This is a genomic window from Mycobacterium sp. NPDC051804, from assembly GCF_044452905.1.
In the GTDB taxonomy this organism is placed as follows: Bacteria; Actinomycetota; Actinomycetes; order Mycobacteriales; family Mycobacteriaceae; genus Mycobacterium.
Genome location: NZ_JBITCD010000004.1, coordinates 758650 through 813861 on the forward strand (window position 1 = coordinate 758650; position 55212 = coordinate 813861).

A 55212-nucleotide genomic window follows, 5' to 3' on the forward strand; every position below is an offset into this window, starting at 1 on the left:
ACCCGGCCCCCGCCCGCCCCCACCCGCCCCCCCCCCCCCCCCGCCCCCCCCCCCCCCGCCCCCCCCCCCCCCCCCCCGCCACCGCCCCCCCCCCCCCCCCCCCCCCCCCCCCCCCCCCCCCGACTCGCAACATGGAGAACCTCGGGGGCCTTCCATCCGTCTGATCAATCGTGCTCAACGATTATTTGCGCCGCCACGACGGCGTCATCACCCTGGAACAGGCGCGCGCAGCGGGATTGAGCTGGCGCGCAGTTGAGCGCAGGCTGCAATCGGGCGCGTGGATTCGCTGCAGCCGTGGCGTGTACTTCGTCGACGACCGGCCATTCTCCGACGCAGCGCGCATCCGGGCCGCGGTTTGGGGCTACGGATCGGGCGCCGCAGCCAGCGGTCTGACTGCGGCGTGGTGGCACGCTCTGACTCGATTTGCGCCCGACATCGCCGAAGTGACCGTGCCGCGTGACAGTCACGGCCGCCGACACACAGACACCCGGGTGCGGCGCCGCAGCCTCGACGAACGCGACGTTGTCGAACGTCGTGGCCTCCGGGTGACGTCACTGCCGCTGACCGTCGTCGAAGCGGCCGCCCAACGCGGAGGTGGCCCGAAGCTGATGGATAACGCCTTGCAGCAACATGTCGATCTCGACAGCTTGTGGCATGCGCACCTTCGCAACAAGGGCCGCACCGGTGCGCCACGCTCGCGACGCCTTCTGCAGGCGGCGTCAGACGGATCACGGTCCGCCGCCGAACGACTGCTGATCAAAATCCTGAAAGACGAACGCATCACCGGATGGACGGCGAACTACCGCGTAGCGGGCTACCGCGTCGACGTGGGGTTCCCTGGCTCGCGGGTGGCCCTCGAAGTCGACGGGATGGCCTTCCACAGCGGCGCCCACGAGTTCCAGATCGATCGCGAGCGCCAGAACACGATCGTGCTGATCGGATGGCAGGTGCTGCGCTTCACCTGGCTGGACCTCACGGAGTACCCGGACCGCGTAGCGGCGGTCATTCGTGCTGCGATTTCGGCGCGCTGACACACCCAGACGGTTGATCTGCGCACCCGATTCGCAAAGCGCTCTTTACAAAAGATGCCTCTATGTCTAGACAGACGACAAATCCGGCTCTATAGTCAACTTCAGTCGTGATGGCACTCACATGAGGAGGCACCCAGTGACCACGCAAATGTCAGAGCTCGAGATCGAACAGTGGCGCGATAAGAAGCGTTATCTGTGGCTGATGGGGCTGATCGCACCGACGGCGCTTTTTGTGATGATGCCGCTGGTGTGGGCCTTCAATCAGTGGGGCTGGCATGCGGTGGCGCAGGTGCCGTTCTGGATCGGCCCGATCCTGCTGTACATCCTGTTGCCCGCACTGGACCTGCGGTTCGGACCCGACGGGCAAAACGCTCCCGACGAGGTGATGGAACGGCTCGAGAACGACAAGTACTACCGGTACTGCACATACATCTACATTCCGTTCCAGTACGCGAGCGTGATCTTCGGCGCCTACCTGTTCACCGCGTCGAACCTGAGCTGGCTCGGCTTCGACGGCGGCCTGGCGTGGCCGGCCAAGATCGGCCTCGCGCTGTCGGTGGGAATGCTCGGAGGGGTGGGCATCAACACCGCACACGAAATGGGCCACAAGAAGGACGAACTCGAACGGTGGTTGGCCAAAGTCACGCTCGCCCAGACGCTCTACGGCCACTTCTACATCGAGCACAACCGGGGCCACCACGTTCGCGTTGCGACGCCCGAGGATCCCGCGTCGGCCCGCTTCGGTGAGACGTTCTGGGAGTTCCTGCCGCGCAGCGTATGGGGGAGCGCGAAGTCCTCGTGGGAGCTCGAAGCCAAGCGGCTGGAGCGTGCGGGCAAGAGCAAGTGGCACTGGTCGAACGATGTGCTGAACGCGTGGGCGATGTCGGTCGTGCTCTACGGCGTGCTTATCGCGGTGTTCGGCATCGCGCTGATTCCCTACATCCTCATCTCGGCGGTATTCGGGTTCACGCTTCTCGAGACGGTGAACTACCTCGAGCACTACGGGCTCCTGCGGCAGAAGACCGAAAGCGGTCGGTATGAGCGGTGCGCCCCGGTGCACAGCTGGAACTCCGACCACATCGTGACGAACCTGTTCCTGTATCACCTGCAGCGGCACAGCGATCACCACGCCAACCCGACGCGGCGCTACCAGACGCTGCGCAGCATGGAAGGTGCGCCGAACCTGCCGAGCGGGTACGCGTCGATGATCGGCCTGACGTACTTCCCGCCGCTGTGGCGCAAGGTGATGGATCACCGCGTGCTCGACCACTACGACGGCGACATCACGAAGGTCAACGTCCACCCGCGCGTCCGCGACAAGGTGCTGGCCAAATACGGGGTGACGGTCTGATGGCCACCTACCGCTGTCCCGGTTGCGACTACGTCTACGACGAGACGAAAGGTGCACCGCGGGAAGGGTTTCCCGCGGGCACCGCATGGAACGACATCCCCGACGACTGGTGCTGCCCGGACTGCGCAGTACGCGAGAAGGTCGACTTCGAAACGATAGGAGTGAACCAGTGAACGACTACAAACTGTTCGTCTGCGTGCAGTGTGGCTTCGAGTACGACGAGGAGAAGGGCTGGCCGGAGGACGGCATCGCCCCGGGTACGCGCTGGGACGACATCCCCGACGACTGGAGCTGCCCGGACTGCGGAGCGGCCAAGGCCGACTTCGAAATGGTGGAGGTAGCTCGTTCGTGACGGCGAGTGTGACCAGGGCGAGCGGAGCGACGGGAAAAGATAGGGTCGCTCGAATGAGCCGCCCTCGGACCGCGCAGCGCATCCCGTACGCCGAGGCGTCGAGGGTGTTGCTGCGCGATTCGATTCTGGATGGCATGCGCGAAGAACTGCTCACCCGTGACTGGTCGGCGATCACGCTGTCGCACGTCGCCAAGGCCGCCGGCATCAGCCGCCAGACCATCTACAACGAGTTCGGCTCGCGACATGGTCTGGCCCAGGCTTACGCACTGCGCCTGGCGGACCGGCTCGTCGACCAGATCGACGACGCGATCGTCAGCAACGAAGGCGATGTCCACGCAGCCTTCGTGCAGGGCTTCCGGGATTTTTTCACCGAGTCGGCCGCGGATCCGCTGGTGATCTCGCTGTTGACCGGTGATTTCAAACCCGATCTGCTCCAGCTGATCACCACCGACAGCGGGCCGATCATCACGCACTGCTCGCAGCGCCTGACGGCGACCTTCGTGGACAGCTGGGTCAACTGCGGCCACGAGGACGCCGGGGTGCTGGCGCGCGCGATCGTTCGCCTAGCGATGAGCTATGTGTCGATGCCACCGGAGGCCGACTCCGGCACATCGCCCGCTCGCGGGCACGACGTCGCATCTGACCTGGCCCGTTTGATGACGCCATTCGCCGAACGCTACGGTGTCAGGGAGACCTCTTAGCTGTCAGAGCGCCTGAGCGCCTGTCCCGCGAGCCCGCAGGCTGAGTGGTTGTCTGGGCACAGTTGTGCCCCCAGAGGCAAAGACGAACGAATGAAGGGCTCTAGAAATCCATGACTGAGTTGAAGGTCGACGTCCGCAACGGCATCGATTACAAGGTGGCTGATCTGTCGCAGGCCGAGTTCGGCCGCAAGGAGATCCGGTTGGCCGAGCATGAGATGCCCGGCTTGATGGCGTTGCGTCGGGAGTATCACGATGTGCAGCCGCTCAAGGGTGCGCGCATTTCGGGCTCGCTGCACATGACGGTGCAGACCGCTGTGCTGATCGAGACTTTGGTGGCGTTGGGTGCTGAGGTGCGGTGGGCGTCATGCAACATCTTCTCCACCCAGGACCATGCTGCGGCGGCCGTCGTCGTCGGCCCGAACGGAACTCCGGAGGAGCCCAAGGGCACTCCCGTGTTCGCGTGGAAGGGCGAGACGCTCGAGGAGTACTGGTGGGCCGCCGAGCAGATGCTCACGTGGGAGGGCGCGCCGGCGAACATGATTCTCGACGACGGTGGTGATGCCACCATGCTGGTGCTGCGTGGCGCGCAGTACGAGAAGGCCGGTGTGGTCCCGCCCGCCGAGGACGACGACTCCGCGGAGTGGAAGGTCTTCCTCAACCTGGTGCGGACTCGCTTCGAGACCGAGAAGGACAAGTGGACCACGATCGCTGAGGCGGTCAAGGGTGTCACCGAGGAGACCACCACCGGTGTGCTGCGGCTGTATCAGTTCGAGGCGGCCGGTGATCTTCCGTTCCCGGCGATCAACGTCAACGACTCGGTCACCAAGTCGAAGTTCGACAACAAGTACGGCACCCGGCACTCGCTGATCGATGGCATCAACCGCGGCACCGACGTGTTGATCGGCGGCAAGAAGGTGCTGATTTGCGGTTACGGCGACGTCGGCAAGGGTTGTGCGGAGTCGATGGCCGGCCAGGGTGCGCGCGTGGCGGTCACTGAGATCGACCCGATCAACGCGTTGCAGGCGCTGATGGACGGGTTCGACGTGGTGACCGCCGAGCAGGGCATCCCGGTGGCCGACATCGTCATCACCTCGACGGGCAACAAGGACATCATCACTCTCGATCACATGAAGGCGATGAAGCATCAGGCGATCCTGGGCAACATCGGACACTTCGACGACGAGATCCAGATGGCCGCCCTCGAGAAGTCCGGTGCCCGCCGCATCAACATCAAGCCGCAGGTCGATGAGTGGACCTTCGATGACGGCAAGTCGATCATCGTGCTGTCGGAGGGGCGTCTGTTGAACCTGGGTAACGCCACCGGTCATCCGTCGTTCGTGATGAGTAACAGCTTCTCCAACCAGGTGATCGCCCAGATCGAGTTGTGGACCAAAAACGACGAGTACGACAACGCGGTGTATCGCTTGGCCAAACACCTCGATGAGAAGGTGGCGCGTATCCACGTCGAGGCGCTGGGCGGCACGCTGACCAAACTCACCAAAGAGCAGGCGGAATACATCGGCGTCGACGTCGAAGGCCCATACAAGCCCGAGCACTACCGCTACTGAGTTTCTAGTTCGCCGAAACTGCGGACAGATCGCGATTCAAGCCGAATTCGCGTTCTGTCCGCAGTTTCGTTTCGGCGCTAGGGATTGACGATTGAGCCGCAGTGATTCTTGATGTCCACCAACGGCTGACGGATGCCCTTCATCTCCGCGTTCTCCTGCGGGTGAGTCTCCATGTAGGTCGTGACGTGCTCGGCGACCTGTTCACGTGACAGGCCCGAGAGCGTGCTCATGAAGCCGTTCAGGTCAGGGTGGGTGAACAGGTACGCAGATGTCGACGCATCGACGCCGGCCCGGACACCTTCGAGGTCGGCGGTGGTGCAGGTCGGTGGATTCATCCCATTGTCTGCTTGCGCGAGGGGGGATACGCCGAGCAGTGCGGCGCACGACGCCGCGCCGGCGAATAACGGAATCGCCAGCCGGCGGGCGGTGGGAAGGCTGAGCATCGGATACTCCTCAGGTTTTACAGAAAAGCGGCAGTCTGTAGCCAGTCTGGGGTTCGCCGAAGGGTGGTGCTTCGTCACCCAAGGCCTTGCACAGGAAACCGACAGTGGGCGCACATGTGCGACATAACCAAACTGATTGGCTGGCAGAGGCCTGGCCGTCGGTGATACCGATTCTGTTACGGTCCCTGTGTGCACCGGGGGGTCGTGGTAGTCGCCGTTCTCGTCACTCTCGCAGCGTGCTTCGCGCCGGCCGCCCATGCCGACGACCCGACAATCGACGACCATCACCCATACTTCAACGAGGACGAATACCAGGCGTTCTACACGCCACCGGATCCGTTGCCGCCGGGGCAGCCGGGCGACCTGATCCGCACTGAACCGTCGCGGTTGGTGTTGGAGCCGTCGGGCGAATTGGGCATGATCATGGCCAACGGGACACGAATCATGTACCGCAGCACGGATGCTCGCGGAAACCCGATGGCGGTGACGGGGACGTACTTCGAGCCGCACAACGCCTGGCCGGGTAAAGGGCCACGCCCGCTCATTGTCTATGGGCCCGGCACCCAAGGCCAAGGGGATCAGTGCGCCCCGTCGCGGCAGTTCAATCAGGGTATCCACTGGTCGCCGTGGCTTGACCTGGCGTTCAACTACGAGGAACTGTTCGTCGCGACGATGGTCGCGCGCGGGTTCGCGATCGTGATGACCGATTACGAGGGCCTCGGCACGCCGGGTTTGCACACCTACGCGAATCGGGTGTCGCAGGGCCACGCGATGCTCGACGCGGCGCGTGCGGCTAAGAATCTGCCTGGCACCTCGCTCACCCGCGACGGCCCGCTGGCCTTCTGGGGCTACTCGCAGGGCGGGGGAGCCGCGGCGTCCGCCGCGGAGATGGCCGATTCGTACGCGCCAGAACTCAACATCGTTGGTAGCTACGCCGGCGCGCCGCCCGCCGACCTCAAGGCGTTGTTCCCGTTCATCGACGGCAGCATGCTGATAGGAGCAGTGGGTTATGCGCTGAATGGGGTGATCGCCGCTTACCCGGAGCACGAGGCCGCGATCCGGGCGACGCTCACCCCGCGCGGCGCGGACATGCTCTTCAAAGTGCAGGACCAATGCGTCGCGGAGACACTGACGAAGTTCATGTTCCGGCACCTGCAGCCCTACTTCAATCGGGACATCTTCGCGCTAGTCGAGCAGGAGCCGTTCAAGTCGCTGTTCGACGAGCAGAAGCTTGGCCGCATGAAACCCAATGCGCCCGTTCTTATCAACTCGAACCGATTCGACCCGCTTGTCCCGTGGGCGCCGGCGATGCAGATGGGCCGCGACTGGTGCGGCCAGGGCGCCGATATCGAGGCGCGCACCAACGAACAACCGCCGTTCCTGAACAAGGCGATGGTCAACCACGCTCTGCCGATGCTCGTCGACGGTGAACCGGCGATGCAGTGGATTGCCGACCGATTCAACGGATTACCGACAACGCCGAACTGCGGCCAGTTCTAGCGCGTTCGTGATCGGGGACAGCCTCGGGCGAATGCAGCGCAGCTACGTGTCGTACTCGTCGCGCTTGCGCGGCCAGTCGGAGAAGTCCTCACCGCGCCCCTTCGGCGCACGGTCCAGCAGCTGCCAGGTCGCGTTCAATGCCTCGGTGCCGCGATCGTAGGTCGAGTACGTATGGAAGACAGTGCCGTTCTCTAGCGCGAAGCAACTCAGCGCCATCAGCTCCATCACGTCGAGCATGCTGCCGCCACCCGGACCCGGATCACGGCGCGGCGTCGGAACATACATGTGCTCGAAGAAGTCGGCGTCGAAGTCGCTGCCGCCCGACGATACCCACTCCACGTCCCAGCCCATCCGCTCCTTGTACGCAGTGAGGACCGGCAGCGGCGAACGCGACGCCAGCAGGAACGTCACATCCCGGTGCGCCAGATGCGGCACCGCGCCGACCAAGTTGTCCGTTTCGAACGTGCAGCCCGGGCAGCCCGCCGGCGTCTTCGGGCCGAGCATGAAGTGCCGCACGATCAACTGTGACCGGCCGTCGAACAACTCGGCGAGCGTGCGCTGGCCGGCCGTCGAGTCGAACACGTACTCCTTGTCGACCGGCACCCACGGCAACTGCAGCCGGGCCCGCGCAAGCTCGGTGGCGCGACGGGTCAGCTCCTTCTCATTGGCCAACTGTTGCTCGTAGGCGGCCCGCCACTGTTCGCGCGTCCCGACCGTATGCGTTGTCATCGCGTCATTCTCCTGGAGTGCCGATGGGTCCTTCGAAGTAGACCGTCGGCGGCGACGAAAGTCATCGACCGCCGTTACGCTCGCTGCGTGCTCATCGTGATCGAAGGTGTCGACGGCGCGGGCAAGCGCACACTGACCAACGGTCTGCGCACCGCATTCGAGGGCGCACAGAAGACCGTCACCACCCTGGCCTTCCCGCGCTACCACCAATCGATAACCGCCGACCTCGCCGCCGAGGCCCTGCACGGCAATCACGGCGACCTCGCCGAGTCGGTCCACGCGATGGCCGTTCTCTTCGCCCTCGACCGTGCCGGGGCAAAAACCGAGATCGCTGATCTCACCGAGACCTACGACGTCGTGATCCTCGACCGCTACGTCGCCTCCAACGCGGCGTACAGCGCGGCCCGGCTCCACCAGGGCGTGGACGGCGAGGTCGTCGAATGGGTGCGCGACCTCGAGTACGGTCGCCTCGAACTCCCCAGACCCGACACTCAGATCCTGCTCGCGGTGCCGGTCGAGCTCGCCGCCGCGCGTGCCGACCACCGCGCCCGAGAGGAAGCTGACCGCGCCAAGGATGCCTACGAACGTGACGACGGCCTGCAGCGCCGCACCGGCGAGGTCTACGCCGCGCTGGCCGCCGCGAACTGGTGCGGGCAGTGGAAGATCGTTCCGCCGGAAGTCGACGCCGCGAAGCTAGCCGCAGAGCTGGCTCAATAGCCGACTCGCCCCTTGTGCTACCGGCGTTTTATCGCGGTTTGGTGACACCATGGACAACATGAGGCAAAGGATCCTGGTTGTCGATGACGACCCTTCGCTCGCCGAGATGCTCACCATCGTGCTGCGCGGGGAGGGCTTCGACACCGCGGTCATCGGTGACGGCACCCAAGCACTGACCGCGGTCCGCGAATTGCGGCCCGACCTGGTGCTGCTCGACCTGATGCTGCCCGGCATGAACGGCATCGACGTGTGCCGCGTGCTGCGTGCGGACTCCGGTGTCCCGATCGTCATGCTTACGGCCAAGACCGACACCGTCGACGTGGTCCTCGGCCTGGAGTCCGGCGCCGACGACTACGTGATGAAGCCGTTCAAGCCGAAGGAGCTCGTCGCCCGCGTGCGCGCGCGTCTGCGGCGTAACGAGGACGAGCCCGCTGAGATGCTGTCGATTGCCGACGTGGACATCGACGTGCCTGCTCACAAGGTCACCCGACTGGGCGAACAGATCTCCCTGACCCCGCTGGAATTCGACCTATTGGTGGCGTTGGCGCGTAAACCGCGGCAGGTGTTTACTCGTGATGTGCTGCTCGAACAGGTGTGGGGATACCGACACCCGGCGGACACGCGTCTGGTGAACGTGCATGTCCAGCGTTTGCGGGCCAAGGTCGAGAAGGACCCGGAGAACCCGCAGGTGGTGCTGACGGTTCGAGGAGTGGGGTATAAGGCCGGACCTCCGTGATATTTGACCGCTCAGCGGTCGCCGTGACCTTGACCGCTCGGCGGTCGCCGTGATCTGGAGCTCGCGAAGGCGCATCCATCGGCGTTCGGCACCACTTGTACGCGGATTGGGCGCGCTGGGTCGAGCGATGGGTCTCGCCTGGCGACGCTCGCTGCAGCTGCGCGTCGTCACGTTGACGCTCGGACTGTCGCTGGCCGTCATCCTGGCGCTTGGGTTCGTGCTGACCAGCCAGATCACCGACCGCATCCTCGAAGTGAAGGTGCGTGCCGCCACCGAGGAGATCGACCGCGCCCGTAGCACCGTGAGTGGCATCGTCGGCGGCGAGGAAACCCGCTCGCTCGACAGCAGCCTGCAGCTAGCCCGCAACACGCTGATCGACCGCACCGCCGACGCCGGTCCAGGCCTGGCAGGCGCATTCGACGCGGTGTTGGTCGTACCCGGCGACGGACCGCGCGCCGCCACCGCCGCGGGTCCGGTGCAGCAAGTCCCCAACGCCTTGCGCGACTTCGTCAAGGCTGGCCAGGTCAGCTACCAGTACGCGACCGTCAACACCGAAGGTTTCTCCGGCCCGGCGTTGATCATCGGCAGTCCGACGTCGTCGCCGGTCGCGAATCTCGAGCTTTACCTGATCTTTCCGCTGAGCAATGAAGAGTCCACCATCGCGCTGGTGCGTGGCACGATGGCCACCGGCGGCGTCGTCCTGCTGGGCTTACTCGCGGTGATTGCGCTCGTCGTCGCCCGCCAGATCGTGCTGCCCGTGCGGTCGGCCTCGCGGATCGCCGAGCGGTTCGCCGAAGGGCATCTCACCGAGCGCATGCCGGTGCGTGGCGAGGACGATATGGCCCGACTGGCGGTGTCGTTCAATGACATGGCCGAAAGCCTGCACCGGCAGATCACCTCGCTCGAGGAATTTGGCAATCTGCAGCGGCGGTTCACCTCCGATGTAAGCCACGAGCTGCGCACCCCGCTGACCACGGTCCGCATGGCAGCCGACCTGATCCACGACCACAGCGATGACCTCGACCCGGCACTGCGTCGTTCCACCGAGTTGATGGTCAGCGAACTCGACCGTTTCGAGACGCTGCTCAACGATCTCCTGGAAATCTCGCGCCACGATGCCGGCGTCGCCGAACTGTCCGTTGAGGCGGTCGATCTGCGCGCGACGGTGCAGAGTGCGCTCAACAACGTCGGGCACCTGGCCGCCGACGCGGACATCGAGCTGATCGTCGACATGCCCTCTGAGGACGTCATCGCCGAAGTCGACCCGCGCCGCGTCGAGCGCATCCTGCGCAACTTGATCGCCAACGCCATCGATCACGCCGAGCACAAGCCGGTGCGCATCCGAATGGGCGTTGACGAAGACACTGTGGCCGTCACGGTGCGCGACCACGGCGTCGGGCTGCGGCCCGGCGAGGAGAAGCTGGTGTTCAGTAGGTTCTGGCGCTCAGACCCGTCGCGGGTGCGCCGCTCCGGCGGCACCGGCCTCGGCCTGGCCATCAGCATCGAGGACGCCCGGCTGCATCAGGGGAGGTTGGAAGCCTGGGGCGAACCCGGTAAGGGCGCCTGCTTCCGGCTGACCTTGCCGCTGGTGCGTGGTCACAAGGTCACGACGAGCCCGCTCCCACTGAAACCCGTTGAGCCTGAACACCCCCCGCGACGCTCGGCTCGGGAATCGGAAACCGTGTGAAGCGCCTATTGGTCGCCCTGGCGGTGCTCGGGTTCGTCGTCACCGGCTGCGCAGGAGTACCCAGTTCATCGTCACCGCAGGCGATCGGCACCGTCGAGCGGCCCGCGCCACCGAGCCTGCCCAAGCCGACGCCCGGCATGGATCCCGACGTGCTGTTGCGGGAATTCCTCAAGGCGACCGCCGATCCGGCGAATCGTCATTTGGCGGCGCGGCAATTCCTCACCGAATCCGGTTCCAGCGCATGGGATGACGCGGGCAGCGCGCTGCTGATCGACAACGTCGTCTTCACCGAAACCCGCGGGTCTGATCGCGTCACGGTACACATGCGTGCCGACATCCTTGGCTCGTTGTCGGACCTGGGTGTGTTCGAGACCGGTGAGGGCGCGTTGCCCGATCCTGGACCGATTGAACTGGTCAAGACGTCCGGCGGCTGGCGCATCGACAAGCTGCCAAACGGCGTTTTCCTTGACTGGCAACAGTTTCAAGCCACGTACAAGCGCAACACGTTGTACTTCGCCGACCCGACCGGCGCCACCGTCGTCCCCGACCCTCGCTACGTAGCGGTGTCCGACCCCGACCAGTTGGCGACCGAACTGGTCAGCAAGCTGATCGCCGGACCACGTCCGGAACTGGCCAAGAGTGTGCGCAATCTGCTGGAGCCTCCGCTGAAGCTACGCGGACCGGTGACTCGCGCCGACGGTGGCAAGACTGGCGTCGGTCGTGGCTACGGCGGTGCGCGGATCGATCTGGACAACCTGTCGACCACCGATCCGCACAGTCGCCAACTGCTTGCGGCCCAGATCATTTGGACCCTGTCGCGCGCCGGGATCAACGGCCCGTACGTGATCACCGCCGATGGTGCCGCGCTCGACGATCGCTTCGCCGACGGTTGGGAGACCTCCGACGTGGCGGCCACCGACCCCGGCGCGTTCCCGGGAGCCGCGGCGGGCCTGCATGGCTTGGTGGGCGGTTCGCTGGTGTTTCTGGACGGCCCCCGCGCGCCACGCGTCCCCGGGGCGTTCGGCGCGACGCCCAACCAGACCGCGGCGGCGATATCGCGAACCGGACAGAACATGGCGTCGATCGTGACGTTGCGCTCGGGCGCGCCCGACATGGCGTCGTCGTTGTGGGTCGGTCCGTTGGGCGGCAACGCGTCGCAAGCGCTGGATGGACGCAACTTGTCGCGGCCCAGTTGGGCCCTCGACGACGCTGTCTGGGTGGTGGTCGACGGCAACAACGTGGTCCGCGTCATCCAAGACGCGTCCGGGCAACCCGCGCGCATACCCGTCGACTCCACGCCGGTGTCATCACGGTTTCCCGGTGCGATCCGGGAACTGCAACTGTCGCGCGACGGAACCCGCGCCGCGATGGTCATCGACGGTCAGGTCATCTTGGCCGGGGTGGAGCAGACCCCCGGTGGGGGATATGCGCTGACGTATCCGCGGCGGCTGGGCTTCGGGCTGCGCAACACCGTCGTCTCACTGTCGTGGCGCACGGGCGACGACATCGTCGTCAGCCGCACGGATCCGCAGCATCCGGTTTCCTACGTCAACCTCGACGGCGTCAACTCCGACGGGCCCAGCCGCAACCTGCTTATGCCGGTCACCACCGTGGCGGCCAACCCGTCGACGGTCTACGTCGCCGACGAGCGCGGCGTGCTGCAACTGACGGGTTCGGCCGCCGACAACGACCCGGTGTGGTCCGAGGTAAGGCCGTTGATGGTTCCCGGCGCGCAACCCGTACTGCCTGGCTGAGCATCGCTTCAAATTTTTTTGGCATCGCACTGAACCAAGTCCCGCGGACTCCCGTTGTGCTGACAAAACGACGCTAGATGCGTTGGCAGACAGCCAAGGAGAGACGATGAAGGTTCGCGGTCCACTGGTCACCCTCAGCGCGGTCGCGGTGCTGGGTGCGGGCATATTGTTCGTCAACATTTCCCAGGAGCAGGCGTCGGTGGTGCCCGGTACGCCGGTCGCGGCGCCGGTGACCACGACCGTCACCGCCGCGCCCGCACCGCGGGCACCGTCGTTCCCCGCCAAGGTGGACTACGTCGGCAAGATCCCGACCGCCAAGGGTGTCATCACACTGGACATCGCGGTCGAGGGTGACAAGGCCGTCGCCTATGCCTGCGACGGAAACTCCATCGAGTCGTGGATGCGCGGTCCCGCGGTCGACGGCGCCGTCAGTCTTTCGAGCAAGGACAAGACGGGCCGAGTCGAGGGGCGGCTGGATGGCACCGCCGTCGTCGGCACCCTGTGGATAGGTGCGAAGAAGTGGGACTTCACCGCGGAACCCGCGCAGTCACCGGCCGGGCTGTATGTGTACGAGCAGGACGGGGTCCGCAGTAGCTGGATCGTCGACAGCTCAGGCAAGGCGACCGGCGTGCTGCGGTTGTCCGACGGATCGACCTCGCCCGCACCGGGTTTGGCGATTGGCATCGGCTATGCGAACACAGTCATCGACGGGCGTACGGTCACCGCGGCACGGGTCGGGGGCACCGACGATGTCTGAGTCACCTGCCACGCAGCGCATCACGACGTCACGCGGCGACGCCGCGGTGCTGACCGCCGTCCTGATCGGGTCGCTCGTCGCCGTCGGGCTCGGTGTGTTCGGCAAAGTCCATGAGCCACAGTTCTTTTCGGTGAACATCGCCGGATTCTCAAGCGGTACGGCGGTAAAGGCGTGGCTGGGGACCCTCGCGGCGGCCCTCGCGCTGTTCCAGCTCGTGTCAGCGTTTGCGATGTACCGGTTGATTCCCGGCGGCAGGGCGCCCGCGTGGATGGGGCTCGCGCACGTGTGGTCGGGGCGGCTCGCGGTGCTGGCCAGTGTTCCCGTCGCGGTGCACTGCCTGTACGCGCTGGGGTTCCAGGAGACCGACAGCCGGGTGCTGTTCCATTCGCTGTTCGGATGCTTGTTCTACGGCATCTTTGTCACGAAGATGATGTTGCTGACCCGCAAAGGCCTCCGCGGCTGGGTGATCCCGGTCGCGGGCGGGTTGCTGTTCTTCGTGCTCGTCTACGTCTGGTTGACCTCAGCCCTGTGGTTCTTCCAGACCGGCGGGATCACGTTCTAGTGGAGAGGTTTTCTATGTCGTTCACAGATTTGCGAATTCCACGGCAGAAGGTTCTGATCGGGGCAGGCGTCGGGATGCTCGCGTCCGTACTCGCCGCCTGCACGAGCTACGGCAAGAAGCCAGAGGCGTCCGGTGACACCGCGACGACGACGCAGGCGGCGCCGACAACCGGCGGCACGGCCCCGGAACAGACCAAGGCCATCGCCAAGACATCGGATGTGCCCGTCGGCTCGGGTCTCATCGTGGGCGAGGTTGTCGTGACCCAGGCGACTGCAGGCGATTTCAAGGGCTTCTCGTCGACCTGCACCCACGCCGGATGCGCGGTGAACGAGGTCGTGGACGGCACCATCAACTGTCCCTGCCACGGCAGCAAGTTCAACCTCGACGGCTCGGTGGCTAACGGTCCCGCGACCAAGCCGCTGGCATCAGAAGCGGTTTCGGTGCAGGGAGACTCGATCGTTCTGGGCTGACCGCCCGTCGCCCGGGCAGCATCGTCGGCCACCAGAACCAGCGGCCGATTAGCGCCACCACCGACGGCAGCACGAATGTGCGCACGACCAGGGTGTCGAGCATCAGGCCGACGCCGATCGTCACGCCGATCTGAGCGATGCTGAGCACGGTGCTGCCCGCGAGCGCGAACATGGTGATGCCGAAGACGATTCCCGCGGTGGTGACGACTCCGCCGGTCGCCGCGAACGCGCGGATGATGCCAGTCCCCAGGCCAGCGGACGCCTCTTCGCGAATTCGCATGGCAAGCAAGAGGTTGTAGTCGGCGCCGACGGCGACCAAAGCGATGAATGAAATCGGCGCCACCGCCCAATGCAGGTCGTGGTGCAACAGGTGCTGCCAGATCAGCACACTCGCGCCCAGCGCCGACGCATAGGACATCGCCACCGTGCCGACGACGACGATCCCCGCGACGGGGCTGCGGAGCATCAGCGCGACGATGATGAAGATCAGCGCCAACGTCGCCACCACCAGCAGCACCAGGTCGCCGTCGACCAGCCGTTGCAGGTCCGCGGTGGCCGGTCCGACGCCGGAGAGGTGCACCGCGGTGGGGGTGAGCGTGCCCTCTTTGGTCGCCTCGCGCACAGCGGTTTGGATTTGACCGGCACGCGCAGCGCCGTCTCCGCTCCACTCATGCCCGTCACCGAAGACGAGCAGATAGGTCGCGCGACCGTCGTCCGACATGAGTTGGTCCAAAGCCGCCCGCAGGGCGGGATCGGACAGCGCCCGCTGCGGCATGTAGAAGCCGCCTGCCGCGCTGCGGCGAAACTGTGTGTCGATCTCGTGCAGGTAGTCCGTCAGCTGGCGCAGTTGTGGGCCCAGTGACGACGTCAATGAGGCGAGGTCGGTAGTCGCGACACGCGCCTGCTGCAATTGCGCCGCCATCTCGTCGACCGCTGGCGGCAGGCCAGCGAGCGCTCGCGTGGCTTCTGCGGATCCGACCCTGAGTTTGTCTGCGCCGCTGGTTAATTGGACGGAACTGCGCATGACGTCATCGACGGGCTGGACCACTCTGGCGACGACTGAGCAGATTGGGTTGGTGGGGCAATTCGGAGTCGACGACACGAAGCCGCGCATCGGGTCGAGGTACCCCGAAACGGTGGTCATGTTGGTCTGCAGACCGCTCATCCCGGCCCGCATGTCGTCGGCAGCGAGTCCGACGTCGCCGAGGCCCGCAGCGCTTCCCGCCAGGCCGTCGGAGAGCCTCGCGACCGCGGTCGTCATCGATGCAAGCGCGCTGTCGAGAGTCGCGACGCCGCCGAGTCGCTCGGTGAGCCCGTCGATCATGCCGACGAACTGGTCGCCGATGATGCCGGCTTGTCCGCTCAGCGTCGCTTCGTCGGGCACCGTGCCTGCCGGTCGGCTGGCCGACTGCACCATCCTGACGCCGGGTATGGCCATGATCTGCTTGGTGATCCGTTCGACGGCGATCAGCCCTGCCGGGTTGCGGAGGTCGTTCTCCGCGGCGACGGTGACCACCGTGGCGAGCAGATGGTTGGCGTCGAAGTGGCGGTCGGCGGCCGCGTAGCCCAGGTTGGACTCTGTGCTCTGTGGCGTCGCAGCGGGTTCGTCCCAGCCGATCCGCAGACCGAGCACCGGAATCGCCGCAATGGCGATGACCCCAACGCTCGCGACCAGGATGGGTGCGGGCCAGCGCGTCACGGTGACACCCACCCGGCGCCATCGACGCGCGCTTACCGTGCGCCGCGGCTCGAGTAGGCCGCGCCGGCCCGCAAGTGCTATCAGTGCGGGCGTGAGGGTCAGCGCGGAGAACATCGCCACCAAAACGCCTACCGCGCAGGGAATTCCAGTACTACGGAACATCCCGACATCGGCGAAGCTCAAGCTGGTCAGCGCCGCGGCGATCGTGAGCGCCGATCCCGCGATGACCGGGGCGACACCCCGGTAGGCCGCCTCCAGTGAGTCGGACGAGGGCAACCCCTGTCGCCTGCCCTCGTGATAGCGGCCGATCAAAAAGATCGCATAGTCGGTTCCCGCGCCGAGCATCATCGCTGCCAGCAGGGCAACCGAGAACAACGACACCTCGGACAGGCCGGCGTCGCCCAGCGCGGCCACCACGGGCCGTGCCACAGCAAGTGCCAGTCCGACGGAGATCAGCGGGATCGCGGCGCCGACCGGCGAGCGGTACACGATGAGCAACAAGAGCAGGATCAGGCCGACCGTCGCGGCGGTGATGCCGAGCATCTGCCGGTCGATTGCACTGAACTCGTCGGCGATGGTGGCGCCGGGCCCGGTCACGTACACGCTCAGACCCGGCGGTGGGTCGAGCCGCGTGACCGTATCGCGCATTGCGGTGACGGCCTCGGCGGCCTGCGATGTGCCAAGCATGCCCGACAACCGCATCATGACGGTGACCGCGCGCCCGTCGTCGCTCAGCGCGGCTGAGGCGGTTGCCGGGTCGGACCACAGATCCGTCACCGAGTACACCTGCCCGGAGTCGGCCCGCAGGCTTCCGATGAGTCGGTCGTAGAACTCGCGGTCCTGGTCACCGAGAGGGCGATCACCCTCCAGGACAATGTAATTGAGGTTGTTGCTGGGTGTCTCGTTGAGAAGCGCGGCGGCCTGCCGCGCGGCGATGGAACTGGGTGCATCGGTGGGCATGAACGAGCGGGAGTGAGATTCCACCACCCGCTCGAGTTGCGGCACCGCGAGGTTGGCGGCCCCGGCGGCGATCACCCAGAAGACGAGGACCCAGATGGCGTAGCGGCTCGTGAGGCGCCCCAACCTGATCGTCGCGTCATGCAACGGTCTGCCGGTCGTTGCCCGGAGAGGTATACAGCGCGACGATGTGCTTCTCGCCGTGGGCAAGTGCGCGCATCCGCACCGACCGACGGTTCGCCGCATCGAGGAGTGCCAGTAATCCGGGGTTGGCGGCGGCCAGTTCGGCTCGGGCCTGATCGGCCGAAACATCCTCGTGGACAGCCTGATCGAGCTTGGCGGTCAGCATCGTCACCCATCGGTGACGCAGCGACAGCAGCAGGCCTTCCTCGCTTCCGAACAGCCGCTCGACATCGGCGGTCCTGCCGTTCAAATCAATTGCCGCCTCGGGATCGGTGGCCGCGCGGTCGATCAGGTCGGCCATGAAGGCCATGCGTTCGTGCAGTTGTGACCATGTCATGGTGGAAACGCTACGAAGTCGGACGGCCCTCCCGCGTCGTGCCGAGGACTGCTTTTCGTCTCCTACCACGGTCGGAGACGACCTGCGACCACAGGACGATGTGGCGACATACCGGGTCTTCTACGATCGAACGATGCTGCGCGCGGCAATGTGTTGGCTGCGGGATCGGATCCGGCGGAGAGGCGAAGTGCTCCCGCTCGGATTCACATGGGCTTTTGTGCTGACCGTCGATGTCACCGTCGTCGGAGTTTGCGTCATCGCCGCAATGCAGCGTCCCGCCGCAGATCTGCCCGCTGGGCTCATCGCCATCGCCATTGCGGCAGTGCCGTGCGGGGTGTTCCTGGTCTACGGCGTGACGATGAAAGTGTATGAAGCGCCGGGACTGTGGAGTGCATGGACCGCCGCGACGGCTATCTTTTTGTTCGCGACCTCGACACCCGTTTCCGGAGATTTCGCGCCCCTGCTGCTAGTGCTGGTCGTGGGCACCGTAGGGGCCATGTCGGGGTTGTTCGCCGGTTTCCTGGCCACCGCATCGTCGATGGCGCTGTTACTGGTCGCGTTCGCGATGCATCGCCTCGACGCCTTCGCTCTCTATTTGAGCTTCGTCGGAATGGGTTGGCTGGTCGGCTATCTCATGCACACCCAGCAGCAGTTGCTGCTCAAGCAGCAGCAGGCCCAGGCGCAGCTCGCCGAGCATGCGGCCGCCGATGAACGTCGCCGCATCGCACGCGAAGTGCACGACGTGATCGCCCACTCACTGTCCGTTACCTTGCTACACACCACCGCCGCGCGCCGTGGATTGCAGGAGGACCGCGACGTCGACGACGCAATCGAATCCCTGGAACAGGCCGAACAGCTCGGTCGTCAGGCGATGGCCGACATTCGTCGCACGGTCGGACTGCTCGACGACGGTCGGACGAAGCTGACTCCCGAGCCGGGGGTGCAGGAAATCCCAACCCTGGTCAACGATTTCCTTCGCGCGGGATTGAACGTCACGCTCTATACCGCCGGGCCGGTCGACCGGGTGACGCCCACAGTCGGGCTCGCGATGTACCGCATCATCCAGGAATCGCTTGCCAACATCGCCAAGCATGCCCCTGAATCGGATTCGACGGTTTCGCTGGAGGTTTCGCAAGAATCGGCGAAGCTGAAGGTCACCAATCAGCTGCCCGTGACAGTTTCCGCCAGCGTGGGGACCGTCGGCCGCGGGCTGAACGGCATGCGTCAACGCGTCGAACTTCTCGGCGGACACGTCGATGTCGGCCCGTCTGGCGACCAGTGGTCGGTGCTGGCCGAGATTCCGTTGGGCGACGCCGCCAACGGCTGGCGCCCTCCTTGGTGCCCGCTATGACAGAAGCGACCCCCGAGATCGCTGTTCTGCTGGTTGACGACCAGGACCTGGTGCGTTCAGGGTTACGCCGCATCCTTCGCCGCAAAGACGGCTTCGTGATCGTCGCGGAGTGTTCAGACGGCGACGAAGTCCCTGACGCGCTCGCTCAACAACGGCCCGATGTCGTGGTGATGGATCTGCGCATGCGACGTGTGGACGGCATCGAGGCGACGCGTCTCCTGTGCGCCGCCGGTGGTCCACCGGTCCTCGCGCTGACCACCTTCAATGACGACGAGCTGCTGTCGGGTGTGCTGCGTGCCGGGGCGGCCGGCTTCGTGCTCAAAGATTCGTCTGCCGAGGAGCTGATCCGCGCCGTCCGAGCGGTGGCCAGAGGCGACAGTTATCTCGACCCGGCGGTCACCGCGCGTGTTCTGACGGCCTACCGCAAGGTCGCCGAACCGAATCACAGCGCTGCGTTGGCCGACCTCACTGCACGTGAACTCGACGTGCTGACGTTGATCGCCAAGGGCCGGTCGAATGCGGAGATCGCCGACGAGCTCTTCATCTCCGGCGTCACGGTCAAAAGCCACATCGGGCGCATCTTCGTGAAGCTCAACCTGCGCGACCGCTCTGCGGCGATCGTCTATGCCTACGACAACGGAATCGTTGCGCCGCGCTGAGTCTCCGGACGCCCGACTCAGGTAGATGTGACGCCGGGAATGCGGCCCTCGCGGAACGCCTCGACGAAATGGCGATGATCGTCGCGCACCGTGGCGGCGTACTCGAGGCCGAAGGAAACCATGTCGTCGACGAAGTCGTCGGTGCGCTCGCCGATCACCTCGACGATCGCCTCTTCGGTCTGGAAGTCGACAAGCGTCTGATCGCTGTCGGCGTCACCCACGCAGTGCACCTTGGCGACGGCGCGACCGAGTTGATCGATGACTTCGGCGAATTCGTCAGGTTCGGTCACCTCGGTCCAGTCCAAATCCGACTCGTAGGGCGACAGTTCGGCCACCACGTAACCGATGTCGTCGATCTCGGTGTAGCCGAGGAGGGGATCGGCGTGCGCCTGCAGCGCTCGTTGTGACACCGCCGTGCGGTGCCCGTGGTGCTTGAAGTACTTGTGCACCGCCTCGTCGGCGACCACACGGCTCGGGGCGGCGATATTGCCCTGCTTCATGGAGAGCACAATGTCGTTGTCCAGGGCTTGGTTGAACCCTTCGATCAGCACGTTGTAGCTCGGCAGCCCGGCGCTGCCGATGCCGAAACCGGTCCGGCCGACGATGTCCTTGACGTCGTAGGCGACTTCGCGGAACTTCTTGGACCGCGGAATGGTCTCCTGGTACGCCTCGAAGGCGGCGTTCACCTTCTCGTATTCGGACTCGTCGAGCCTGCGCACCCCTTCGATCTCACGGAAGCGCCGATCGCTGTCGTCGATTTTGGTCATGCGCTCGAGCATCTGCGACCGTGTTGACAGTCGGGCCGTCTGCAATGCCGTGAGCACCGCGCCCTGAGCGGTATCGAGATTCAGCGAGAACGAGCTGTCGTCCTCCTCTTCGGTGAACCACCGCACCTGGTCGATATAGGCGCGGACGAACGTTTCGATCAGCGCCTTGATCTCCTCGTCGGAGAGCGCCTTCTGCCAGCACATCAACGCGATACTGGCCGCGAACCGCTGCAGATCCCACGTGAAATTCCCGACGAACGCCTCATCGAAATCGTTGACGTCGAAAATCAGGATCCCGGCGCCGTCCATATAGGTGCCGAAGTTCTCCGCGTGCAAGTCCCCCTGAATCCACACGCGCGAGGATCGTTCGTCCGCCCATCTGTCCTCGCGCTCGGCGACATCGGCATAAAACAGGCAGGCGCTGCCTCGGTAGAAGGCGAACGGTTCGGCCGCCATCTTGCGGAACTTGGTCCGAAAGGCGTCGGGATCCGCCTTCATCAGCTCGGAGAACGCCTCGACCAGGCATTTGACGATGACCGCTTCCCGTTCGTCTTGCATTCCGGAGGAGTACCCAGTTCCGAACGGCCGCTCGACGCCGGCGAGCCGACATGTCACCGCGCACCGCGACACTGCGGTCATGCTCGATTTGATCGTCCCGCTGGAGTGCGGTGGCTGCGGCGCGCGCTCGACGCGATGGTGCGACGCCTGCGCCAAAGACCTCGCCGTCAGGCCGGACGAGCCGCATCTCGTCAGCCCTCGCGTCGACCCGGGCGTACCCGTTTTCTCGCTGGGCCGCTACGCGGGCGCACGCCGTCAAGCCATTGTCGCCGTGAAGGAGCACGGCCGTGCCGACCTCGTCATGCCACTCGCCGACGTGCTCCGCGTGGGGCTGGCCCAGATGGTGACGTGGGGTGTAGTCGGTACGCCGCTCGTCGTGGTGCCCGCGCCCACGCGTCGGTGGTCGGCCAGGCGCCGCGGCGGCGACCCGGTCACCCGCGTCGCTCGCGCCGCGACCGCCGAGCGGGACGAAGTTGCCGTCGTTCAAGCGCTGCGTACACGGGCCTTCGTAGCCGATTCCGCCGGCCTTTCCAGCGCCGACCGTCAGCGCAACATCGCAGGGCGGGTGAAGCAGGTCCGACGGGTCCGAGGAGAAGTCGTGGTCGTCGACGACATCGTGACGACCGGCGCCACCGCGTCTGAATCCGTCCGCGTCCTGCAACGGGCCGGGGCGTCCGTGGTGGCCGTCCTGGCTATCGCCAACGCGTGACGACCCCAAGTGACGGTCCCGCCAATTACTCCGCCGTCAAGGTGATGTGAAGAACTGAAAACAGGTCGGAGAAAACTCAGTGCATTTTGTGGCACGACCGGGTGAACACGGACTACCGTCGGCATCAACCACCCGTGAGTGCCTCACGGCGGCGCATCACCGACGGCGCCAGCATCGCCCACCAGCGGTAGGAGGTGAGTAGACGACACCTTGCACCGGCGGGCCGCGACAAAGGCATAAGACATGCAGAGCCCCTCGGCGCGTATCCACAGCTAGCCGGGCACGCTGACGCGTGCGGACGCGAAGAGAAACGAGTTGCCAAGTATGTCAACCCATTCCATTGCCTCGGACCAAGCGACGTTCGTCAACGACGAAACGCCCGAAGCCGAACTGCGAGCCGAGATCGTCGTCAAGGGCCGCAACGTCGAGATTCCCGAGCACTTCCGCATCTACGTCTCAGACAAACTCTCCCGCCTCGAACGACTCGACCGCACCATCTACCTCTTCGACGTCGAACTGGATCATGAAAAGAATCGGCGGCAACGCAAGAACTGCCAGCACGTCGAAATAACCGCGCGCGGCCGCGGCCCGGTAGTTCGGGGCGAGGCCTGCGCCGACAGTTTCTACGCCGCCCTGGAGTCCGCGGTCTGCAAACTCGAGAACCGGCTCCGGCGCAGCAAGGACCGTCGCAAGATCCACTACGGCGACAAGACGCCGGTTTCGCTGGCCGAGGCCACCGCGATCGGCCCGCTGCCCGACACGCTCAATGGCTCCGGGCCGGAATCACCGCAGGTCGACGGCGCAATGGTGGACGATCACGAGCCCGGACGGATCGTGCGCACCAAGGAACATCCCGCGACACCGATGACGACGGACGACGCGCTGTCGCAGATGGAACTCGTCGGCCACGACTTCTTCCTCTTCCACGACAAGGAGAGCGACAAGCCGTGCGTGGTGTACCGCCGCCACGCCTACGACTACGGGTTGATTCGGCTTTCCGGCCCGGAAGGCTGATTCGCCTCCGAGCCGTAGGCCTGACACGCTCGGGAAACTCGGCGTGCCACGTCGCTACCATGGGTTGAGCTGTAGCAGATCCAACCCATTTGGAAAGCCTGAGGAATAGCGTGCTGGATAAGTTGCTCCGTCTCGGTGAAGGCCGCATGGTCAAGCGCCTCAAGGGGGTGGCTGAGTACGTCAACACCCTGTCCGACAGCGTGGAGAAGCTCTCCGACGCCGAGCTGCGGGCCAAGACGGACGAGTTCAAGAAGCGGTACGACGGCGGCGAAGGCCTCGACGACCTGCTACCCGAGGCGTTCGCGGTCGCCAGAGAAGCGGCGTGGCGAGTACTGGATCAACGGCACTTCGACGTCCAGGTGATGGGTGGCGCGGCATTGCACTTCGGCAACGTCGCGGAGATGAAGACCGGTGAGGGCAAGACCCTGACCTGTGTGTTGCCCGCCTATCTCAACGCGCTGTCCGGCAAGGGTGTGCACGTCGTCACGGTCAACGACTACCTGGCCAAACGTGACGCCGAATGGATGGGTCGCGTGCACCGCTTCCTGGGCCTCGACGTCGGCGTGATCCTCTCCGGTCTGACGCCCGACGAGCGGCGCGCGGCCTACGGCGCCGACATCACCTACGGCACGAATAACGAGTTCGGCTTCGACTACCTGCGTGACAACATGGCGCACTCACTGGACGACCTGGTGCAGCGTGGCCACAACTTCGCCGTCGTCGACGAGGTCGACTCGATCCTCATCGACGAGGCCCGTACCCCGCTGATCATCTCCGGCCCGGCCGACGGGGCGTCGAACTGGTACTCCGAGTTCGCGCGGCTCGCTCCGCTGATGGAGAAGGACGTCCACTACGAGGTCGACATCCGCAAGCGGACCATCGGTGTCCACGAGATCGGCGTCGAGTTCGTCGAGGATCAGCTCGGCATCGACAACCTCTACGAGGCCGCCAACTCTCCGCTGGTCAGCTACCTCAACAACTCCATCAAGGCCAAGGAACTGTTCACGCGCGACAAGGACTACATCGTGCGGGACGGCGAGGTCATCATCGTCGACGAGTTCACCGGCCGCGTGCTGGTCGGGCGGCGCTACAACGAGGGCATGCACCAGGCGATCGAGGCCAAGGAGCACGTCGAGATCAAGGCCGAGAACCAGACGCTGGCGACGATCACGCTGCAGAACTACTTCCGTCTTTACGACAAGCTCGCCGGCATGACGGGTACCGCCCAGACCGAGGCGTCCGAGCTGCACGAGATCTACAAGCTCGGCGTGGTCAGCATCCCGACCAACAGGTCGATGATCCGTGCCGACCAGTCCGACCTGATCTACAAGACCGAAGAGGCCAAGTACATCGCGGTCGTCGACGACGTCAGCGAGCGGTTCGAGACGGGCCAGCCGGTGCTGATCGGCACCACCAGCGTGGAGCGCTCGGAGTACCTGTCGCGCCAGTTCACCAAGCGCCGCATCCCGCACAACGTGCTGAACGCGAAGTACCACGAGCAGGAGGCCAACATCATCGCTGAGGCCGGCCGCCTCAAAGCGATCACGGTGGCCACGAACATGGCCGGCCGCGGCACCGACATCGTGCTCGGAGGCAACGTCGACTTCCTCGTCGACAAGAGGCTGCGTGACCAGGGCCTGGACCCGGTGGAGACGCCCGAGGAGTACGAAGCCGCGTGGCACAAGCTCCTACCCCAGGTGAAGGCCGAAGCAGCCGACGAAGCCAAGGACGTGATCGAGGTCGGCGGGCTGTACGTTCTGGGCACCGAGCGCCACGAGTCCCGCCGTATCGACAACCAGCTGCGCGGCCGCTCGGGCCGTCAGGGTGATCCGGGCGAATCCCGGTTCTACCTCTCACTCGGTGACGAGCTCATGCGGCGGTTCAACGGCGCGACGCTGGAATCGCTGCTGACCCGGCTGAACCTGCCCGACGATGTGCCGATCGAGGCGAAGATGGTCAGCCGAGCGATCAAGAGCGCGCAGACACAGGTCGAGCAGCAGAACTTCGAGGTCCGCAAAAACGTCCTCAAGTACGACGAAGTGATGAACAAGCAGCGCGTGGTCATCTACGACGAGCGCCGCCGGATCCTTGAGGGCGAGAACCTCGCCGACCAGGCCCACAAGATGCTCATCGACGTCGTCACCGCGTACGTGAACGGTGCGACCGCCGAGGGTTACTCCGAGGACTGGGACCTCGAACAGCTCTGGACCGCGCTCGGGCAGCTGTACCCGGTGGGCATCGACCATCACGACCTCATCGATTCCGACGCCATCGGTGAGGCCGGCGAGCTGACTCGGGACGAGCTGCTCGATGCGTTGATCAAAGACGCCGAACGCGCGTACGCCGTGCGCGAGAAAGAGCTCGAGGAGATTGCCGGCGAGGGTGCGATGCGTCAGCTGGAACGCAACGTGTTGCTCAACGTGGTCGACCGCAAGTGGCGCGAGCATCTCTACGAGATGGACTACCTCAAGGAGGGCATCGGGCTGCGCGCGATGGCGCAGCGCGACCCGCTGGTCGAGTACCAGCGTGAGGGCTACGACATGTTCATCGGCATGCTCGAAGGCATGAAGGAAGAGTCGGTCGGCTTCCTGTTCAACGTGGCCGTGGAAGCCGCGCCCGCACCGGCAGTCGCGCCGGTCGCCGCGCCACAAGGGCTGGCCGAGTTCGCACAGGCCGCCGCCGCCAAGGCGCAGGAGGGCACCCAGGGCTCCGTTGCGACCAAGGAGCGTCCGGCGCCGACTGAATCTGGATTGCCGGCTCAGCCGGCGGCCCTGCGCGCCAAGGGAATTGACAACGAAGCGCCACCGATGACCTACAGCGGCCCATCCGAGGACGGTTCAACGGAGGTCAAGCGCTCCGGCGGGGGCGGCAGGCATACGGCACCATCCGGCGGCACACGGAAAGAACGCCGGGAAGCCGCGCGACAGCAGGCCCGCGAAACCAAACGGCGGGGCTAGGGAGTCAGCCGAGCGGCGATGCGCTCCAGGGTGGCGCGCATACCGTCTTCGGCCTGTCTGGGCATCGATCCCATCCGGAGCATCGGCCGTTGCCGGTCCGACGAGACGTCCCAAGTCTCTCGGACCAGCGTGCCGCCGTCGACGGGCTCGAGTTCGTACCGCCAGATTCGTCCGCCGATCAGCCCGAGCGGTCCCATCGTGGTTTTCCAGGCGATGCGGCGGTCGGTCTCGTATTCGATGACGGTGTTCGTGGTGCGGTAGGGCAGGAACAGCGATTCGGGGCGGCCCCGCATCGACATGCCGAACTTGGAGCCGAGCGTCAACGGCTGCGAAGGCTCGGTCGAATGGTCCACCGTGCCCGAGCCGTCGAAGCTGGAATGCTTTCCGGCGTCGGCGATCAACGCGAATATCTGGTCGGCGGGCGCGTTGATGACCCGTTCCACGCTGATGGTGTTTCCCTCCACGCGCTCACCCTATCCTCGAGTCGCCCGCGGTCAGGGACTCAACCGATCTGCAGAGCGACGATGCGCCAGCGCTCGCGGTAGAGCTCGATGCGTGCCGCGAGCGCACGTACCCGTGCCCCGCTGGTGTACGTACCGAACACCTCGGCCTCGGTGCCGTCGGTTCCGTCGACCATGCGCAGCCGTATCCGGCGCAGCCTCGCGACCGTACGCACACTGCTTGGGCGGCCGGCCCGAACGTGCGACGACCGGCTCAATTCGATGACCGTGTCGATCAGCGCAGGCGCCACCAGCGGTCGCAGCTGCGCGACGGGCCTGCGTCGATCGATGACTTCGAGCACCCGGCGCAGGGCGGCATCGGCGAACGTGACGGCGGTGCGCGGTGGATCCGCTTCCTGAACGGTCCGATATCCGGGTGGCGACGACGGTCGCGCGGCACGGCGGTGCAGCACCGGCGTCGATCGGCACACGGCCATGCCGACCGGCCGCGGCTCGTAGTCGATCACCGGCGACACCAATCGGGCACCCGGGGCGGGGGTGGGGGATGTAGGCATGAAATGCTCTCCGGCGATCGAGGGGGAATGGACGGCATCTGCCGGAGAGTTGCAGATCTGTTCATGATCGCATGGTTTGCAGGGGGTTCTCTGCACCCGTGATGCGCGGCGACAGGTTTGGTCGCTACGTTGGTAAACCAGAACCACCGCGGCCGAGAACCGCGTAGTCAACGAGGGGGCGTCGCGGCGATGGTGACCAGGTTGTCGGCCTCCGACGCGGCGTTCTTCCACAAGGAGAACACGTCGACGCCGATGTACGTGGGGTCGCTGTCGATCCTGCGCAAGCCGCGCAACGGCCTGAGCTACGAGACCTTGCTCGCGACCGTCGAACAGCGTCTTCCGCAGATTCCGCGCTACCGCCAGAAGGTCCGCGAAGTGACGCTCGGCCTCGCGCGCCCGGTTTGGGTGGACGACCCCGACTTCGACATCACCTACCACATTCGCCGCTCGGCGTTACCGTCTCCAGGCAGCGACGACCAGCTGCACGAGTTGATCGCGCGGCTGGGGTCGCGGCCGTTGGACAAGTCCAGGCCGCTGTGGGAGATGTACCTGATCGAGGGGCTGGCCAAGAACCGGATCGCGCTTTACACCAAGTCGCATCAGGCGCTGGTGAACGGGATGACGGCGCTGGAAATCGGACACGTCGTCGCCGACCGCACGCAGAAGCGCCCGGAGTTCGGCGAGGACATCTGGATTCCGGCGCGCGAGCCCAGCGACCGTCGGCTGCTTTTCGGCGCGGTCGGCGAATGGCTGACCCGTCCCGCCGAACAGGTTGGCGAGATGCGTTCGGCGGTCACCGGCGTCGTCACCAACGCCGGTCAGTTGGCTGACGTCGGCAGGCGGTTCGTCGACGTGGTCCGCACCGCCGCGCGGGGCACTGCGCCCAGCAGTCCGCTGAACACCACGGTGTCGCGCAACCGTCGGTTCGCGGTGGCTTCCGGAGACCTGGAGGATTTCCGCCTGGTGCGGGCGAAGTACGACTGTGACGTCAACGACGTCGTGCTCGCGGTGGTGGCCGGCGCGCTGCGAAATTGGCTCCTGTCACGTGGTGAGCCGGTGACGGCGACGACGACCATGCGCGCCATGGCCCCGATGTCGGTGTATCCCGACGCCGACCTGGACACGTCGGGGCCTGGACAGGCGATCAGCGAGGTGTCGCCGTTCCTCGTGGATCTCCCCGTGGGGGAGGGCAATGCGGTGGTCAGGCTGTCACAGATAGCGCACGCCACCGAATCTCATCCCACCGCCGCAAGTCTGGTCGATGCCAGGACCATCGTCACTTTGTCAGGGTTCGCGCCACCGACGTTGCACGCCATGGGAATTCGCGTCGCAACCGACTTCTCGGCGCGACAGTTCAACCTCTTGATCACGAACGTGCCCGGCGCACAGAAGCAGATGTTCGTCGCGGGCACCAAGCTGCTCGAGACGTACTCGGTGCCACCGCTGTTGCGCAACCAGGTTCTGGCCATCGGTGTGACGTCGTACAACGGCATGCTCTACTTCGGCATCAACGCCGACCGCGACGCGATGAGCGATGTCGACATGCTGCCGACGCTGTTGCGCGAATCGCTGGATGAACTGCTTGAAGCCGCACGTTGAACAACCGATTGCCTGATCTTGGTTGAGATGCGGCTGCGGCGGGAATGGCTCATCGGTGACCATCGACGCCGAGAACCCGAAAACGCACACTTCCGTGGGACGGGCCCTCTCGTCACCCACTGACCAGGTCATTCCGCATCCGGTTCTGGATGTACCCGTTGAAGAAGCCGCGTACACGCGGTCGCGTGGAGTCGACTGGGTCGTCTTCGGCGTGACGGCCGCCATCGCGATCGGCTTTCTGGTGTGGGGCTTCGTCAGCACCCCGTCGCTGGCGAACGCGTCCGGCAGCGCACTGACCTGGGTGATGGACAACACCGGGTGGTTGTTCGTCCTGACCGGCTCGGGGTTCGTGATCTTCGTGCTGTGGCTGGCGCTCGGCCGCTACGGCACGATCCCGCTGGGCCGCGACGACGAGGAGCCCGAGTTCAATGGCGTCTCCTGGATCGCCATGATGTTCTCCGCGGGCATGGGCATCGGCCTGATGTTCTTCGGTGTCGCCGAACCCCTGACACACTTCACCACCCCGCCACCTGGGACCGGCGACGCTGGAAATCCGGAGGCGGTTCAGAACGCGTTGGCGACCACGCTGTTTCACTGGACCTTGCACCCCTGGGCGATCTACGCGGTCGTCGGTCTGGCGATCGCCTACGGCGTGTACCGAAAGGGCCGGCTGCAGTTGATCAGCGCGGCGTTCGAGCCGCTGCTGGGCTCACGCGCAAACGGCCCGTGGGGCAAGGTCATCGACATGCTGGCGATCTTCGCCACGCTGTTCGGTTCAGCGGCGTCACTTGGGTTGGGGGCGCTACAGATTCGCAGCGGACTGCAGATCGTCGGCGGCATCGGCGAAACCGGCAACACGATCCTGATCGTTATCATCACCGTGCTGACTATCGCGTTCGTGCTGTCCGCGGTGTCGGGGATCGCCCGCGGTATCCAGTGGCTGTCGAATATCAACATGGTGCTGGCCGTCTCGCTGGCACTGTTCGTATTCGTTGTCGGCCCAACGGTTTTCATCCTCAACCTGATGCCAACCGCAATGGCCAGCTACCTGGGCGACATCGCGATGATGTCCGCGCGCACCGGCGCCGAAGGTGCCGAGGTCAACACCTGGCTGCAGACGTGGACCATCTTCTACTGGGCGTGGTGGGTGTCGTGGACGCCGTTCGTCGGCATGTTCATCGCGCGAATCTCACGTGGGCGCACCATTCGGCAGTTCGTCGCGGGAGTGCTGCTGGTGCCCAGCGTTGTTTCGCTGGTGTGGTTCGCGGTCTTCGGCGGAGCCGCGATCAAGGTCCAGCAGGAAGGTGTCGACCTCGCGGGCGAGGGCACCATCGAGGCGCAACTGTTCGGTCTGCTCGACCAGTACCCGATCGCGACCATCGCGAGCGTCCTGGTGATGGTGCTCGTCGCGATCTTCTTCGTTTCCGGTGCCGACGCGGCGTCGATCGTCATGGGTTCGCTCTCCGAACGGGGGACCATCAAACCGGGCCGGGCCACCGTCATCTTCTGGGGTGTCGCAATGGGAGCGGTGGCGGCGGTGATGCTGCTCGTCGGCGGAGAAGATGCGCTGAAGGGCCTGCAGACCATCACCATCATCGCGGCCCTGCCCTTCCTGCTCGTCATGATCGGCCTGGCGATCGCGTTGGTGAAAGACCTGCGCAACGACCCGAAGGTGGTGCGACGGCAGTACGCGTCTGAAGCGGTCAACAATGCCGTCGTCAGCGGGGTCACTCAGCACGGCGACGACTTCGTGATCTCCGTGGAGAAGGATCCTGAAGCCGGCAACCGCGGCGCCGGTTAATCTTCCGGCGTGCGTGTGTACGTGCCAGCGACCCTGGCCATGTTGCAGCAGCTCGTCGCGGACCAGCTGCTGCATGCCCGTAGCGGAACGGCGTTCGCGGTGACCCCGACGCTGCGCGAGGCCTATGCCCAGGGCGACGACGACGAGCTGGCCGATGTGGCTTTGCGCGAGGCGGCGCTGGCGTCGCTGCGGCTGCTCGCAGGGGAGGGCGCATCGGACATGCCGACCCGCCGCGCGGTGGTGGTGGCCGAGGCGGGTGATCCGACACCCCGACCCGATCTCGACGACGCGGTGGTCCGATTGTCCGGCCCGATCGCGTTCAGCGACGTGATCGCGGCCTACATCGACAACGCCGATGCCGAGCCCGCGGTGGTGGCGGCGATAGAAGCCGTCGACGAAGCCGACCTCGGTGACGAAGACGCGGAGTTCGTGGTCGGCGACGCCCAGGACCACGATCTGGCCTGGTATGCGCCGCAGGAACTGCCGTTCTTGCTCGAGCTGCTCTGAGGATCCGGCTGTCCAGTGTGACCAAAACGACGGGTCAGGGACTTCATACGGGGCCGTAAGTTACGGTACCGTAGGTTTCGTGGCCAAGAACTCGATCAAGGTCTCGGCCAATGTCGCCGATACGGTGCGAACGGGAGTGGCCGGGGAAAAGCATCCAGCCTGGCACGCGCTCCGCACTGTTGCCGCGCGCATCACCACACCGCTGCTGCCCGACGACTATCTGAAGCTCGCGAACCCGCTGTGGTCGGCCCGTGAACTGCGCGGCCGCGTCGTGGAGGTACGCCGCGAGACGGAGGATTCGGCGACTCTGGTCATCAAGCCGGGGTGGGGATTCTCCTTCAACTACCAGCCAGGCCAGTACATCGGCATCGGGCTGCTGGTTGACGGACGCTGGCGGTGGCGGTCGTACTCACTAACTTCCAGCCCGGTGACGCGCGGCGCCGCGGCGAAATCGAACCGCACCATCACAATCACGGTCAAGGCCATGCCCGAGGGGTTCCTGTCGACGCACCTCGTCGGCGGGGTGGCACCCGGCACTATCGTGCGGCTGGCCGCGCCGCAGGGCAACTTCGTGATGCCCGATCCGGCGCCGGCGAAGGTGCTGTTCATCACCGGCGGCTCGGGCATTACCCCGGTGATGTCGATGCTGCGCACGCTGACCCGTCGCGACCAGATCACCGACGTTGTCCACTTACATTCGGCGCCAACGGAATCCGACGTGCTGTTTGGCTCGGAGCTGGCAGATCTGCAGCGTCGACACGACGGCTACCGCCTGCGTCTGCGCGCCACCAGGACCGAGGGCCGCCTGGATCTGTCGCGTCTCGACGACGAGGTACCCGACTGGCGGGAGCGTCAGGTGTGGGCGTGCGGGCCCGAGGGCATGCTCGAGTCCGCCGAGCGCGCCTGGTCGGCCGCCGGCCTCGCCGAGATGCTGCATCTGGAGCGATTCGCGGTGTCGAAGGCTGCGCCGCACGGGCAGGGCGGCACCGTCGAGTTCGCGCGCAGCGGCAAGACCGTCACCGTGGACGCCGCGACGCCGCTGATGGACGCCGGTGAGAACGCCGGTGTCCGGATGCCGTTCGGCTGCAGGATGGGTATCTGTCAATCGTGCGTCGTGGGCCTGCTTGACGGGCATGTCCGCGATCTGCGCACAGGTGTCGAACACGAACCCGGCACGCGCATACAAACGTGCGTATCCGCCGCTTCGGGGGATTGCGTACTGGACGTTTAGGCTTTACTGACCGGTAACCTACGGCAAGGTAGGTTACGGTAGCGTAGGTAGACGAGAGGAGGGTTTGAACGATGGCGATCACTGACGTCCCCGAATTTGCACATTTGTCCGAGGCGGACATCGAGAGTCTGGCCCATGAGCTGGACTCCATCCGTCAGGACATCGAAGACTCCCGCGGCGAGCGCGACGCGCGCTATATCCGCCGCACCATCGCCGCCCAGCGCGCTCTGGAACTGGCGGGCCGGCTCACGCTGGCTGCCAGCTCGCGCCGCTCGGCGTGGTGGGCGGGCACGATCACCCTGGGCGTGGCCAAGATCATCGAGAACATGGAGATCGGCCACAACGTCATGCACGGCCAGTGGGACTGGATGAACGATCCCGAGATTCACTCCTCGACGTGGGAGTGGGACATGAGCGGGTCGTCCAAGCACTGGCGGTTCACCCACAACTTCATGCACCACAAGTACACCAACATCCTGGGCATGGATGACGATGTGGGCTACGGCGTCATCCGTGTGACGCGCGACGCGAAGTGGAAGCCGTTCAACCTCTACGGCAACCTGCTGTTCAACACCCTGCTGGCCATCGGCTTCGAGTGGGGCGTCGGACTGCAGCACCTGGAGCTCGGCAAGATCGCCAAGGGCGGCGACGACCGTGCCGCGACGCTGGTCCGGATGCGCGAGTTCGGCGTGAAGGCAGGCCACCAGATCGCCAAGGACTACGTGGTGTGGCCGGCGCTGACGTCGCTGTCGCCGGGTGCGACCTTCAAGTCGACGCTGAAAGCCAACGCGGTCGCCAACGTCATCCGCAACGTGTGGGCCAATGCCGTGATCTTCTGTGGCCATTTCCCTGACGGCGCAGAGAAATTCACCAAGACCGACATGGTCGGTGAGAGCAAGGGCCAGTGGTACCTGCGCCAAATGCTGGGCAGTGCCAACTTCGAAGCGGGGCCTGCGCTGCGGTTCATGAGCGGCAACCTGTCCCATCAGATCGAACACCACCTGTTCCCGGACCTGCCGAGCAACCGGTACGAGGAGATCGGGATCCGGGTGCGCCAGTTGTGCGACAAGTACGACCTGCCGTACACGACGGGCAATTTCCTGGTGCAGTACGGCAAGACGTGGCGGACGATCGCCAAATTGTCACTGCCGGACAAGTACCTGAGCGACACCCGCGACGATGCACCGGAGACCCGCAGCGAGCGGATGTTCGACGACCTCGCGCCCGAACAGCGACGTGGGCTGAAGTCGGCCATCGCCGCGGTGCGTGCACGCCGCCGCGGAAAGCGTCTGCAGAGTGGCCGCGAGTTGGCCGCCTGATCTGATCGACCGAGAAGGCCCTCCCCATGTGGGGAGGGCTTTTTCGTGCCGGGGTCCGCCGATCGGGGGACAGGGAAATCCCCCGATGTCACCGCTGATCGGCCGACATACCACACCTCCCCGAAGCGGCATTCTTGAGCCATAGCCGGAACGCCCCGGCTGGCAAACGAAAAGCCAACTCACACAGGAGGATTGATATGAACAACCACAACTTCGCCAAGACGGTCGCCCGCTTCGCGCTGCCGCTGGCCATCGGTGCCGCCGCGCTGGGCATGGCAGGTGTTGCCAACGCTCAGACACACGAGCCGGTCGGTCCGGGCTATCAGTACGCCCCGACCACCACCGCGCATGCCCAGCCGCACGCTCCGACCGCGCACCACGGTGTGGGCCGGGTCGAGCAGGAGGTGCCCGGCTACCACCGCTAAATTCGGACCCCCTCTAGAGGCCCTCCCGGAAACGGGAGGGCCTCACCCATCTCGGCCCCGTTATTGGCCCTCCCGCAGCGCTGCCAGCAGTCGGCGTGCCGCAGCGACCCGGTCGGCGGCGGGGCCGGTCAGCGTGTCGAGCGCGCATTCGGGATCGGCGGGCGGCCCCATGTGGCCGCAACCCCTCGGGCAGTCTTTGATCGCCTCGGCCAGGTCGGAGAAGGCGAGCATCACGTCGTCGGGTTCGATGTGCGCGAGGCCGAATGAGCGGATCCCCGGGGTATCGATCACCCAGCCGCCCATGCTCAACGGCAACGCCACCGATTGCGTCGATGTATGCCTGCCCCTACCGATATCGGTCACCTCGCCGGTCGCCCGATCTGCCTCTGGGACAAGACGATTCACCAATGTCGACTTGCCGACGCCGGAATGTCCCAACAGCACGGTCACCTTTCTCGCGAGCAGGGGGGCGACGGCGTCCAGAGGATCGTCACGACCGGCGGTGGTGACCGTGAGGTCGAGGTCGGCGAACTCGGCGGCGAAAGGCTCGGCGGGCGCCAGATCGGTCTTGGTTAGGCACAGAATGGGTTCGAGGCCGCCGGCGTACGCGGCGATCAGCGCGCGCTGCACCAGGCCGGTGCGCGGCGGCGGATCGGCGAGCGCGACCACGATCAGGAGCTGATCTGCGTTTGCGACCACGACGCGTTCGGTGGGATCGGTGTCATCCGCGGTGCGCCGCAACACGGTTCGGCGCTCGCCGCGCCGCACGATGCGAGCCAGTGTGTCCTGCTTACCCGAGACATCGCCGACAATGCCGACGTCGTCGCCGACGACGATCGGCGTGCGCCCCAGCTCGCGTGCCCGCATGGCGGTGACGCGTCGCTCGGGGTCGTGGTCGAGCGCGCAGCCCCACCGGCCGCGGTCGACGGTGACCACCATTGCCTCCTGGGCGTCGGCGTGATCCGGTCGGGTCTTCGTTCGCGGCCGCGATCCTCTGCCGGGACGGACCCGGACATCGGACTCGTCGTACTCGCGAGGGCTCAATCGCCCGCCAGCATGTCGGCCCACATCTGCGGGAAGTCGGGCAGCGTCTTGGCGGTGGTGCCGATGTCCTCGACCTCGATACCGTCGACGCGCAATCCAACGATCGCGCCGGCGGTCGCCATCCGGTGATCGGCATAGGACCGCCACAAGCCGCCGTGCAGCGTGCGTGCGGTGATCACGAGACCGTCCGGCGTCTCCTCGCATTCCCCGCCGAGACCGTTGATCTCCGCGGAAAGCGCTGCCAGACGGTCGGTTTCGTGCCCGCGCAGGTGTGCTACGCCACGCAGCCGTGACACCGACCCCTCGGGTGCCACGGCGGCCAGCGCGGCCACCGCAGGTGTCAGCTCGCCCACCTCGTGGAGGTCGACGTCGATGGCCGTGTGGGACTGGGGTCCCTGTACTTCCAGATAAGACTCACCTTGGCGGACAACGGAACCCAGGTTTTTCAGGATCGTCAGGATCGTGTCTGCCGGCTGCACGCTGGCCGGCGGCCACCCCACGATGCGCACGGCTCCTCCGGTGACCACCGCGGCGGCCAGGAATGGGACCGCGTTCGAGAGGTCGGGCTCGATGATCCAGTGCCGCGCCGCGATCGGGCCGGGGGAGACGTGCCACCGGTTGGCCCGCGCGTCGTCGACGTCGACTCCGGCGTCGCGAAGCATGGCCACCGTCATGGCGATGTGCGGGGCGGAGGGGACCGACTCCCCGGTGTGCACGATCGTCAAGCCGTTGGCGAACGCCGCGCCGGAGAGCAGTAGGCCGGACACGAACTGCGAGGACGACGATGCGTCGATCTCGACCGTTCCACCTGCTGCCGATCCGGATCCGTGGACGGTGAACGGCAGCGCGTCGCCGTCGATGTCGACACCGAGACCGCGCAGCGCCTCGAGCAGCGGTGCGATGGGTCGTGACCGAGCCTGCTCGTCACCGTCGAACGTCACGTGCGTCGTGCTGAGCGCCGCTACCGGCGGCACGAACCTCAGGACAGTACCGGCCAGGCCGCAATCGATGGAGGTGCCCGGCCGCGGGTCGATCGCGCCGCTGAGCGTCAGCTCGGTGTCCGCGCCCTCAACCGTGACGCCGAGCGCGGCGACGGCGCCGATCATCAGGTCGGTGTCGCGGCTGCGCAATGCGCCGCTGATCGTCGACGTGCCGTTCGCCGTCGCCAGCGCTGACAGCACCAGCGCACGATTGGTCAGCGATTTCGAGCCCGGCACGGTGACCGTGGCATGCACGGGACGCGAGGTCGACGGTGCCTGCCAGTTGTTCACGCCTACATCCTGCCCTGTCGGTTCGCCGTGCCAACATGGGATATATGTGTGGACGATTCGCAGTGACCACCGATCCGGCGCTCTTGGCCGAGAAGATCAAGGCGATTGACGAGACCACAGCGGCCATCAAGAAGGACGCCGAAAACGGGGCCAACTACAACGTCGCACCCACGACGACGATCAGCAGCGTGGTCAAACGTCACAGCGAGCCCGACGACGAGTCGACCCGACGGGTGCGGTCGATGCGGTGGGGGCTGGTCCCGCCGTGGGCCAAGACCAACGAGGACGGCGGTCCGGACACCAAGGGGCCGCTGCTGATCAACGCGCGTTCCGAGAAGCTGACCACCTCGCCGGTATTCCGCAATTCGGCCAAGAACAAGCGGTGCCTCGTGCCGATGGACGGCTGGTACGAATGGCGGCCCAATGGCGAGGCTTCATCTTCCAAGGCGGGCAAGAAGGCGCCGAAGACGCCGTTCTACATGTTCGGCGGCGACGGTGAGCCGCTGTTCATGGCGGGGTTGTGGTCGACGTGGCGTCCCAAAGGCGCACCGAAGGACTCGTTACCGCTGGTGAGTTGCACGATCATCACCACCGACGCTGCGGGCCCGCTGGCCGAGATCCACGACCGCATGCCGCTGACGATCAGTGAGCGCGATTGGGACCGCTGGCTGGATCCGGACGCTCCGATCGACGAGGGGCTGCTGCGGGGGCATGGCGACCTGGACCGGATCGAGATCCGCGAGGTGTCCCGACTGGTCAACAGCATTCGCAACAACGGCCCGGAGTTGATCGAGCCGGCCGAGCCCGAACCTGAACAAGCCACGCTGCTTTAGGGGATTTTCGACCGAAGTGCGCACTTCAAGCCGGAATAGCCATTAACATATGGACGTGCTTACGGCTGTCAGGAAGGTTCTCGCCTTCGAGATGACGATCGCCGAATGGATCGGGACCGCGATTATTCTCGCTGTCCCCTATCTGCTCGTCGGCATGGTGTGGACCTTTGTCGCGGGCGACCAACTCGGCTGGCACGGTCCCGCGCGAATCCTGTCGATTCTCGTCTCGATCGCGACGTGGCCGGTGCTGCTGGTCTCGGCGGTGTGCACGATATGACGCTTGACGACTGCCGCATCACCGTCCGCAGGCGGACGGCTCGGTGGGACCCCGATGAATCGGTCAGTGCGGCCGGCGCGATGGACTTCTGGTCGTTCGCGGCGGGCGCTGCCAACGTCATCATGCAGTTGGCGCGGCCCGGGGTGGGCTACGGCGTCGTCGAAAGCAAGGTGGACTCGGGCAATCTGCTCAAGCATCCGTGGAAGCGGGCCAGGACGACGTTCCAGTACCTCGCGGTCGCGATCATCGGGACGCCCGAGGACCGTGCGGCGTTCCGCGAGGCCGTCAACAGTGCGCACCGGCACGTCAAATCCGCACCGGATAGTCCGGTGCGTTACAACGCCTTTGACCGCGACCTGCAGATGTGGGTGGCGGCGTGCCTGTTCGTCGGGCTGGAAGACACGTATCAACTGTTGCGTGGCGAGATGACCCCCGAACAGTCTGAGCAGTTCTACCGGTCGGCGTGGACATTGGGCACGACGCTGCAGGTGACCGAAGACCAATGGCCGCCCACCCGAGCAGAATTCGACGACTATTGGGCCACGGCGTGCGGCCAGGTCGATGTCGACGATCGTGTCCGCGGCTATCTGGAAGACCTGCTGAACCTGCACATGATCAATCCAGTGCTCGGCCTGCCGTTCCGGCCGCTGCTCAAATTCCTCACCGTCGGATTCCTGGCTCCCGTGTTCCGTCGTGCCATGGGTGTGAAGTGGAGCGATTCCAGGCAGTGGCTCTTCGAAAGTCTTTTCCTGGTAGTCGCTTTCGCGAACAGATTCCTACCGGTATTCGTCCGTCAGGGCGGCAGCTACGTGCTGCTCGCCGACGTCCGGCGCCGGGTGCGCCAGGAACGCGCGTTGGTGTGATCATGCTGCGCCGGGTGCTGTCGCGACGGGTGAGTGTGGCCGCGATGATCGAGTTGGCGCTGTGGCTGGCGATTCCCTACCTGATCATCGGATTGGTGTGGGCGTTCTTCGACGCCGAGCAGGTGCAACTGATCCAGACCGCGCTGCAAACCCGGATTCCGGCCGGCTCGGAGATTCTCGCCATTGTGCAGACAGCCGTCATGTGGCCCCATCTGATGCTCGGCGCAGAGGTCTGCGTGGCGTGACGGCCCGGGGACATCGTCGAGACTGCTGAGAGAGCGCGTTAAGGCGTAAATGTGCGATCTCCCAGCAGTCTCGACGAACAGTGCTCACGCACGTGTCACGATGAGGCAGTGAGCTTCCAGGCGATCGCACCGCCGCTGCCGCGGCCCGTGCTGTTCGGCCAGTTCTGGGGCGACCTCACGTTCGTGCACTGGCCGGTGCAGCCGGAGCGCATCGCGCACCTGTTCCCGCCGGGCACCCGTCCGGACGTGTTCTCCGACGGGCTGACCTACGCAGCGCTGGTGCCGTTCTACATGCGCCACAGCGCGCTTGGCACCTCATTGCGACTGCCGTACTTCGGCCGGTTTGCCGAGACGAACATCCGGCTGTACTCCGTCGACGAGGCCGGCCGCCACGGCGTGCTCTTCAGATCGCTGGAGACGCAGCGACTCGCCGTGGTGGGCTTCACCCGCGCGACGATGGGTGTTCCGTATACCTGGGCGAAGATGCGCGTGACCCGCCGTGACGACGAGATTTCGTATTCCAGTGTGCGGCGGTGGCCCACACGAGGACTGCGCAGCACGCTCAGAGTGCGGATCGGCGACGAGGTGACACCCACGCCCCTGGAGGTGTGGCTCACGGCGCGCTGGGGCGCGCACACCCGGAAGGCCGCGACAACGTGGTGGGTGCCCAACGAACATTGCGAGTGGCCGCTGCACGAGGCCCAGATCCTCGACCTCGACGACGACCTGCTCGCCGCGAGCGGAGTTACCGCCACGGGTGAGCGGATGCGTGCGTTGTTCTCGCCGGGCGTGCACGCGCGGTTCGGCAAGCCCTCAAAAGTGAACTGACCGAAGCGGGTAATGCCATATGCACCCGAAGTGAGTTCGACAGTGTGACGCTTCATCCATGACAACTGGGGTGACGTGTCAGGCGGCTGTGCTGCGGGGAGTCGGCAACGAATGGGAGATCGAGGACATAACCCTCGATGCTCCGCGCGACGGTGAAGTCCTGGTGAAGATGGCGGTGGCCGGCGTCTGCCACTCCGACGACCACTACGCCACCGGCGACGGCGTCATGTCACCGGAGCTCACAGCGATCGTGGAAGCCACAGGTGGATCGGCTCCGGAGTATTTCCCGATGGTCGGCGGGCACGAAGGTGCTGGCGTCGTAGAGCAAGTCGGCTCGGGGGTGCGGTCGGTTCGGCCGGGCGACCGTGTCGCGACCTCGTTCATACCCGCCTGCGGGAGGTGTCGGTGGTGTGTGTCTGGCATGACGTATTTGTGTGACGCGGGCGCATTGATGTTCTCCAAGGGAATGACGACCGACGGCACCAGCCGGCGTCACCTCGGTGCGGAAGAGCTGACCGCGATGACGCAGCTCGGCACGTTCTCGGAGTACATGGTCGTCGCCGAGGAGTCGATCATCAAAATCGACGAATCCATTCCATTCGAAGCCGCTTCTTTGGTGTCCTGTGGCGTGACGACGGGGTGGGGATCGGCCACCGTCGGCGTTGGAACGGAGGTCGGCGACACCGTCGTCGTCGTCGGCACCGGTGGGGTGGGGATCAACGCCGTGCAGGGTGCCCGTGCCGCGGGCGCCAATGCGGTGGTCGCCGTGGATCCCGTTGATTTCAAACGTGATACCGCGAAGTTCTTCGGCGCGACGGATACCAGCCCCTCGATGGAGGAAGCCTTCTTGATGGTCAAGGAGATCACGAACGGCGTGATGGCCGACCGTGTTGTGCTGACCCCAAGTGTGCTCTACGCAGAACTGCTGGCGCCCGCTCTGGCGCTGACGCGCAAAGGCGGCACCTGTCTGATGACCGCGATCCCGAAGCTGGACCTCAACTTGGTTCCGATGTTACTCGTCGACATGATCCAGGGCTGCAAGACGCTCAAGGGTCTGCTTTATGGCGGCATGAATCCCCGCGCCAGCATGCCGATGCTGCTGTCGCAGTACCGAAGTGGCAACCTCAAACTCGACGAGCTCGTGACGAAGCGGTATCGCCTCGACCAGATCAACGACGCCATTACCGACATGCGCGAAGGCCGAAACATCCGCGGCATGATCGAATTCGGCTGAGAGTCAGGGGCCGGTGTATCCCGGCGGGTTCGGGGTGTCCACCCACAGGTCGACGCCGAGCTCGGCGCCCGGAATGCAGTCGTAGACAGACAGGTCGGTGACGCCGGACTCCAGCAGCACGTCCTCGCACAGCAGAGTGTTGCCGGTGTACTCGCGGGCTGGTTTGTTAAGGATCACGTACGCCGCGTCGGAGTACACCTCGGGTTTACGGGCCCGGCCCATGGCCTCGTCGCCACCGAGCAGGTTCTGCACCGCCGCCGTCGCCACCATTGTGCGGGGCCACAGCGTGTTGGACGCGATGCCCGCATCGCGCATCTCCTCGGCTATTCCTAAGGCGCACAATGTCATTCCGTACTTGGCCATCATGTAGGCGGTGGGCTTGAGCCACTTGGGCTCCAACCGGATCGGCGGCGACAGCGTCAGGATGTGCGGGTTGTCGCGTCCCATCATGTGCGGAATGCACGCCTGCGACACGGAATAGGTGCCCCGCACCTGGATCCCATTCATCAGATCGAACCGCTTGAGCGGGACCTCGGTCACTGAACCCAGGTTGATCGCCGAGGCGTTGTTCACGCAGATATCGATACCGCCGAACTGGGCGACGGCCTGATCCACAGCAGCGGTGACGGAGTCACCGTCGCGGATGTCGCCGACGATCGGCAACGCCTGCCCGCCCGCCTCCTCGATCTCCTTGGCCGCGGTGTAGACCGTGCCCTCGAGCTTGGGGTGCGGCTCGGCCGTCTTGGCGACCAATGCGATATTCGCGCCGTCGGCCGCCGCGCGCTTGGCGATCGCCAGCCCGATACCGCGGCTGGCGCCGGAGATGAACATGGTCTTCCCTGAGAGCGACATGGCCTCACCCTATGACTCCGCCCACGTTCGGCGGGAAGTTCAGGCGCGAATGGCGGCGGTGACGGCGTTGGTCAGTGCTATCAGGTCTCGCGGATGCACCGCGACGTCCCAGCCGCGCTTGCCCGCGCTGCACAACACGCGATCCCAGCCCAGCGCGGACTCGTCAACGACCGTCGGCAGCGGCCTGCGCTGGCCGAACGGCGAGATCCCGCCGATCACGTAGCCGCTCGAACGTTCGGCGGCAGCGCGGTCGGCCATCGTGGCCTTCGGCACGCCCAGCGCGGTGGCCGTCGCCTTGAGCGAGAGCTTGGCGGGCACCGGGAGAACCGCCACGCCCAGTAGTCCCGCCGGCAGGGCAACCACCAGCGTCTTGAACACCTGCTCGGGATCGACGCCCTCCGCGTGCGCCAGGGCCTGAGCGGCCTCCTCGCCGAACGACGCGTTGCGGGGGTCGTGGTGGTACTGGAGGACCTCGTGGGCCACCCCGCCAGCCACGAGGGCCGCGATCGCCGGAGTTGCCGCGCGCGCCACGGGCTTGAGCGTAGTGCGGGAACAAGCTTGGCCGGTGGCGCTGTTATTGACGGCAGTCAGGGCCGTCAGCAGCGGCGGCCGGGAGAGATGTCCGTCTCAACCTCTACGATCGAAGGAGGGGTCTAAGGTGCCAGCACTTGCCTTGGAGCGTCCGGTGGACCTACCGGACCTGTTTGGTGGCGCCGCTACAGAAGGGACGGTGCTTCCCGCTATGACCGACAACGACGGGTCGCAGCCTGATTCGGCGCCCGCCAGATCGGACGAGTCAGACGCCGAGCTGACCGCCCGGTTCGAGCGTGACGCGATACCGCTGCTGGACCAGCTCTACGGCGGCGCGCTGCGCATGACGCGCAATCCCGCGGACGCCGAGGACCTGCTGCAGGAAACCATGGTCAAGGCCTACGCCGGTTTTCGCTCGTTCCGCGAGGGCACGAACCTCAAGGCGTGGCTGTACCGAATCCTGACCAACACCTACATCAACAGTTACCGCAAAAAGCAGCGGCAGCCTGCGGAGTATCCGACCGACGAGATCACCGATTGGCAGCTCGCGGCCAACGCCGAGCACTCGTCGACCGGGCTGCGCTCCGCGGAGGTCGAGGCCTTGGAGGCCCTTCCGGACAGCGAGATCAAAGACGCTTTGCAGGCGCTGCCAGAGGAGTTTCGGATGGCGGTGTATTACGCCGACGTGGAAGGCTTCCCGTATAAGGAGATCGCCGAGATCATGGATACTCCGATTGGCACCGTCATGTCCCGGCTGCACCGAGGCAGGCGTCAGCTGCGCGAATTGCTCGCCGATGTGGCCCGCGACCGCGGATTCATCCGAGGCGAACAGGTCGCGCCCGAGGAGGTCTCGTCATGAGCACGACCCCTGGTGACGAGCGCTGGCAGCCGCCGGTCGGTCCGGTCGACCCGGAGCACCCCGAGTGCGCCGCGGTGATCGCCGAGGTCTGGACGCTGCTCGACGGCGAATGCACCGCCGAAACCCGCGACAAGCTGCGCCATCACCTCGAAGAGTGCCCGGCATGCCTACGTCATTACGGCATGGAGGAGCGGGTGAAGTTGCTCATCGCGAGGAAGTGCGGCGGCGAAAAGGCGCCTGACAGCCTGCGTGAGCGGCTGCGAATCGAGATCAGCCGCACCACCATCATCCGGCGCGGCTGAGGCCGTCCGCCGGGCTGATAACGCCGACTAGCGGCCCACTGACTTCGAGCCCGCGTTGGGCCGCTTGCCGTGGTTGGCCTTCGAATGCTTGCGGTCGCGCTTCTTACGGCCACGCTTAGCCATGGTCGTCCTCCATTCGGTACTGCGGATTGTGGAGCCCGCGTCAGGCGGGCGTTCGTAGCTATTCTCTCACGGCCTGGCGACACTTCTGTCCGGGCGGTGGTGTGGTTCGATATGAGCGTCAGGCACGCGGAGCCGGGTGCCGACGATAAAGACTCCGAAGGGGTGAAGATGGCCGAGGATGTTCGCGCCGAGATCGTGGCCAGTGTGCTCGAGGTCGTGGTAAACGAGGGCGATCAGATCGGTGAGGGCGACACCCTGGTGCTGCTGGAGTCGATGAAGATGGAGATCCCGGTGCTGGCCGAGGTCGCGGGCACCGTCAGCAAGGTGAGTGTGTCCGTCGGCGACGTGATCCAGGCCGGCGACCTCATCGCGGTGATCAGCTGACGCGGGTTCGACGCCCGCAAGAGTGAGGCCCGATGTCCACCCTCGGTGACCTGCTCGCCGAGCACACGATGCTGCCCGGCAATGCCGTCGACCATTTGCATGCGGTGGTCGGGGAGTGGCAGCTGTTGGCCGACCTCTCGTTCGGCGACTTCCTGATGTGGGTGCGCCGCGACGACGGGGCGCTGGTGTGCGTGGCCCAGGTGCGACCGAACACCGCACCGACGGTGCTGCTCGCCGACGCCGTGGGCACCCTGAACCAGGGGCACGAGATGCCCGTCGTCGCCGATGCGTTCGACTCGGGTGCCATCGGCAGGCAAAACCCAGCCGGACAACAGGATTCGCTCGGCCTCAACGTAGAGGCTGTCCCTGTGCGCTACAACAACAACGTGGTTGCGGTGCTGACGCATCAGACCGCACTGGCGGCGCGTAACGCGAGTCCGCTGGAAAGTGCCTATCTCGACTGTGCCGACGACCTGCTGCTCATGCTGTCCGAGGGCACCTTCCCTAACGTCGGCGACGTCGCGATGTCGCGGTCGAGCCCACGCGTCGGTGACGGCTTCATCCGTCTCAACGGAACGGGCATCGTCACATTCGCCAGCCCGAACGCCATCTCGGCCTATCACCGGATGGGGTTGGCGGCCGAGCTGGAGGGCCACAACCTGGTCACCATCACGCGGCCGTTGATCTCGGATCCGTTCGAGGCCCAGGAACTGGCCGACCACGTCCGCGACTCGCTGGCCGGCGGTTCGAGCATGCGTATGGAGGTCGACGCGGGCGGTGCCGCGGTGCTGCTGCGAACACTGCCACTTGTGGTGCACGGCAACGCCGTTGGGGCCGCAGTGTTGATCCGCGATGTAACCGAGGTCAAGCGCCGTGACCGTGCGCTGTTGTCCAAGGACGCGACGATCCGCGAGATCCACCATCGGGTGAAGAACAACCTGCAGACGGTCGCGGCACTGCTGCGGCTGCAGGCGCGGCGCACCAACAATGCCGAGGGCCGCGAGGCGTTGATCGAATCTGTGCGCCGGGTGTCGTCGATCGCGTTGGTGCACGACGCGCTATCGATGTCGGTGGACGAAGAGGTGAACCTTGACGAGGTCGTCGACCGGATCCTTCCGATCATGAATGACGTTGCGGCCCCGGTCGATTCGGACAACCCAATCCGGATCAACCGGGTCGGCGAACTGGGTGTGCTCGACGCCGACCGGGCCACGGCCCTGATCATGGTGATCACTGAACTGGTGCAGAACGCCATCGAGCACGCCTTCGACAGGTCCACTCAGCAGGGGTGCGTGACGATCCGCGCCGAGCGTTCCGCTCGCTGGCTCGACGTCGTGGTGCACGACGACGGCCGCGGACTGCCCGAGGGCTTCAGCTTGGAGAAGTCCGATCGGCTTGGTCTGCAGATTGTGCGGACGCTCGTATCGGCGGAGCTGGACGGCTCGCTCGGCATGCACGAGGTGGACACCGGCGGCACAGATGTGGTGCTGCGGGTGCCCATCGGCCGACGTGCCCGGTTGGCGCAGTAGTTAACTTCTGTCGACGAATGAAAAATGGCATCGTCTGACGCCAATGTGTGAAATTGGTTGCAACAAATTACGGCCCCGACTTTTCGTCGGGGCCGTAAATCGTCTGTTGTGGGTTGCGAGCTTTAGACCCCGCTGCGGGCCTTGGTGCGGGCGTTGCGCCGCTTCAGCGCACGCCGCTCGTCTTCGCTCATTCCGCCCCACACGCCTGCGTCCTGTCCGGACTCCAAAGCCCAGGTGAGGCAATCCGTAGTCACCGGGCAGCGGTTGCAGACGAGCTTCGCGTCAGCGATCTGAGCGAGGGCCGGGCCACTGTTTCCCACCGGGAAGAACAGTTCCGGATCCTCGTCGCGACAGACCGCCTTGTGGCGCCAATCCATAGCTCTAACTCCTTATCGTGTGCGCAGCAGAGCGCACTTACGTTTCTTCGGCTGTTAACGCGTGCGCATGAAATGTTTCTGCACTGTTGCATCCGAGTTTTTCACAGGCTGAACAGATGTCAATACTGATGAGTTAACAAGTGGGCAACCTCACTAGCGGGGCCCGCTTTTTCCAGCCCTTACCCGTTTGTACTACACTCGTCCTATCTACGCCCTGAATCGGTTAATCCGACGGCGTTATCACTGGTCAGGCTATGTGTTTGCGCTTGGCGCAACTACTGCCAAAGCATCGGGAACCGACGTGAACGTCATCGTGTCACGCAGGCCGACGTAGTCGCCGTCGATCTGGCACGCGACTGGTGTGTCACTGGTCACCCGCAGTTGTGGTAGGTCGTCATCGCGTATCAGATGATCGGCGTCGATCTTCGGGCGCCTCGCCAGCATCTTGCGTACCAGCCGCAGGTTGGCCCACACGTTCATGCTGGTGATCGCAAAAACGCCGAGATCGGTCTCGAACGAGGTCGTCGGATTGGTCCACACTGGCCTGGTGTTGGCGTATGTCCAGGGGCTGGAGTTCGATACGAAGGCGAAATGCACGCCCTCCACCGGGTCGCGGCCAGGTATGTGAAGCGTCAACAAGGGATCCTTGCGCGCGCTGGACAGCATTTCGCGGATTGCAACGCGGATGTAGCGCGAGGCGGTGACCTTGCGCCCCTTGGCGCGCTGAGCTTCGACGGCGGCGACGACATCGCCGTCCACGCCCATACCCGCGGTGAAAACCGCCCAGCGCTCGCCGCAATCCATCAGACCTATACGTCGCCACGTTTTGCGCCGCCGGTAGGCGGACAGCAGGTCGACGAGTTGATTCGTGGCCTCGATGGGATCCGGGCTGATTCCCAGTGCGCGCGCGAAGACGTTCGCCGAACCGCCGGGCACCACGCCGACAGCCGGGGCCGCCACACCCGGCCCGCCGACCTCCATGATTCCGTTCACGACCTCGTTCACCGTGCCGTCGCCGCCGTGCACGATCAGCACGTCCACGCCGTCGGTGGCGGCATCGCGGCCGATCTCCACCGCGTGGCCGCGATGGTCGGTGTGGATGACGGTGAGCTTCACGCGGCTCTCGAGGGCGTGGGCCAAGAGATCACGGGTTGCCGGGGTCGTCGACGTCGCATTGGGGTTGACGATCAGCACGGCGCGCACAGAGGACGACCCTATCTAAAGGGGCAAGCCCAACCTCTACGCTCGAGGTCGTGACCGTTCCCTCGCCGGCATCCGTGCGTCGGGCAGCCATCGTGGTATCGCTGGAAGGCCTTGCGGGCGTGGTCGCGGCAATCTGGTACGTGGCGAGCGGGCTGCTGGGCACCCGCGAGCCCGGAATGAACTTGTTCGGCACCGCGGGCTGGTTCCTGGTGATGGGCTCTGGTGTGCTCGCCGCGGGGTGGGCGCTGTGGACGGGCCGGCAGTGGGGCCGCGGCCTGGCGGTGTTCGCCCAGCTGATCCTGCTGGGGGTGGCTTGGTACGTCGGCGTCGGATCAGGTCAGTGGCTGCCCGGGGTCGTGATGGCGGTCGTGGTGCTGGCTGCCCTGGCGCTGCTGTTCAGCCCGTCAGCCCTGCAGTGGGCGGTGGCTCAGGCTTCGCCCACCGATGACTCAGCGAGCGCCGACAACTCCGGACCGGATACCCGGTAGGTGATCCAATCGTTCTGCGGCTTGCCCCCGACGGCGTCGTAGAGCGCGATCGCGTTGACGTTCCAGTCCAGGACCGCCCACTCCAGCCGGGCACCGTGGGTGTCGACGCATTCGCGCGCGAGCGCGGCGAGCAGCTTTCGCGCCAGTCCTAGCCTGCGAAAGTCGGGGCGCACGAACAGATCTTCGAGATAGACGCCTGCCACGCCTTCCCATGTCGAAAAGGTGCGGTACCAGATCGCGCACGCGGCGGCCTTGCCCTTCACCTCGACGATATGCGCCCACGCGGTCGGCGCATCCCCGAACAACGCCGCGGACAGCCGCTCCTCGGTGAGCGTGCACCGGTCGACGGAATGCTCGAACTCTGCGAGCTCGTAGACCATCGCGGTCAGTTCTGGTTCGTCGCCGGGCCGGGCGAGCCGGATGATCTCGGTCATGCCTCAACTCCGAGGGCCGCGAAAATCGTCTTGAATTTCGTTGTGGTTTCGTCGACTTCGTCATCGGGCTCGGATTCGGCGACGATTCCGCCGCCCGCATAGGCGTACGCGGTCCGACGGTCGGCCGACAACTGCGCACAGCGGATCGACACGACCCAGCGGCCGTCGCCACGCTGATCGCACCAGCCGACCGCGCCGGCGTAGAACCCACGATCGCCCTCGAGTTCGTTGATCAGCGTTGCGGCTGCGTCGGTCGGCACTCCGCCCACCGCGGGCGTGGGATGCAATGCGATCGCCAAATCCAGTGCTGTCGTTGAGTTTTCACGAAGCCGTCCGCTGATCGGCGTATAGAGGTGCCAGACGGCAGCGGTCTTGTTCAGCTTCGGTTCTGCCGAGATGTCCAATTCGTCGCACAGCGGTTCCAGCGCGGTGCGCACCGCGTCGACAACGAGCTGGTGTTCGTGCCGGTTCTTCGCCGACGCCGCCAGCGCCGCTCCGCTCGCCTCGTCGGCCGCGGGATCGGGCAGGCGTGGGGCCGAGCCGGCGAACGGGGCACAGAGCATGCGGTCGCCCTTACGAGCCACCAGCAGCTCCGGACTAGCGCCGATGAGCGCGGTGCCCGAGTAACCGCCGCCGGCCGCGGACAGGTCCGCCAGGAAGGCATTGGCCGCGACGTCCTGGGCGACGATGCGGTCCAGGATCGTGCGGGCATCCAGCGGACCGTCAGCGACCAGGCGCAACGCGCGGGCCAGGACGACCTTGTGCAGTCCGCTGCCGGGGTCGCGCAGGCGCTGGAGTGCGGACGCAATGCGGGCGCGGTGTTCGTCCGGTTCCGGCATAGTCTCGGCGATGTGCACCGACGGCAGCATGCGTAGCGGCCACTCCGGCAGCGCATCAAGGAACTGAACTCCCTGCGGCCGGATGAGTGCCGCTGGCTTGGACATGTCAAAAGGTAAGGCACCCACAATGATTGGGGCACTGTGCGATGCCAGTGCGGCCCGCGCCTCCGCGACCCTAGGGAATGCCGTGTGGACGCCGTCGGCGATGACGGCGCTGCCGCCCGAGGCGAGGACGAACGACGGTTCGCGGGTCATGAGGGCGTGTGCGGGTTTGGGTGGCCGGTGAGTCCCAGCGCGCTGATCTGGCGCACCCCGTGCTCGAATCCGCACAGCGCGATGGACGCGGCATGCATCGCGAACCGAATCCCTTCGTACACCGGCTGTTCGATCCAGCGGGTGAGCACCGCGCGGGAGAAGTGGCCGTGGCCGACGAACACTACGTCGCGGGATTCCATATGCTCCAACGCCATTGCGATTGCCCGGTCGGCGCGTTCGCAGACTTCCGCGGAGGTTTCGCCACCCGGGCAGCCGTGCGTCCACACCAGCCAGTTCGGCACCGTCTTGCGGATCTCGGCGGTCGTCGTGCCCTCGTAATCGCCATAGTCCCATTCGGTGATCAACGGGTTCACGTCGTCGACCGACAGACCGGCCAGTTCGGCGGTGACCAGTGCGCGCTTGCGCGGACTGCTGACGACGAAGGGGTCAACCAAGTTCAGCTGGGAAAGCGTTTCGCCGGCGGCCTTCGCCTGGTCGCGACCGTGTTCGAGGAGATCTAGTTCGGTGCGGCTCGTGTGCTTGCCGGACTGTGACCACTCCGTCTCGCCGTGACGAAGCAAGATCAGCCGGTGCTGCAATACGCCCACGCGAAATGATTCTGCCGCACCTCCCGCCGACGCGTTCGTACACGTGCCAGGATGGCAGGCGTGACGCGGGTACTTGCGGTCGCCAATCAAAAGGGTGGGGTCGCCAAAACGACAACGGTGGCGTCGCTGGGTGCGGCGATGATGGAGAAGGGCAGACGGGTGCTGCTCGTCGATCTGGATCCACAGGGCTGTTTGACGTTCTCGCTGGGCCAGGACCCCGACAAGCTGCCGATGTCGATCCACGAGGTGCTGCTCGGCGACGTCGAGACGGAAGCGGCGCTGGTCGAGACGTCGGAGGGCATGACGCTGCTGCCCGCCAACATCGACCTGGCCGGAGCTGAGGCGATGTTGTTGATGCGGGCCGGTCGCGAGTATGCGCTCAAGCGTGCGCTGGCCAAGGTCAGCGACCAGTTCGACGTCGTGATCATCGACTGCCCGCCGTCACTCGGTGTGCTCACACTCAACGGGCTCACAGCGGCTGATGACGTCATCGTGCCGCTGCAATGCGAGACGCTGGCGCACCGCGGCGTCGGCCAGTTCCTGCGCACCATCAACGACGTCCAGCAGATCACCAACAGCGACTTGACGCTGCTGGGTGCGCTGCCGACGCTCTACGACTCACGCACCACCCACAGTCGCGACGTGCTACTCGATGTCGCCGACCGATACGACCTGCCGGTGCTCGCGCCGCCGATACCTCGTACGGTGCGCTTCGCCGAAGCCACCGCATCGGGAGCGTCGGTGCTGGCGGGCCGAAAGAACAAGGGTGCGAGTGCGTATCGCGAATTGGCGAACGCACTGCTCAAGCACTGGGAGCAAGGAAAGGCCCTGGCGACCTACACGCCGGACGTCTAGCGATTTCGGTGTCGTGAGTCGCGGCCAGCGCGACCCCGCTACACCCAAATCGCAACTGACCGAAGCTTGATTGGCGGCTCAGCCGCCGAAGCTTGATTGGCGGCTCAGCCGCCGAGCGCTACCAGTTCGTCGCCTCGCTGCTCAACGACCGTCGACCCGGCCACCGCGGGGACAACGGGTGCTGAATTCGGCGGGCGTGGCACCGGGATGTGCCGATCGCCCTTACCGCTGTTCGCGTCGAATACGTCGTAACCCCCGGTGACCGGAACGAGCAGGCGCCCGGCCATCTCCGTTGCCGGTCCAAGCGGAATGTTGGCGCCGGCTGGCGAGACGGTGTACTTGTACTGAAGTCCCTTAGCGGAGAACACCATTACGCTGTCGCCGGTCCACCACGTGATTAGGTCACCGGCGCGTGACATCGTTGCGTTAGCGGCCGCAGGCTTCGGCAGTGGCGTGCTGGCGATGGTGGCCCCGGTTTCGTCGACGATGTTCACGACCGGCTTCGGAGTCGGTACGTACACCGCGGTCGTCGTGTCGGACACGGCCACCACCTGGGCGTCGGAGTCCGCGCTCACCCCGGATTGGGTGACGTACTTCAGTTCGGGGGTGTCCTCGTCGTCGGCAGGCCGCAGCAGGGTCAGGCGCATATCGTCCTGCTTTGGGCAGGCCTCGAGCACTGAGACGGCCGTGGAGCTGGCGGCGGCGGACACCAGCCGGCACAGCGGAGACGCGGGGGTGCCGGGTTTGATCTTGGCGTCCAGGGAGCCGTAACTGATCATCCTGACCATGTCCGACCGCCACAGCTCCAGTCGGCTGTCGCCGGCCGACAGCACGGCGGTGCCGTCTGAGGAGAGCCGCACCTCGGGATCGGCATAAGCGGTGCGGGCGGGACCGCGCTGGCCCGTCTTGGCGTCGATGGTGCTGACCTGACCGCAGCCCCGGCTGTCGGGGTACACCGCTACGGCGTACTGGTACACCCAGCTGACCCCGCACAGGTCGAGATTCGTTCGCGCGTAGCTCCACACGGGGCTACCGGACGCCGGGTCGCGGCCCTGCACGGTATGACCGTCCCCTGTCACCACGCTGCCGGCCACGACCAGCGGGGCCGTCGTCTTGGGGCTGGGTGCGGTCCACAGCTGCCGCAGCGACGACGGCACCATCTTGGCCGTACTCAGCGGGGGAACCGAATTCGCGGCCGGCCGGCTGATCGTCGCCCTGGCGTCGCTCGTCCACCACACCACGGCGGCCGTGACGGCGATGACTGCGGTGATGGCGATTGCCGCCACCACGTCGGCGCGCGTGCGGCGTTCAGGTTTGACCATCGGGTGGCGACGGAGCCGCCCCGGCGGCGACATATGTCGGCGGCTCTTCTCGAGCTAGCCGGTGCTGGCCGCGGCCTTACGCGGACGCCGACGACGTTTGCGCCGCGGCGTACCGTCCGAACTCGCCTCGCCGTCGGGCGACCCGCTCTCAGTCGAGGGTGTCGGGGAATGTCCGGAAACCGGCTCGCCGGCGCGGGTGCGCCGACGGGTGCGGTTGCGGTTGCGGGCGGGACGATCGGCGGACTTCTCCGCGGGCGGGCGCTTGGCGGCATGTGCCTTGCGCGGTTCGCCGATGGTGCCGTTGGCTTCTGCCGGGATGTTCAGCTCTTCGTAGAGGTGCGGCGAGCTGGAGTACGTTTCGGCCGGATCAGGAGTGTTCAGACCGAGCGCCTTGTCGATCATGGCCCAACGGGGCAACTCGTCCCAGTCGACCAGCGTGACTGCGATGCCCGTCTTGCCCGCGCGGCCGGTGCGGCCGATGCGGTGTACGTAGGCCTGCTCGTCCTCGGGGATCTGGTAGTTGATGACGTGGGTGATGTCGTCGATGTCGATGCCGCGGGCGGCGACGTCGGTGGCGACGAGCACGTCGATGTCACCGGTGCGGAAGGACTTGAGGGCCTTTTCGCGCGCGCCCTGACCGAGATCACCGTGGACCGCGCCGACCTTGAAGCCGCGCTCGGCGAGCTCGTCGGACACCTTTTGTGCGGTGCGCTTGGTCCTGGTGAAGATCATCGTCGCGCCACGGGCGTCGGCCTGCAGGATGCGGGCCACCATCTCGACCTTGTCCAGCGCGTGGGCGCGGTAGGCGAACTGTTCGGTGGTGTCGTGGGTGGCCGCCGAGTGCGGAGCCTCGGCCCGGATGTGCGTCGGCTGATTCATGAACGTGCGGGCCAGGGTGATGATCGGGTCCGGCATGGTGGCCGAGAACAGCATCGCCTGGCGATCGGTCGGAATCTGGCGCAGGATCCGCTCGATATCGGGAAGGAAGCCCAGGTCGAGCATTTCGTCGGCCTCGTCGAGCACCAGCATCGAGAGCCCGCCCAGCTGCAGGTGGCCCTGCTGTGCGAGGTCGAGCAGGCGGCCCGGGGTCCCGACGACCACGTCGACGCCCTTCTGCAGGGCCTCGATCTGCGGCTCGTACGGCCTGCCGCCGTAGATGGAGGTTACGGACAGCTTGCGATCGCCGGCGGTCAGGTACTTGCTGGCGGTTGCCAGGTCGTTGTACACCTGCAGGCACAATTCGCGGGTCGGGACCACGACCAGTGCTCGCGGGATCCCGGATAGCTCCTTGTCGGGGTCGGTGGTGATCCGCTGCAGCAGCGGCACACCGAACGCGAGAGTCTTGCCCATTCCGGTGCGGGCCTGGCCGATGAGGTCGTCGCCGGCGAGGGCGAGCGGCATTGTCAGTTCTTGGATAGCGAAGGGGTGTTCCTTGCCGTCCTCGGACAGTGCCCGCACGATTTCATCGCGGACTCCGAGCTCAGCAAAGGTTGGATTGAGATGTGTCATACGCGGAGGCTTGGCCTTTCAATTGTCGATTCCTCATGGCGTCCACGCGCGCACGAGTTCGACGAAGCTTTGCCGGGGCCCTGCGCTGAGGTAGGCGGGCCGACTGCGTGCACGCACATTTCTTAGGTAGCGACCAGGTCTTTTCGACCGTCAAGGTGCCTTGAACAAGCCACTGCCTTCCTCCATGATAGCTGGCCGGGTTCGCCGCGAGAGCGACCGCCGGTTGACGTTTACAGTTGGGCCATGACTGCGCCTAAGTCTCCGGCACCACCTGCGGCCCCCTCCGAGCAGTCGACGGACTCCGTGAGCTCGGGTGTTTCGGCCGACCATCCCGGTGTCAACGAGCTGTTCGCGCTGCTGGCATACGGCGAAGTGGCGGCGTTCTACCGGCTCACCGACGAAGCGCGGATGGCGCCCAACCTGCGGGGCCGCATCAACATGGCCAGCATGGCCGCGGCGGAGATGAACCACTACGAGGTACTGCGCGACTCGCTCGAGCGCAGGGGAGTCGACGTGGTGCCCGCGATGACGAAATACGCGTCGGCCCTTGAGAATTACCACCGGCTGACCACCCCGAGCACATGGCTGGAGGCACTCGTCAAGACGTATGTCGGTGATGCGCTGGCCGCCGACTTCTATCTCGAGATCGCGACGTCGCTGCCCACCGAGGTCGCCGACGTGGTGCGCGCGGTGCTGTCGGAGACCGGCCATTCGCAGTTCGTTGTCGCCGAGGTGCAGGCCGCCGTAACCGCGAGCGAGAAGCAGCGGCATCGACTGGCGCTGTGGTCGCGCCGGTTGCTCGGCGAGGCCATCACCCAGGCCCAGTACGTGCTCGCCGATCACGATGAACTCGTCGACCTCGTCATGACGAGCGGTGAGGGCCTGACCCAGATGACCGAGTTCTTCGACCGCCTCCAGCACACCCATATCTCCCGCATGCAGGAGCTGGGTCTGGCCTGACGGCTATTGGGTGCAGTTGGCGATCATCGTGTTGTTGCTCTGCACAGCGACCAGGGCGCCCGCGGCGTCGTAGATCCCGCAGTTGAGCTGACCGCCGACGCTGGTCGCGGTCACCGACTTGAGCTCGACACCGGGGTCCAGCACGACCGTCTTCGCCCAGGGCAGCGCCACGTTGACCTCGGTCTGCAGTGCACCTTGTTGATCGGTGTAGATGACGGTGACGAAGTCGATCATCGGTTTGTTGCCCGTTACGCGGTAGGTGACTGCGCGCGGCGAGACGGTCGGGGCGGCCGCGGGCGGGGGTGCAGAGGGCGCGAGGGGGGCGGCGATTTCCGGCTGCGCGACCGCCGTGGGTGCCTCTGGTGCGGGACTCACCGTCGTGACCGTCTCGGCAGGCAATGACGGCGCCGCGACGGCTGGCGCTGACGTGGCCTCCGGGGTGGCGGTCGGCGCGGACGAGGTCCCGGTGGCCGACACTGAACCGCTGTCGCCGCCGCCGAGGATGATGCCCGTCGTACCGATGGCGATGAACAGGATCACACCGGCGATGCCGGCCACCCACATCCACTTCCGGTCGATGCTCTCCTCGTCGTACTCGGCGATGTCGGCGTAATCGTCATCGTCCGGGTACTCCTGCAGCCCGTCGTACTCGAAGTCGCCGAAGTCGTCACCGGCGTAGACCGGGATCTGCTCGGTGGGGGTCAGAGAATACGGAGAATGGGCAGTATAAGGCCTGTTCATATGGGTTCCCAGGTCGTCGCGTTCATGTACCGGGCCGATGCTATCGATGCGCAAGTGACACATGAGGTTTCACGGCGGTGTGTACGGTCACGGTCCGGACTCGGTTAGGTCGCCGTTCGGCATGCGGCTTGGGCATGCGGCGTGCCATCCGTTCGAAACCGGCTTCGCTGACCGCGAACTCACCGGAGCGGCAGCACCGTGGATGCGTCCACTAGCCTTGCCTCTAGGTTCCTCGAGGGTTTCTCGACGACGTGAAAGTTAGGGAAAGGGTTCGCAGCGTGGAGGTCAAGATCGGTGTCACGGACAGCCCGCGTGAGCTCGTGTTCAACAGCGCGCAGACACCTACCGAGGTAGAGAAGCTGATCACCGACGCGCTGGGCCAGGACTCGGGCGTGTTGAGTCTCACCGACGAGAAGGGCCGGCGATTCCTGGTCCAGACGTCGAAGATCACCTACGTCGAGATCGGTGCCGCGGATGTCCGCCGCGTCGGCTTCGGTGTTGTCGGCGCAGAGGCCGTCAAGAACGCGTAAGCGGCACGTGTGACAGGCCGCCCCAGGCGAACAACACGGTGCTGTCCACCGCGTCGTCCTTGCTGATCGGCCGGTCGTTGTTGAGCCAGTAGCGCGCTGAATCGACGCTGATTGCCACCAGGCCGACGGCAATCATCCTGGCGCGGTGTGCCTCCAGCCCGGAATCGCGGCTGATCAGGTCGAATACCGCGTCGGTGCACGATTCGGTGGCCACCTTCACCTGGGCGGCGACCTGCGGTTCGGTCACGTAGTCGTTCTCGAAGATCAGCCGGTAGCCCTGGCTGTCGTGCTCGATGAAGTCAAAGAACGCGTGGACCGCCGCGCGCAACCGCTGCCGGTTGTCCGTGGTGGTGCGCAAGGCCTGGCGCACACCGGACACCAGGTTCTCGACATGGCGTTGCAGCACCGCGAGGTACAACTCCAACTTCGACGAGAAGTGTTGGTAGAGAACGGGTTTACTCACGCCGGCC

General features: G+C 65.6%; 60 protein-coding genes (1 of these 60 only partly in view). 39 read left to right on the forward strand and 21 right to left on the reverse strand.

Translation table 11 applies throughout. The annotated features are described in order from the left end of the window. Positions 1 to 170: 170 nt before the first annotated feature. From ACIA48_RS19110 to ahcY, 6 genes are all read left to right on the forward strand, one after another. Positions 171 to 1031, forward strand: a complete 861-nt coding sequence (locus ACIA48_RS19110) for a type IV toxin-antitoxin system AbiEi family antitoxin domain-containing protein (RefSeq protein ID WP_396734755.1) — start codon at positions 171 to 173, stop codon at positions 1029 to 1031. A gap of 121 nt (positions 1032 to 1152) precedes the next feature. After that, positions 1153 to 2382: an alkane 1-monooxygenase gene (locus ACIA48_RS19115; protein ID WP_396734758.1), complete on the forward strand. Its 1230-nt coding sequence runs from the start codon at positions 1153 to 1155 to the stop codon at positions 2380 to 2382. Beyond that, entirely contained in the window at positions 2382 to 2555 is a 174-nt protein-coding gene (locus ACIA48_RS19120; RefSeq protein WP_396734760.1) for a rubredoxin, read from the forward strand. Before ACIA48_RS19115 ends, ACIA48_RS19120 begins: the two co-directional genes overlap by 1 nt. Next, positions 2552 to 2734 carry a rubredoxin gene (locus tag ACIA48_RS19125; protein WP_396734763.1) on the forward strand — a complete coding sequence of 61 codons (183 nt, stop codon included), beginning with the start codon at positions 2552 to 2554 and terminating at the stop codon, positions 2732 to 2734. The genes ACIA48_RS19120 and ACIA48_RS19125 overlap by 4 nt, the downstream gene beginning before the upstream one ends. A 53-nt stretch (positions 2735 to 2787) precedes the next feature. Next, the gene (locus ACIA48_RS19130; protein WP_396734765.1) at positions 2788 to 3435 is read left to right on the forward strand and encodes a TetR family transcriptional regulator; all 648 of its coding nucleotides are present in this window, start codon (positions 2788 to 2790) and stop codon (positions 3433 to 3435) included. Positions 3436 to 3545: 110 nt separating this feature from the next. Then, the gene (gene ahcY / locus ACIA48_RS19135; protein ID WP_396734768.1) at positions 3546 to 5003 is read left to right on the forward strand and encodes an adenosylhomocysteinase; all 1458 of its coding nucleotides are present in this window, start codon (positions 3546 to 3548) and stop codon (positions 5001 to 5003) included. A 77-nt stretch (positions 5004 to 5080) separates the two neighbouring features. Here the strand turns inward: ahcY and ACIA48_RS19140 are convergent, their stop codons facing one another. Next, positions 5081 to 5446, reverse strand: coding sequence for a heme-binding protein (locus ACIA48_RS19140; RefSeq protein WP_396734770.1), 366 nt, complete (start codon positions 5444 to 5446; stop codon positions 5081 to 5083). Positions 5447 to 5635: 189 nt separating this feature from the next. On the opposite strand from ACIA48_RS19140, the gene ACIA48_RS19145 reads away from it, so the two are divergent. Further along, a complete protein-coding gene (locus ACIA48_RS19145; protein ID WP_396734773.1) occupies positions 5636 to 6946 on the forward strand; it encodes a lipase family protein in 1311 nt (436 codons plus the stop codon). Positions 6947 to 6988: 42 nt separating this feature from the next. On the opposite strand, the gene ACIA48_RS19150 is transcribed toward ACIA48_RS19145, so the two are convergent. Continuing rightward, complete coding sequence (locus ACIA48_RS19150; protein ID WP_396734775.1) at positions 6989 to 7675, reverse strand: DUF899 domain-containing protein; 687 nt, start codon at positions 7673 to 7675, stop codon at positions 6989 to 6991. An 87-nt stretch (positions 7676 to 7762) separates the two neighbouring features. Between ACIA48_RS19150 and ACIA48_RS19155 the strand changes: the two genes are divergently transcribed. The 7 genes from ACIA48_RS19155 to ACIA48_RS19185 all read left to right on the forward strand — a co-directional run bounded on the left by ACIA48_RS19155 (position 7763) and on the right by ACIA48_RS19185 (position 14358). Beyond that, positions 7763 to 8392 carry a dTMP kinase gene (locus ACIA48_RS19155; protein WP_396734778.1) on the forward strand — a complete coding sequence of 210 codons (630 nt, stop codon included), beginning with the start codon at positions 7763 to 7765 and terminating at the stop codon, positions 8390 to 8392. A 49-nt stretch (positions 8393 to 8441) separates the two neighbouring features. Continuing rightward, positions 8442 to 9128 carry a two-component system response regulator MtrA gene (gene mtrA, locus ACIA48_RS19160; RefSeq protein WP_396734781.1) on the forward strand — a complete coding sequence of 229 codons (687 nt, stop codon included), beginning with the start codon at positions 8442 to 8444 and terminating at the stop codon, positions 9126 to 9128. A gap of 49 nt (positions 9129 to 9177) precedes the next feature. Further along, the gene (gene mtrB / locus ACIA48_RS19165; protein ID WP_396734784.1) at positions 9178 to 10815 is read left to right on the forward strand and encodes an MtrAB system histidine kinase MtrB; all 1638 of its coding nucleotides are present in this window, start codon (positions 9178 to 9180) and stop codon (positions 10813 to 10815) included. Continuing rightward, on the forward strand, positions 10812 to 12569 hold the full coding sequence (gene lpqB, locus ACIA48_RS19170; RefSeq protein ID WP_396734787.1) for an MtrAB system accessory lipoprotein LpqB: 1758 nt from the start codon (positions 10812 to 10814) through the stop codon (positions 12567 to 12569). The genes mtrB and lpqB overlap by 4 nt, the downstream gene beginning before the upstream one ends. Positions 12570 to 12675: 106 nt before the next feature. Next, entirely contained in the window at positions 12676 to 13326 is a 651-nt protein-coding gene (locus ACIA48_RS19175; RefSeq protein WP_396734790.1) for a hypothetical protein, read from the forward strand. Next, positions 13319 to 13888 carry a DUF6529 family protein gene (locus ACIA48_RS19180; protein WP_396734793.1) on the forward strand — a complete coding sequence of 190 codons (570 nt, stop codon included), beginning with the start codon at positions 13319 to 13321 and terminating at the stop codon, positions 13886 to 13888. Before ACIA48_RS19175 ends, ACIA48_RS19180 begins: the two co-directional genes overlap by 8 nt. A gap of 14 nt (positions 13889 to 13902) precedes the next feature. Further along, entirely contained in the window at positions 13903 to 14358 is a 456-nt protein-coding gene (locus tag ACIA48_RS19185; RefSeq protein ID WP_396734796.1) for a ubiquinol-cytochrome c reductase iron-sulfur subunit, read from the forward strand. Here ACIA48_RS19185 and ACIA48_RS19190 read toward each other — a convergent pair. Both ACIA48_RS19190 and ACIA48_RS19195 read right to left on the reverse strand, forming a co-directional pair. Further along, positions 14285 to 17161 carry an RND family transporter gene (locus ACIA48_RS19190; protein ID WP_396734799.1) on the reverse strand — a complete coding sequence of 959 codons (2877 nt, stop codon included), beginning with the start codon at positions 17159 to 17161 and terminating at the stop codon, positions 14285 to 14287. The genes ACIA48_RS19185 and ACIA48_RS19190 overlap by 74 nt on opposite strands. Continuing rightward, positions 17154 to 17534, reverse strand: a complete 381-nt coding sequence (locus ACIA48_RS19195; RefSeq protein ID WP_396734801.1) for a hypothetical protein — start codon at positions 17532 to 17534, stop codon at positions 17154 to 17156. The genes ACIA48_RS19190 and ACIA48_RS19195 overlap by 8 nt, the downstream gene beginning before the upstream one ends. A gap of 133 nt (positions 17535 to 17667) precedes the next feature. Here ACIA48_RS19195 and ACIA48_RS19200 point away from each other — a divergent pair, with 133 nt between their 5' ends. Together ACIA48_RS19200 and ACIA48_RS19205 are read left to right on the forward strand one after the other, a co-directional pair. Beyond that, positions 17668 to 18885 carry a sensor histidine kinase gene (locus ACIA48_RS19200; RefSeq protein WP_396734803.1) on the forward strand — a complete coding sequence of 406 codons (1218 nt, stop codon included), beginning with the start codon at positions 17668 to 17670 and terminating at the stop codon, positions 18883 to 18885. Beyond that, complete coding sequence (locus ACIA48_RS19205; protein WP_396734806.1) at positions 18882 to 19544, forward strand: response regulator; 663 nt, start codon at positions 18882 to 18884, stop codon at positions 19542 to 19544. The genes ACIA48_RS19200 and ACIA48_RS19205 overlap by 4 nt, the downstream gene beginning before the upstream one ends. A 17-nt stretch (positions 19545 to 19561) precedes the next feature. Here ACIA48_RS19205 and ACIA48_RS19210 read toward each other — a convergent pair whose 3' ends face one another. Next, positions 19562 to 20869, reverse strand: a complete 1308-nt coding sequence (locus ACIA48_RS19210) for a DUF2252 domain-containing protein (protein WP_396735098.1) — start codon at positions 20867 to 20869, stop codon at positions 19562 to 19564. A gap of 79 nt (positions 20870 to 20948) precedes the next feature. Here ACIA48_RS19210 and ACIA48_RS19215 point away from each other — a divergent pair, with 79 nt between their 5' ends. The 3 genes from ACIA48_RS19215 to secA all read left to right on the forward strand — a co-directional run bounded on the left by ACIA48_RS19215 (position 20949) and on the right by secA (position 25549). Beyond that, positions 20949 to 21578 carry a ComF family protein gene (locus ACIA48_RS19215; protein ID WP_396734808.1) on the forward strand — a complete coding sequence of 210 codons (630 nt, stop codon included), beginning with the start codon at positions 20949 to 20951 and terminating at the stop codon, positions 21576 to 21578. 324 nt (positions 21579 to 21902) lie between these two features. Beyond that, on the forward strand, positions 21903 to 22592 hold the full coding sequence (gene hpf, locus ACIA48_RS19220; RefSeq protein ID WP_396734810.1) for a ribosome hibernation-promoting factor, HPF/YfiA family: 690 nt from the start codon (positions 21903 to 21905) through the stop codon (positions 22590 to 22592). 110 nt (positions 22593 to 22702) lie between these two features. Then, positions 22703 to 25549, forward strand: a complete 2847-nt coding sequence (gene secA, locus ACIA48_RS19225; protein WP_396734812.1) for a preprotein translocase subunit SecA — start codon at positions 22703 to 22705, stop codon at positions 25547 to 25549. On the opposite strand, the gene ACIA48_RS19230 is transcribed toward secA, so the two are convergent. Together ACIA48_RS19230 and ACIA48_RS19235 are read right to left on the reverse strand one after the other, a co-directional pair. Next, entirely contained in the window at positions 25546 to 26013 is a 468-nt protein-coding gene (locus ACIA48_RS19230; RefSeq protein WP_396734815.1) for an SRPBCC family protein, read from the reverse strand. The genes secA and ACIA48_RS19230 overlap by 4 nt on opposite strands. 38 nt (positions 26014 to 26051) lie before the next feature. Next, complete coding sequence (locus tag ACIA48_RS19235) at positions 26052 to 26564, reverse strand: Rv3235 family protein (protein WP_396734818.1); 513 nt, start codon at positions 26562 to 26564, stop codon at positions 26052 to 26054. Between the two features lie 189 nt (positions 26565 to 26753). Here ACIA48_RS19235 and ACIA48_RS19240 point away from each other — a divergent pair, with 189 nt between their 5' ends. The 6 genes from ACIA48_RS19240 to ACIA48_RS19265 all read left to right on the forward strand — a co-directional run bounded on the left by ACIA48_RS19240 (position 26754) and on the right by ACIA48_RS19265 (position 33446). Continuing rightward, positions 26754 to 28163: a wax ester/triacylglycerol synthase family O-acyltransferase gene (locus ACIA48_RS19240; RefSeq protein ID WP_396734821.1), complete on the forward strand. Its 1410-nt coding sequence runs from the start codon at positions 26754 to 26756 to the stop codon at positions 28161 to 28163. Positions 28164 to 28218: 55 nt separating this feature from the next. Further along, on the forward strand, positions 28219 to 29964 hold the full coding sequence (locus ACIA48_RS19245) for a BCCT family transporter (RefSeq protein ID WP_396734824.1): 1746 nt from the start codon (positions 28219 to 28221) through the stop codon (positions 29962 to 29964). Positions 29965 to 29973: 9 nt separating this feature from the next. After that, positions 29974 to 30471, forward strand: a complete 498-nt coding sequence (locus tag ACIA48_RS19250) for a DUF6912 family protein (protein ID WP_396734827.1) — start codon at positions 29974 to 29976, stop codon at positions 30469 to 30471. 79 nt (positions 30472 to 30550) lie between these two features. Beyond that, positions 30551 to 31702, forward strand: coding sequence for a ferredoxin reductase (locus ACIA48_RS19255; RefSeq protein ID WP_396734829.1), 1152 nt, complete (start codon positions 30551 to 30553; stop codon positions 31700 to 31702). 71 nt (positions 31703 to 31773) lie between these two features. Further along, positions 31774 to 33021, forward strand: a complete 1248-nt coding sequence (locus ACIA48_RS19260; RefSeq protein WP_396734832.1) for a fatty acid desaturase family protein — start codon at positions 31774 to 31776, stop codon at positions 33019 to 33021. A gap of 197 nt (positions 33022 to 33218) precedes the next feature. After that, entirely contained in the window at positions 33219 to 33446 is a 228-nt protein-coding gene (locus ACIA48_RS19265) for a hypothetical protein (RefSeq protein WP_396734835.1), read from the forward strand. Positions 33447 to 33506: 60 nt separating this feature from the next. On the opposite strand, the gene rsgA is transcribed toward ACIA48_RS19265, so the two are convergent. Beyond that, entirely contained in the window at positions 33507 to 34490 is a 984-nt protein-coding gene (gene rsgA, locus ACIA48_RS19270) for a ribosome small subunit-dependent GTPase A (RefSeq protein WP_396734838.1), read from the reverse strand. Further along, the gene (gene aroA / locus ACIA48_RS19275; RefSeq protein ID WP_396734841.1) at positions 34487 to 35761 is read right to left on the reverse strand and encodes a 3-phosphoshikimate 1-carboxyvinyltransferase; all 1275 of its coding nucleotides are present in this window, start codon (positions 35759 to 35761) and stop codon (positions 34487 to 34489) included. Before aroA ends, rsgA begins: the two co-directional genes overlap by 4 nt. Before the next feature lie 44 nt (positions 35762 to 35805). Here aroA and ACIA48_RS19280 point away from each other — a divergent pair, with 44 nt between their 5' ends. The 6 genes from ACIA48_RS19280 to ACIA48_RS19305 all read left to right on the forward strand — a co-directional run bounded on the left by ACIA48_RS19280 (position 35806) and on the right by ACIA48_RS19305 (position 40041). Then, positions 35806 to 36594 (forward strand): SOS response-associated peptidase, encoded by a 789-nt coding sequence (locus ACIA48_RS19280; protein ID WP_396734842.1) that lies wholly within the window; start codon positions 35806 to 35808, stop codon positions 36592 to 36594. A 49-nt stretch (positions 36595 to 36643) separates the two neighbouring features. Further along, positions 36644 to 36871: a hypothetical protein gene (locus ACIA48_RS19285; RefSeq protein WP_396734845.1), complete on the forward strand. Its 228-nt coding sequence runs from the start codon at positions 36644 to 36646 to the stop codon at positions 36869 to 36871. Beyond that, a complete protein-coding gene (locus tag ACIA48_RS19290) occupies positions 36868 to 37734 on the forward strand; it encodes an oxygenase MpaB family protein (RefSeq protein ID WP_396734848.1) in 867 nt (288 codons plus the stop codon). Before ACIA48_RS19285 ends, ACIA48_RS19290 begins: the two co-directional genes overlap by 4 nt. A gap of 2 nt (positions 37735 to 37736) precedes the next feature. Next, entirely contained in the window at positions 37737 to 37979 is a 243-nt protein-coding gene (locus ACIA48_RS19295) for a hypothetical protein (RefSeq protein WP_396734850.1), read from the forward strand. A 108-nt stretch (positions 37980 to 38087) separates the two neighbouring features. Further along, positions 38088 to 38807, forward strand: a complete 720-nt coding sequence (locus tag ACIA48_RS19300) for a YqjF family protein (protein ID WP_396734852.1) — start codon at positions 38088 to 38090, stop codon at positions 38805 to 38807. 58 nt (positions 38808 to 38865) lie between these two features. Then, positions 38866 to 40041: an NDMA-dependent alcohol dehydrogenase gene (locus tag ACIA48_RS19305; RefSeq protein WP_396734855.1), complete on the forward strand. Its 1176-nt coding sequence runs from the start codon at positions 38866 to 38868 to the stop codon at positions 40039 to 40041. Positions 40042 to 40044: 3 nt separating this feature from the next. Here the strand turns inward: ACIA48_RS19305 and ACIA48_RS19310 are convergent, their stop codons facing one another. Next, positions 40045 to 40893, reverse strand: coding sequence for an SDR family oxidoreductase (locus ACIA48_RS19310; protein WP_396734858.1), 849 nt, complete (start codon positions 40891 to 40893; stop codon positions 40045 to 40047). Positions 40894 to 40932: 39 nt separating this feature from the next. Next, the gene (locus ACIA48_RS19315; RefSeq protein WP_396734861.1) at positions 40933 to 41424 is read right to left on the reverse strand and encodes an aminoacyl-tRNA deacylase; all 492 of its coding nucleotides are present in this window, start codon (positions 41422 to 41424) and stop codon (positions 40933 to 40935) included. 211 nt (positions 41425 to 41635) lie between these two features. Between ACIA48_RS19315 and ACIA48_RS19320 the strand changes: the two genes are divergently transcribed. Together ACIA48_RS19320 and rsrA are read left to right on the forward strand one after the other, a co-directional pair. Then, positions 41636 to 42283, forward strand: coding sequence for a sigma-70 family RNA polymerase sigma factor (locus tag ACIA48_RS19320; RefSeq protein WP_396735101.1), 648 nt, complete (start codon positions 41636 to 41638; stop codon positions 42281 to 42283). Beyond that, positions 42280 to 42585, forward strand: coding sequence for a mycothiol system anti-sigma-R factor (gene rsrA, locus ACIA48_RS19325; protein WP_396734864.1), 306 nt, complete (start codon positions 42280 to 42282; stop codon positions 42583 to 42585). The genes ACIA48_RS19320 and rsrA overlap by 4 nt, the downstream gene beginning before the upstream one ends. A gap of 27 nt (positions 42586 to 42612) precedes the next feature. On the opposite strand, the gene ACIA48_RS19330 is transcribed toward rsrA, so the two are convergent. Next, positions 42613 to 42708 carry a 50S ribosomal protein bL37 gene (locus tag ACIA48_RS19330; protein WP_006245863.1) on the reverse strand — a complete coding sequence of 32 codons (96 nt, stop codon included), beginning with the start codon at positions 42706 to 42708 and terminating at the stop codon, positions 42613 to 42615. Positions 42709 to 42876: 168 nt separating this feature from the next. Between ACIA48_RS19330 and ACIA48_RS19335 the strand changes: the two genes are divergently transcribed. Further along, on the forward strand, positions 42877 to 43092 hold the full coding sequence (locus tag ACIA48_RS19335) for a biotin/lipoyl-binding carrier protein (protein WP_014208824.1): 216 nt from the start codon (positions 42877 to 42879) through the stop codon (positions 43090 to 43092). Between the two features lie 32 nt (positions 43093 to 43124). Beyond that, complete coding sequence (locus tag ACIA48_RS19340) at positions 43125 to 44621, forward strand: sensor histidine kinase (protein WP_396734866.1); 1497 nt, start codon at positions 43125 to 43127, stop codon at positions 44619 to 44621. Positions 44622 to 44743: 122 nt separating this feature from the next. Here the strand turns inward: ACIA48_RS19340 and ACIA48_RS19345 are convergent, their stop codons facing one another. Together ACIA48_RS19345 and ACIA48_RS19350 are read right to left on the reverse strand one after the other, a co-directional pair. Further along, a complete protein-coding gene (locus ACIA48_RS19345) occupies positions 44744 to 44998 on the reverse strand; it encodes a WhiB family transcriptional regulator (RefSeq protein WP_006245866.1) in 255 nt (84 codons plus the stop codon). A 252-nt stretch (positions 44999 to 45250) separates the two neighbouring features. Then, positions 45251 to 46201 (reverse strand): diacylglycerol/lipid kinase family protein, encoded by a 951-nt coding sequence (locus ACIA48_RS19350; RefSeq protein ID WP_396734869.1) that lies wholly within the window; start codon positions 46199 to 46201, stop codon positions 45251 to 45253. A gap of 50 nt (positions 46202 to 46251) precedes the next feature. Here ACIA48_RS19350 and ACIA48_RS19355 point away from each other — a divergent pair, with 50 nt between their 5' ends. Beyond that, on the forward strand, positions 46252 to 46689 hold the full coding sequence (locus ACIA48_RS19355; protein ID WP_396734871.1) for a hypothetical protein: 438 nt from the start codon (positions 46252 to 46254) through the stop codon (positions 46687 to 46689). Here ACIA48_RS19355 and ACIA48_RS19360 read toward each other — a convergent pair. Genes ACIA48_RS19360 through ACIA48_RS19370 form a run of 3 tightly spaced genes read right to left on the reverse strand, consistent with a single transcriptional unit; the run spans position 46629 to position 48825 of the window. Then, complete coding sequence (locus ACIA48_RS19360; RefSeq protein WP_396734874.1) at positions 46629 to 47123, reverse strand: GNAT family N-acetyltransferase; 495 nt, start codon at positions 47121 to 47123, stop codon at positions 46629 to 46631. The two genes, ACIA48_RS19355 and ACIA48_RS19360, sit on opposite strands and share 61 nt — an antisense overlap. After that, positions 47120 to 48217, reverse strand: a complete 1098-nt coding sequence (locus ACIA48_RS19365) for an isochorismate synthase MenF (RefSeq protein ID WP_396734877.1) — start codon at positions 48215 to 48217, stop codon at positions 47120 to 47122. Before ACIA48_RS19365 ends, ACIA48_RS19360 begins: the two co-directional genes overlap by 4 nt. Then, on the reverse strand, positions 48214 to 48825 hold the full coding sequence (locus ACIA48_RS19370) for an acid phosphatase (protein ID WP_396734879.1): 612 nt from the start codon (positions 48823 to 48825) through the stop codon (positions 48214 to 48216). Before ACIA48_RS19370 ends, ACIA48_RS19365 begins: the two co-directional genes overlap by 4 nt. Positions 48826 to 48876: 51 nt before the next feature. Here ACIA48_RS19370 and ACIA48_RS19375 point away from each other — a divergent pair, with 51 nt between their 5' ends. Further along, positions 48877 to 49680, forward strand: coding sequence for a ParA family protein (locus ACIA48_RS19375; protein ID WP_396734882.1), 804 nt, complete (start codon positions 48877 to 48879; stop codon positions 49678 to 49680). A 104-nt stretch (positions 49681 to 49784) separates the two neighbouring features. On the opposite strand, the gene ACIA48_RS19380 is transcribed toward ACIA48_RS19375, so the two are convergent. Next, on the reverse strand, positions 49785 to 51002 hold the full coding sequence (locus ACIA48_RS19380; protein WP_396734884.1) for a hypothetical protein: 1218 nt from the start codon (positions 51000 to 51002) through the stop codon (positions 49785 to 49787). 54 nt (positions 51003 to 51056) lie between these two features. Further along, positions 51057 to 52511, reverse strand: a complete 1455-nt coding sequence (locus ACIA48_RS19385; RefSeq protein ID WP_396734887.1) for a DEAD/DEAH box helicase — start codon at positions 52509 to 52511, stop codon at positions 51057 to 51059. A 243-nt stretch (positions 52512 to 52754) separates the two neighbouring features. Between ACIA48_RS19385 and ACIA48_RS19390 the strand changes: the two genes are divergently transcribed. Further along, positions 52755 to 53471, forward strand: a complete 717-nt coding sequence (locus tag ACIA48_RS19390) for a ferritin-like fold-containing protein (RefSeq protein WP_396734890.1) — start codon at positions 52755 to 52757, stop codon at positions 53469 to 53471. A 3-nt stretch (positions 53472 to 53474) separates the two neighbouring features. Here ACIA48_RS19390 and ACIA48_RS19395 read toward each other — a convergent pair whose 3' ends face one another. After that, a complete protein-coding gene (locus tag ACIA48_RS19395; protein WP_396734892.1) occupies positions 53475 to 54212 on the reverse strand; it encodes a hypothetical protein in 738 nt (245 codons plus the stop codon). Positions 54213 to 54490: 278 nt separating this feature from the next. Between ACIA48_RS19395 and ACIA48_RS19400 the strand changes: the two genes are divergently transcribed. Beyond that, positions 54491 to 54742 (forward strand): DUF3107 domain-containing protein, encoded by a 252-nt coding sequence (locus ACIA48_RS19400; protein WP_396734895.1) that lies wholly within the window; start codon positions 54491 to 54493, stop codon positions 54740 to 54742. Here ACIA48_RS19400 and ACIA48_RS19405 read toward each other — a convergent pair. Then, positions 54729 to 55212: the 3' portion of a TetR/AcrR family transcriptional regulator gene (locus ACIA48_RS19405; RefSeq protein ID WP_396734898.1), read on the reverse strand. It continues 182 nt past the right edge of the window; only the last 484 of its 666 coding nucleotides appear in the window; the start codon falls outside the window, past its right edge; it ends in the stop codon at positions 54729 to 54731. The genes ACIA48_RS19400 and ACIA48_RS19405 overlap by 14 nt on opposite strands.

What these genes read in the sequence shown, in the direction of transcription:
- ACIA48_RS19115 (WP_396734758.1), top strand. Translation starts at nt 1,153, where the DNA reads ATGAGGAGGCACCCAGTGACCACGCAAATGTCAGAGCTCGAGATCGAA.
- ACIA48_RS19120 (WP_396734760.1), top strand. Translation starts at nt 2,382, where the DNA reads ATGGCCACCTACCGCTGTCCCGGTTGCGACTACGTCTACGACGAGACG.
- ACIA48_RS19130 (WP_396734765.1), top strand. Translation starts at nt 2,788, where the DNA reads ATGAGCCGCCCTCGGACCGCGCAGCGCATCCCGTACGCCGAGGCGTCG.
- ahcY (WP_396734768.1), top strand. Translation starts at nt 3,546, where the DNA reads ATGACTGAGTTGAAGGTCGACGTCCGCAACGGCATCGATTACAAGGTG.
- ACIA48_RS19140 (WP_396734770.1), bottom strand. Translation starts at nt 5,446, where the DNA reads ATGCTCAGCCTTCCCACCGCCCGCCGGCTGGCGATTCCGTTATTCGCC.
- ACIA48_RS19150 (WP_396734775.1), bottom strand. Translation starts at nt 7,675, where the DNA reads ATGACAACGCATACGGTCGGGACGCGCGAACAGTGGCGGGCCGCCTAC.
- mtrA (WP_396734781.1), top strand. Translation starts at nt 8,442, where the DNA reads ATGGACAACATGAGGCAAAGGATCCTGGTTGTCGATGACGACCCTTCG.
- ACIA48_RS19175 (WP_396734790.1), top strand. Translation starts at nt 12,676, where the DNA reads ATGAAGGTTCGCGGTCCACTGGTCACCCTCAGCGCGGTCGCGGTGCTG.
- ACIA48_RS19180 (WP_396734793.1), top strand. Translation starts at nt 13,319, where the DNA reads ATGTCTGAGTCACCTGCCACGCAGCGCATCACGACGTCACGCGGCGAC.
- ACIA48_RS19185 (WP_396734796.1), top strand. Translation starts at nt 13,903, where the DNA reads ATGTCGTTCACAGATTTGCGAATTCCACGGCAGAAGGTTCTGATCGGG.
- ACIA48_RS19195 (WP_396734801.1), bottom strand. Translation starts at nt 17,534, where the DNA reads ATGACATGGTCACAACTGCACGAACGCATGGCCTTCATGGCCGACCTG.
- ACIA48_RS19200 (WP_396734803.1), top strand. Translation starts at nt 17,668, where the DNA reads ATGCTGCGCGCGGCAATGTGTTGGCTGCGGGATCGGATCCGGCGGAGA.
- ACIA48_RS19205 (WP_396734806.1), top strand. Translation starts at nt 18,882, where the DNA reads ATGACAGAAGCGACCCCCGAGATCGCTGTTCTGCTGGTTGACGACCAG.
- ACIA48_RS19210 (WP_396735098.1), bottom strand. Translation starts at nt 20,869, where the DNA reads ATGCAAGACGAACGGGAAGCGGTCATCGTCAAATGCCTGGTCGAGGCG.
- ACIA48_RS19215 (WP_396734808.1), top strand. Translation starts at nt 20,949, where the DNA reads ATGCTCGATTTGATCGTCCCGCTGGAGTGCGGTGGCTGCGGCGCGCGC.
- hpf (WP_396734810.1), top strand. Translation starts at nt 21,903, where the DNA reads ATGTCAACCCATTCCATTGCCTCGGACCAAGCGACGTTCGTCAACGAC.
- ACIA48_RS19235 (WP_396734818.1), bottom strand. Translation starts at nt 26,564, where the DNA reads ATGCCTACATCCCCCACCCCCGCCCCGGGTGCCCGATTGGTGTCGCCG.
- ACIA48_RS19240 (WP_396734821.1), top strand. Translation starts at nt 26,754, where the DNA reads ATGGTGACCAGGTTGTCGGCCTCCGACGCGGCGTTCTTCCACAAGGAG.
- ACIA48_RS19260 (WP_396734832.1), top strand. Translation starts at nt 31,774, where the DNA reads ATGGCGATCACTGACGTCCCCGAATTTGCACATTTGTCCGAGGCGGAC.
- ACIA48_RS19265 (WP_396734835.1), top strand. Translation starts at nt 33,219, where the DNA reads ATGAACAACCACAACTTCGCCAAGACGGTCGCCCGCTTCGCGCTGCCG.
- ACIA48_RS19280 (WP_396734842.1), top strand. Translation starts at nt 35,806, where the DNA reads ATGTGTGGACGATTCGCAGTGACCACCGATCCGGCGCTCTTGGCCGAG.
- ACIA48_RS19285 (WP_396734845.1), top strand. Translation starts at nt 36,644, where the DNA reads ATGGACGTGCTTACGGCTGTCAGGAAGGTTCTCGCCTTCGAGATGACG.
- ACIA48_RS19290 (WP_396734848.1), top strand. Translation starts at nt 36,868, where the DNA reads ATGACGCTTGACGACTGCCGCATCACCGTCCGCAGGCGGACGGCTCGG.
- ACIA48_RS19295 (WP_396734850.1), top strand. Translation starts at nt 37,737, where the DNA reads ATGCTGCGCCGGGTGCTGTCGCGACGGGTGAGTGTGGCCGCGATGATC.
- ACIA48_RS19305 (WP_396734855.1), top strand. Translation starts at nt 38,866, where the DNA reads ATGACAACTGGGGTGACGTGTCAGGCGGCTGTGCTGCGGGGAGTCGGC.
- ACIA48_RS19310 (WP_396734858.1), bottom strand. Translation starts at nt 40,893, where the DNA reads ATGTCGCTCTCAGGGAAGACCATGTTCATCTCCGGCGCCAGCCGCGGT.
- ACIA48_RS19320 (WP_396735101.1), top strand. Translation starts at nt 41,636, where the DNA reads ATGACCGACAACGACGGGTCGCAGCCTGATTCGGCGCCCGCCAGATCG.
- rsrA (WP_396734864.1), top strand. Translation starts at nt 42,280, where the DNA reads ATGAGCACGACCCCTGGTGACGAGCGCTGGCAGCCGCCGGTCGGTCCG.
- ACIA48_RS19330 (WP_006245863.1), bottom strand. Translation starts at nt 42,708, where the DNA reads ATGGCTAAGCGTGGCCGTAAGAAGCGCGACCGCAAGCATTCGAAGGCC.
- ACIA48_RS19335 (WP_014208824.1), top strand. Translation starts at nt 42,877, where the DNA reads ATGGCCGAGGATGTTCGCGCCGAGATCGTGGCCAGTGTGCTCGAGGTC.
- ACIA48_RS19340 (WP_396734866.1), top strand. Translation starts at nt 43,125, where the DNA reads ATGTCCACCCTCGGTGACCTGCTCGCCGAGCACACGATGCTGCCCGGC.
- ACIA48_RS19345 (WP_006245866.1), bottom strand. Translation starts at nt 44,998, where the DNA reads ATGGATTGGCGCCACAAGGCGGTCTGTCGCGACGAGGATCCGGAACTG.
- ACIA48_RS19360 (WP_396734874.1), bottom strand. Translation starts at nt 47,123, where the DNA reads ATGACCGAGATCATCCGGCTCGCCCGGCCCGGCGACGAACCAGAACTG.
- ACIA48_RS19365 (WP_396734877.1), bottom strand. Translation starts at nt 48,217, where the DNA reads ATGACCCGCGAACCGTCGTTCGTCCTCGCCTCGGGCGGCAGCGCCGTC.
- ACIA48_RS19375 (WP_396734882.1), top strand. Translation starts at nt 48,877, where the DNA reads ATGGCAGGCGTGACGCGGGTACTTGCGGTCGCCAATCAAAAGGGTGGG.
- ACIA48_RS19380 (WP_396734884.1), bottom strand. Translation starts at nt 51,002, where the DNA reads ATGGTCAAACCTGAACGCCGCACGCGCGCCGACGTGGTGGCGGCAATC.
- ACIA48_RS19385 (WP_396734887.1), bottom strand. Translation starts at nt 52,511, where the DNA reads ATGACACATCTCAATCCAACCTTTGCTGAGCTCGGAGTCCGCGATGAA.
- ACIA48_RS19390 (WP_396734890.1), top strand. Translation starts at nt 52,755, where the DNA reads ATGACTGCGCCTAAGTCTCCGGCACCACCTGCGGCCCCCTCCGAGCAG.
- ACIA48_RS19395 (WP_396734892.1), bottom strand. Translation starts at nt 54,212, where the DNA reads ATGAACAGGCCTTATACTGCCCATTCTCCGTATTCTCTGACCCCCACC.